Genomic DNA, 53,822 nt, shown 5'->3' with positions numbered 1-53,822 from the left:
TTTACGACATCTAGTGCCAAAAAGCCTTACGACCTATGCTTCACAACCTATTTTAGAATAAAACAAAAATAGGTGAAGACTATCTCCGTCGAGATTAATCTTCACCTTTAATGTTAGTAAGTTTTATTTTGGGCACTGCGCCTTTTTTGCTCGAGAATATCAGCTTGTGTCAAACTCAGAGCATCAAAGACCACTTCTGGTTTGCCTTGACCTGAGGTATCAATTTGTAAACGCACGGATTGAAATGGTTGATAATAAAACGGCACCGTTCTAGAAATAGTCTGAATACGCTCAAAAGGGACATGAACTTGCTTTTTATTAAAAATACCCTGTTTTACTGATAGTTCATTATCATCAAATTCAAAGGTAAAAAATAACCACTGAATCCAAGCGCTACCGATAAATACGACAAACATACCTAATACTATCAAAGGTAAAAAAATCACACCATCGTTTTTAATATTGAACAAGCCCAATATAATTGGCCAAATCATTATTTTGATGTGACTAAAAAAATTAACAACAATGGCAAACCAACTTTGATGCTGTTTAGTCATCTGAAGCTACCTCACGGGCGTGTAATGCTGCTTCGACTAATTGACCTCTCAACTTTTTAGCTGTTGCTTCATCAATAGCCTCAATTTTGAAACCATGTGCCGCTGTTTCAATAGATAAATCCATTAATTTAAAATAACGTAAAATCGGTCCCTGTTTGGTATCAACATTTTGAATACGATTCAATGGAATTGATTCAGATTTTCTAAAAATAAAACCACGGTAAATGTACACGGCTTGCTCATCAATCACATAACGTCTAAAACGATAAAAATACGGAATTAATATCATGTGTATGATAGGCAAAACAGCTACCAAAACCATAACAATTAAAAATAACATTTCCAATTGACGAAAATTACCGCGCAAAAAAAACACGTAAATCGCTATTTCAACAGCTACTAAAAACAACAAAGTGATAACATCATGAATTAACCAAACAATTTTAGCTGCTTTAGGCAGCTGCGTGGCTTTCTCTGGAATCATATTTTTCTCCCCCAAATACTAGACATTCATAGTATTCAGTGTATCAAAGCCATCTATTGAATGCAAAAAAGCTAGCATTTCACTAGCTTTTGAAGATTTATAATGATTCACCGTTGGTTGCAATAACATGTTGGTACCAATCAAATGAATCCTTTTTGTAGCGTTTTCCCGTACCTTGACCCATATCATCTAAATCAACGTAAATGAAACCATAGCGTTTGGCCATTTCCCCCGTTGAAGCGGAAACAATATCAATACCAGACCAAGGCATATAACCGATTAGAGGAATACCATCTAACGCAACTGCTTGTTCCATGGACTTGATGTGTCCCCTAAAATAATCAATTCGGTACGGATCGTGTATCTCACCCGAACTCGTCAATTTATCATAAGCACCAAAACCATTTTCCACAATCATCATCTTTTTATGCCAACGATCCCACATCCAGTTCATTGCATAACGAACGCCTGTTGGATCAATTTGCCAGCCCCAATCGGATTGTTTGAGGTAAGGATTATCACCATGGTTAGCTTCTTCATCATATTCTAAATAATCATCACCCGTTGCAGAAACGGTCCAACTCATATAGTAAGAAAACGCCACATAGTCGACGGTGTTTTCTTTTAAGATTTTAGCATCTTCAGGTGACATTTTTATATCGAAGCCTTTGTGTGCCCAAAAATTCAAAAGCCAGTTAGGATATTCTCCCAACGCATGGACATCACCCCAATAATAACGTGTTTGCATCGCTCGCTGTGCCATCAAAATGTCTTCTGGGTTTGATGTCGCAGGATAAACGGGGTTCATCGCAATCATATCACCTACCATAATGTTAGGATTGATCTCATGAGCAATTTTGGTTGCTAAGGCTGAGGCAACTAACTCATGGTGTGATGCTTGGTACATCAGTTCTTGTGCCTGTTCTTCCGGATAATCTTTTAACCCAGAGTTTTGTAGCATTGGATGTGAATCCATCCAAGAAGTCTGATTATTAATTTCATTAAAAGTCATCCAGTACTTGACACGATCACCATAACGTTCGAATACCACACGCGCAAATTTAGTGAAAAAATCAATCATTTTACGATTGCGCCATCCACCATATTCGGTCACTAAATGATATGGCATTTCAAAATGGGATAACGTAATGACTGGTTCTAAACCGTTATCAAGCATGGCATCAATCATATTATCATAAAATGCCAAACCAGCCTCGTTAGGTGTTTCCTCATCACCGTTTGGAAAAATACGCGTCCAAGCAATCGATGTTCTAAAGGCTTTCATCCCTAATTCTCGCATCAACGCAAAATCTTGCGGGAATGAATGATAAAAATCAATTCCTCTATGGTTAGGATAGTTTCCATCTGGTAAAACAGTGTCTGTCACCACTCTTTTCACACCATTTTTACCTGCCAACATCACATCAGCAATTGAGACACCCTTGCCGTCAACATTCCAAGCACCTTCTAGTTGATGTGCTGCTACCGCACCGCCCCATAAAAAGTCTTGTGGCATTTTATAACCTGTTGTCATTTGTTATCTTCTCCAGTTCTTATGTTCATTTAGCGATTATTTTGTAAAAGAAAAGCCCGCAAAAGCGAGCTATCAATTAGTTCTCTGCCAATTTGCGATAAAGTGCAATGATTTCAACTGCTAAATCACGAAAAGTAATACCATTCATCAAATGATCTTGGGCATGAACCATATACAAGTCAACTTCAGTATGATTACCTTGTGCTTCTTGTGTTAGCATGTCCGTTTGAACATCATGTGCTTCTTTAAGTGATTTATCAGCTTCATCAATTGCTGCTTGTGCACCCTCAAAATCACCTGATTTAGCCAACTGAATTGCCTGAAAAGCTTGCGACTTGGCATTGCCACCATGCATAATCAGACCCATCACAACTTGCATTCGTGCTTCGTCTTGCATCAAATCGGCCATCTTAAACTCCCATCAATGTTTCGGCAGACTTCAAAACATTGTCGCCCTTCATCATGCCATAATCCATCATATTGATGACATCCATTGGCACACCAGCGGCATCTGTGTGTCCCTTAACCTCATTTTTCATATAAGCAACTTGAGGCCCAAGCATCACAACATCAGGATGCTTTTCTTTTAGCTTAGCGTCAACATCAGACGTTGAAGTTGCAAAAATATCGTAATCCTTTCCTTGAGCTGCGGCGGCCTTTTGCATGTTTGCTACCAATAATGATGTTGACATACCAGCTGCACAAGCTAGCATAATTGTTTTAGTTGCCATAATATGTTTCTCCTTTAAAAATCATTTCTTTTATAACCTTATCATAGCACGTTTTCAAACGAATGTAAACGCTTTCACAGTTTGTTCATACTTTTCCAAAACGATCAAAAAAACATCACAATTATGAATTGTGATGTTTTTTGATACTATTCTAGCCCCTCAGTTAGGGCTTCTGGATAAAACTCACGGACAATATCTGCTTCATGCTTTGACAATTCTGGAAAATCAGTGTCAGAACCAATATCGTCATGATACAGTCGGTCTCGTGGTGAAACTTGCCCTGTAGCATGGTCAACAGTAATGTGCCAACCTGCAAAGTCTTCTACATTTTGTGCACTTTCCAATGATTCCAAATGAAGTTGTGACACCATTAACAACAAACGAACATCCGCATTCAGATCTTTTAACCATAACTGTTGTTCAGTCGTCAAATAAAGTGTAAGAGAAGCCTCTGCATTCTTACCAATTAAGTCGGTTTCACGTGCTTCTTCAAGTGCCTTATTGACAGCATCACGAAGGCTCATAAAGACAGACCATTGCTCAAACAAAACTGTTGTATCACCTAAATCTTCAACATTTGGCATTTCTGTCAAGTATGCAAATTGTTCTGTTTCATAGGGTAGATATTCCCATACTTCTTCAGCTGTGTGGGGCAAGATTGGTAGCAACAATCGTGTCAAGTCAGTCAAAATCTTATAGAAAACTGTTTGCATGGAACGACGCGCGTGCCCAGTAGGTGCCTCAACATAAACAACATCCTTAGCCACATCGAGATAAAAGGCTGATAAATCAACGTTAACAAAGTTAATCACACGCTTAAAGACATCGTTGAATTGGTAATTATCATAAGCACTGCGAACATCTTTAACAAAATTATTTTCTAAGGCATAGAAATATTGATCATGTGCTGCCAATGATTGATATGAAACGCCATCTTCCTTTGGATCAAAATCAGCAGTGTTTGCCAACAAGAAGCGTAACGTATTACGCAACTTTCGATAACTCTCTGACACCTGTTTCAAAATATCATTTGAAACACGCATATCTTGTGATGTATCAACTGATGTCACCCAAAGACGTAGAATTTCAATTCCCATTTTATCAGCGACTTCAAGTGGCGAAATAGTGTTCCCTAGAGACTTTGACATCTTGTTGCCTTTACCATCTAATGTAAAGCCTTGATGTAAGATTGCCTTATAAGGTGCAATACCATTTACTGCCACCGACGTAATAAGCGATGAATTAAACCAACCACGGAATTGGTCAGAGCCTTCCAAATACATATCGGCAGGATAATCTAAATCAGGACGGGTATTCAAAACACCATTCCAAGATGAACCAGAATCGAACCAGACATCCATGATGTCTTCTTCTTTAGTAAATTCACCATTTGGTGAATGCTCATTAGTATAACCTTCCGGTAACAATGCTTTAGCATCATGTTCAAACCAATAATTGGAACCATGTTCAGCAAACAAATCAGCGACGTGGTTGATCAACTTTTCGTCCAGAATAGCTGTACCATCTTCTGCATAGAAAATTGGTAATGGTACACCCCAAACACGTTGTCGTGAAATGACCCAATCACCTCGATCGCGAATCATATTGTGCAGTCTCACTTTACCCCAATCTGGGAAATATGTGACTTTATCAAGCTCGGATAAAATTTCTGAACGGAACTTGGCCACAGAAGCAAACCATTGGGGCACTGCCCGCCAAATAATTGGCTTTTTTGTACGCCAATCAAATGGATAAGAGTGGGTAATCTTTTCTTTTGCCAAGAACAGACCAGCATCTGTTAACTTGTTGATGACAATACCAACAACATCATCATAGAATTTCCCTTCAAAATCAGAACCTGCCTCGGCTGTCATATAACCTTTTGAGTCAACCGTTACTTCGGCGGGAAGACCGTACTTTGTTCCGACATTATAATCATCCTCACCAAATCCAGGTGCTGTATGAACCAAACCTGTCCCTGAATCGAGTGTCACGTGGTCAGCATTCATGACTAATTCTTCATGCTCACTGTCCCAAGGATGATAAGCTGTAATGCGGTCAAGTTCTTGACCTTTATATGTCGCGATTGTTTCGTATGATTCCCAACCAAATTTAGGCGCCACTGAATCAAGTAGTTCAGTAGCAACAACAAATTGTCTCGTATCACCAGCTGGTTTCACAACTGAATATTCGAAGTCAGGTCCTAACGTAATACCCCGAGAGGCTGTGACCGTAAATGGCGTTGTCGTCCAGACGACAAAGTAAGTATTGTCATCCAAGATACCTTTGCCATCTTTTACTTTGTTGGCATAAAATAATGATGTTGAATCAATGTCATGATATTCAATCTCAGCTTCAGCCAACGCAGATTCAGACGACCAAGACCAATATACGGGCTTAGCCCCTCTAAAAATGTAGCCTTTTCCAGCCATTGCGCCAAATACTCTAATTTGCGCTGCCTCAAATTCTGGCTTCAATGTAATATATGGATCTTCCCAATCGCCTAACACACCCAAACGTTTAAAATCCGACCGTTGCTTATCAACTTGTTGTAAAGCAAAGTCTTTAGCTAAATTACGCCATTCTGATTTGGGCATACTTTTTCTGTCATGACCAGCTTTGGTTAATTGCTGTTCAATTGGTAAACCATGCGTATCCCAACCAGGGACGTACGGTGCATAAAAGCCAGACATGTTCTTATAACGTACAATAATGTCCTTGGTAATTTTATTCATGGCGTGACCGATGTGAATATTACCATTTGCGTATGGTGGTCCATCATGTAAATTAAAATGAGGTTTTTTCTCATTTTGAGCCAAACGTTGATGATACAAGTCCTCCTCATACCATTTTGCCTGACGTTCTGGTTCCGTCTTAGGCAACGATCCTCGCATTGGAAAAGCCGTTTTGCCAAGATTTAACGTATCTTTATATTTCATATTCCATTCTCCTACAAAAATTAATCGAAAACAATCATGCAAATAATTATAAAAACGTCCCTATGCCTCACCAGCATAGGGACGTTTTCACGTGGTACCACCCAATATTTAGTAATAATCAATCGTAATTATTACTCTCAAATCAGCATTAACGACCTGCGCCGTTCTAGCTTACTACAATTTCAGCTAAACAAAACTGGTAACTGATCTGATTGGCATCAGGGACGGTCATCTTCCACCACCATGACTCGCTGCACGTATATATGCCAACTTTGCTGTGTTACGCTTTTTATAGTTATTAATGATTGTCTGCTTGGTCTTCTGATTCTGGAAACACCACAACTGGTCCTTGAGCTTCTGCTGTTTCCTGTTGGTCATCTGACCCTTGCTCTGTTGAAACTTCAACTGGTGCTGCTTCCGCAACTTGACCAATACGATTGGCTGTCACTTGACCAATTGGTAAACGATGAACAGCTTCTGCTAACTCATCATTTTCTAATAGTGTACGCTGTGCTGTTAATAATTGCAAGAAGGAATTTTTAAAACTTTCAACTTCTGTACGTAATTGATTTTGCTCATTAGTTAATTCTGCGTTTTCTTGCGCCAAGCGCTCTGCTTCAGCTTCTGCCTTAACACGAGAATCACTGATGATTTTAGTAGCTGCTTCTTGTGCATGTGTCAACTGCTTTTTAACTTCAACGTCAGCATCCTTTTTCAATCGGTCAGCTGCTTCTTGCGCGACAAATATAGATTGATTAACTTGCTCACGTTTGGCTTCTAGTTCATCAACTTGAGATTGTGACTGTTCAAGTTGCACTTTAAGCGCATCACGTTCAGCAATTAATGCTTCGTAATCACTATTGACTTGATCCAAAAATGCATCTACTTCCGTCGCAACGTATGCTTTACTGCCTTTTTTTGTAAATTCGTGATTTAAAATTTCATCTGGTGATAATGCCATAACATTCTCCTTTAACATAATTGTACTTCATAATTTTATCATGCTTAGTCTAAATTAGATAGAAGCTTGACATTACTATCTTTGCACAACATTGACAATTGCTTTCAATTTATCTTTTTTACTCCGACCATCTAATGATTTGATCTGTGCACGACCATGTTTTCTAACTGATATCAAATCACCTACTGCGACATCCATATTAGTTTTTTGCGCAACCATCCAATTTACGTGAACCTGACCACTTTCAATAAGCGTCTTAGTATCGCTACGTGACAGTTGAAAAATAGATGATATGACAACATCAAGCCGAAGAGATGACATCAAAGTAAATTGCTCTTGCCAATTAGTTAAAACAGGCAGGGCCTCGTTTAGTGGTAGCTCTTTCAAATTGGCAGCAACTCTGCCAATTTTTGTAACTGTTTGTTGAATATACGCTACCATTTTTTTATCAACAATAATCTGCCAACTTGTTTCTTCAGCATCAAACAGTATATCGCCAACCACATCACGACTAATACCCAAGTGCATTAGTGTACCCAATATTGTGGCATGATGTAATGTCGCAAACTTTTGCGGATATTGTACAGTTAACAAAGCAATTCCAAAATCTTCTAGTTTTATGTCAAAAACTTCTGGTGCAATGATTGCCCTTTGGCTTTCAGCGCCAGCCACACCACCATACAAATAACTTTGCAACTCAGATTGACGATTAATTAGTGTTTGTAAAATGTATTGTTCTCTAGGATTTAAAAATCGCGTTAAAACTAAGCGATAGTCGTCATCAGCCTGTTTCATCCAATCCAAGACTTGTTGTATGAAAGGTTGCTCATAGTCACGAAAATGCTGTGAAATGCTTGATATGTTGTCCGTCATAGGAATATTGAAACTAGATGTAACAATCCACTACGTGCAAAATTCAAAGCCAAAATTGCCACAATTGGTGAAAAGTCAAGCATCCCAATTGGTGGAATAAATCGAAAGATTCTCAGATAAGGCTCAACTATACGCCCCAAAAACCGGCCCAAACCTGACTCACGAGCACCTGGTAGCCACGACATTAAAATATAAATAACAATTGCATATTCATAATATTGCACTAAACGAAACAACCATATGACAATTTCTGCAATCATGAATTAGTACCTGCTATTGGGTTCAAGGTTATCTGTCAAAGTCCCTGAAATTTCAAATGTATTTGGTGTTACCAAGAAAATAGACTGACCAATACGCTCAATTTCGCCGTTGACAGCATAAACTGCACCACCCAGAAAATCAAGAATCCGCTTAGCTTGTGCTTCATCAATCTGCGTAAAGTTAACAATCACCGCTTCGCCACCCAAAATTTGTGAAGCAATTGCGCGCGAATCAGAATACACTTTGGGTTCAAACAATGCAATTTTACTATTTGCACTATTAAAGTCTGAAGTGGCTTGTTGTGTCGCTGATGGTCGTGTAAATCGTTGTTGTTGGGAAGTATTTGATTGCTGTTGAACAGGCTGTGGTTGTGGCTGCTCTTGGTATGATTGTTGATCATACCCTTCATCTTCGTAATAATCTTCCTCATTACTAAATAGACGTTTAATTGTGTCCCCTAATGCCATGAGTTCTCCTTAACGTTTCTTGAAAAATGGTGGTTGGTCAGTGTCATCATCATTGCCTAAATCAACCGCTGCACTTGAGCTGGGTGTATTAAAGACATCAAATGATTGCTTCTGAACGCCATCAAAGCGATCATCTTCAGAAAATGCGTCCTTGGTTGTGCCACCAATATTCCAATCGGCGAATGGATCGCTTTGTGTTGGTGTTACTTTAGGCGCTGATGATGATGTCGCTGGTTTTTCAAAAACTGATGAAGCAGAAGACAAAGGTGCCGATGACTCAGTTGTTGTTGCCGTACCAAAAACTGACGCTGCTGGTGCAACATTCTTTGTTACAGATTGTTTAGATTTATCATTTGTGTTCTGAAGACCGGTCGCGATAACAGTCACACGAATTGAATCACCAAGATCTTCATCGATTGATGTTCCAAATATAACGTTAACGTCACGTCCTGCCTCTTGGCTAATGACTTCTGAAGCAGTTTGTGCTTCAAACAATGACATATCTAGGCCACCAGTAATATTAAGCAAAACGTCTTCTGCGCCAGACATATCAACTTCAAGCAACGGTGACGAAATAGCCTGTTTTGTTGCGTCAGCTGCACGAGTTTCACCACTTGCTTGACCAACGCCCATCAAAGCAGGTCCGGCATCTTGCATGACAGTTTTCACATCAGCAAAATCCAAGTTAATGAAACCAGGGTTAGTGATCAACTCAGAAATACCACGAACACCTTGTGCCACAACCTCATCAACTACCTTAAATGCTTCAGACAGTGGTGTACGAAGGTCAATACGGTCTTTCAAGCGTTCGTTAGTGATCACAATTAATGAATCAACAGACTCTGATAAAGCCTGTAATCCTTCGGCAGCAAATCGTCCACGCTTTGGTCCTTCCCATTTAAATGGTCGTGTTACAACTGCAACCGTTAATGCGCCTTGTTCTTTAGCAATACGCGCAACAACAGGAGCTGCGCCGTTACCAGTTCCACCGCCCATTCCTGCAGTAATGACAACCATATCGGCACCGGCTAAAGCATTAGCAATATCTTCAGTTGATTCTTCAGCAGCTTTGGTACCACGCTCTGGATTTGAGCCTGCACCCAAACCACCGGTTAATTTAGGGCCGATTTGAATCTTCGTATCGGCTTTTGACTTATCTAGTGCTTGTACATCAGTATTAGCTACGATGAATTCAACGCCACCGACGCCTTCTTCGATCATGTGGTTAACAGCATTTGAGCCACCACCACCAACACCGATAACTTTTATGATTGCGCCCGCTTCCTGGGTATCATCAATTGAAAAATCCATGAGTTGTCTCCTTAAGTGTCTTTTTAGTCTTCGTTAAATAAATTGCTGATCTTTTGGCGAATTTTTCCAAACCAACCTTCACGAGGTGCTTCAGTCGAATCATTAACATATTGATAACTATCATATGATTCTTGTTGCGGCGCCTCAATTACTGTTGACGTTGGCTCAGGATTAGGGGCGACCTCACGACGATTCATAATCGTCTGTTTAATCACCTGTTGCACCATATTTTCTCTAGATGCAAACACTGAATATGCTAATGCACGAGTGTATGAAGGATGTCGCAGCCCAATTTGATCTGGTACAAACAAACGCACATTATCACCCAACAATTGTTGAGCAAAATCAACCATTTTTGGTAAAGCCGCATTGCCACCAGTTAATACAAAGCCTCCGGGCATGTTTAACGCATTAACCTGTTGCAAGTGATCAAATATTCTCGTAAACATCTGTTCTAAACGCGCCGCAATGATTTCCGATAAATATTTCTCATCAAATTGTTTTGGAACAGCTTCACCAATAACTTCCACAGGAAATTCATTGTCTTGATCTGTTTGCAAAGGATCCGCAAAGCCATAGTCCCGTTTTACTCTTTCGGCATTGATGTAAGAAGTACCCAGAACAGTCGAGATGTCCTTGGTGACACTATCACCACCTTCAATATCAACGAACGTATATTTCAATTTGCGATCATGGATAACAGCAGCGCTAGTCTGTCCGCCTCCTAAATCAATCAAAACCGTTCCAAAGTCCTGTTCGCCATCATTTAAAATGGTTGTACCCAATGCCAATGGTGATAGAATAAATTCTTGCAAATTAAGACCGGCTTTTTGAATTGCCATTCGCGTATTGTCAAGAATTTTACTAGGTCCAACATAGGCAACTCCATGCATTTCGAGCCGTACGCCTATCATTTCATGCGGATCTTTAATGCCATCAAAGCCGTCAACAACGAATTCTTCAGCTACTAATTCAATCACATCACGATCCGCTGGCAAACCATTAGATAAGGCCTGTTGTGCTACATTTTGAACATCCTGATAGGTAATGCGCTTATTCTGGTTAGCAATAGATACTAAACCATTAACGTTGATAATTTCAACCTGATTAGCTGGAATACCAACGACAACATCGGTAATTTTAATATTTGCTTTTTCTTGTGCTTGATCAATCGCTTCACGAATCGCAGCAGCAGTGGTATCGATATCGACAATCACACCACGGCGTAAACCACGTGAAGGGGCGCTTCCCGCACCAATGACATTAAATTGATTTCCAGCAGTTTGTGCAATGACAACTTTAATTGAAGTGGTTCCAATGTCCAATCCAACCGTCACGCCTGAATTATTCATGCGTCGTGCCCCTTTGTTAATTATTTTTACAAAATATACCTAATATTAATAATAACATAAAATCGCAATATTTTGCGACCCAATTCTTCTCTTTGAATACATAATTATGATTAAGATTTATAGTTATATGAGAAAGCCCCAAACTGTAAATCAACCACACCTTTTGCTTTCATTTGCGCTGCAATACCTGGATAATAAACAATCTTTTGACCGAATGTTGTAGTTGTTGCCAGTACAGTATTACCATCTGCCATGATAATTTTTAGGCGTTTCGGATTCTCTTTAGTGGGTGAAAATATTATTTGACTAATATTTTGTCGAAGAGCAGCCTCAAGGTTAGAAAATATAACAGCAGTTTTTGATAACACAGCATCACTCTTGAAACCGCTATATACAGGTGCATCGCCATCTGGTTGGCTTATTTGATGCCGATTTCCTTGTTGATTGATGGCATACCACTGTCCCTTTTGTTGGACAAATCCAGCATTTATTCTTTCCACAACAGTAAATAGTACATCATCATCTTTTAACGTGACTTTTACTGAATCAACTTTGTCACTTTGTGATTGCAATCGATTTTCAATAAAGGTTTGTTGTCCAACTAAACGCCAATATGGCGTTTTCTGACTAACATTTACATATTTTTTAATTTGTTCTTTCGAAACAACAGTCGACGCCACTGACACATTTTTAATCGTACGCCACGGTTGTAAAATCAATATTAAACCAACAATCAAAACAGCAAAAACCGCTAAACTCAACCAGAGTTGTAACGGTCGTTTTCTAGTAAAAATATGCTTTGATTGTGGTATAACTTCTTTCATTATTCTCCAATTGCGTCTAGAATTAGTGCATAAAGCCTTTCGCCAGCGTCACGCACACCAATTTTAGTTGATTGGGCCGCCATTGCCTCGCTCACCTTGTCATTTAGTAACAATGTATCGGCCGCTTGAGTTAGCGTAATTGCTGACAAAGATGGCTCTGAAATCATCAATGCAGCACCAGCGTCAACTAAACTTTGCGCATTTTTTGTCTGATGATCTCCTGTCACAAATGGACTCGGAATTAGAATAGACGGAATACCCAAGGCAGTAATTTCTGCTATTGAGGTCGCGCCAGCCCTCGCCACTATCGCATCAGTTTGTGCCATAACTTCTGGCATATTATCAATATAAGGTAAAATTCGCACATTTTCAGCTGGTTGCGTAGTCATTCTATCAAGTACATTTTGATATCGTTTTGGTCCTGTGACAAATACCACTTGATAACTGCGTTGATTAAACGTTTCTAAGGCATCAATAACTGCTAAATTAATAGCTGGGGCGCCTTGCGAACCGCCAAATATTAACAGCGTCTGTTTGTCATCCCGTAAACCAATCTGTCGCCATGAGAAATTTGACTTTAATGAAGCAACTTGTTGTGCTCTTGGGTTTCCAACCACCGTTGCTTTCCCTTTGGGAAATTGTGATAATGCAACATCGAAAGCAACGCCAATGCGCGTCGCCCCGCGAGACAAAAACTTATTTGTAACACCGGCAATTGAATTTTGTTCATGAATGACTGTTGGAATATGCAATCGTTGGGCAGCATAGACAACAGCACCACTGACATATCCACCCGTTCCAACAACAACATCTGGTTGAAATTCCTTGAGAATTTTTTTTGCCTCACGAACCGCTTTTAAAAACAAAGAAACCGTTTTAACATTATCTAAAGACAGTGATCGTTTGAAGCCCTGAACTGTTAAACGATCAAATGCCATTCCAGTCGCAGGCACAATGTTAGACTCAACGCCTCGTTCCGATCCCACATACAAAAATTGTGTATCTGGTTCATGCTTTTTAATCACTTCGGCTAAAGCAAGAGCTGGATAAATATGACCACCTGTTCCACCACCAGATAAAATAATTTTCATAACGACTCCTTTCAAATTTTAAGTGCTTTTTTTAGTGCACCGACAAATTTTTCACCGCGTTCTTCAAATGTCTTAAATTGATCCCAACTCGCATGAGCGGGCGAAAGCAATACCACATCACCTGGATGCGCTAACTGCACCGCTTCTGGCGCCGCTGCCATAACATCTTTAACAGTAATCACTGTTTTACCGGCCTGATGTGCCAAATCAACAATTTTTTGCTGCGTTTGCCCAACAGCAATTACTGTTTTAACATGTTTTAAATTAGGCACCATGCGTGACAAATCATCACCGCGGTCTAAGCCACCACCAATCCATATTGTTGGTTGATCAAAACTATTTAATGCTGTCTGCGTAGCTTCGATATCTGTGGCTTTTGAATCATTATAGTACTTCACACCATTCACAGTAAATAAATACTGTAAACGATGCGCAACACCACCAAAAGTTTTCAATACATCTTTAATCGCACGATCACTCACGCCAGCTAATTTTGCAGCCGTTGCTGCCGCCAAAACATTTTCTAAATTGTGAGGCCCAACTAGTTTAATGTCCGTTACAGGCATTATTGCATCGCCATCAATCAATAATTGATCATCTTTAATTTCTGCCGGCAAACCAGTTTGTTGACGTGAAAACGTCAACACTTTGGCATGTGTTTTGGCAGCAAAATGAGGCGTGTCTGGTCCATCAGCATTTAAAATTAAATACTGATTCGACGTTTGATGGCGTGTAATCTGAAATTTAGCAGCTACATAATTATCTCTAGTTTTGTGATAATCCAGATGATTTGAAAAAATATTAGTCACAACAGCGATATCTGGTTGAATATCAGGTATGCCCATTAATTGGAAACTTGATAGTTCTAACAATAACGTATCTTTTTCCGTTAAATCAGCAACGACTTCACTGACAGGTGTGCCAATATTGCCAGCTGTCGTGACCGGCTGTTCATCAGATTTGAGCATATCACGAATCAATGAAGTCGTTGTCGTTTTACCATTGGATCCTGTCACCGCAATTAATCGACCTTTGAATGTACTCAACGCCACGGCAACCTCTGTTAAAATTGGCATTTTCAAATCAAGCGCTTTTTGCACCAATGGTTGATCATAATTAATGCCTGGATTTTTCACCAGATATTTGAAACTATTATCCAGATGCGCATCTTGAGCCTGTGACAAAAAAGTAACCTGTTGCGATTGTAAATTTAGAAAATCATCATCTTGTTGAAAATCACCATCATTTGCAACGGTAACATCAGCGCCAAGTGCCAATAAAAGCTTAGTCACTGCTTTTCCAGAGCGTGCCCAACCATAAACCATAATTTTTTTATTTTTAAAGTCCATTGCCTGCATGATTTAACCTGATTTCTTTATTTATGTACACGGTCATCACCGTTTTAACTCATATATAAAATTCCTACAATGCTTACTAGAAGACTAACGACCCAGAATAGTATATCAATTTGCCATTCACGCCAACCGAATTTTTCAAATGAATGGTGGATTGGTGCCATTGGAAAAATGCGTTTCTTCCAAAAGTGATAACCAATTGTTTGAATAATAACTGACAGCGTTTCGATTACAAAAATAATGCCAAACCACACTAGAGAAAATGGAATGCCAAGCAAAATTGACTCAATTGCTAATCCTGCGCCCAAAGCTAGTGAGCCTGTATCTCCCATAAAAATTTTGGCTTTTGGTTTGTTATAAATCAAAAATCCAACTAACGCACCAATAATCGCAATATTAAAAATCACAATAGACTGGTTATGCATTGCCATTGCAATCCATGTATAGGTGCCATAAACAATAATGCTAATACCCGTTAGTAGGCCATCAAGACCGTCTGTTAAGTTAGTGGCATTTGACCATCCTACGAGCCAGAACCACATGAAAATGAAATAAAAACCACCCAAATAAATATGACCAACAAACGGTACATTCAGCACAAATGGTACATTCATAAACCACATAACAATCATTACCACCAAAGCACTAAGTGTTTGTGCCAACAATTTTGGTTTGAATCTGAAACCATCATCCGCATGTTTCAGAATTTTAAGTGCATCATCAACACCACCAATAACAGCAAATGCCACAAATGCCAAAAGTGGCATCAACTGGAGCATGAAACCATGCCATCCTTCACTTGCTACACCACCAACAATCGCACTGATTACAGCAGCTAGTACAAATAAGGCACCGCCCATACTTGGTGTTCCTGCTTTGGCCTGATGATCAGGACCAAGTTTACGTATTACTGCCTGCTCCTTAGAATGTCTCAAAAAGTTAATCAATGCTGGCATAAAAATAACTGTCACGATAAACGATCGTGCGAAAGTCCATAGATTTTCTGTCATCTCTCCCTGTTACTCCTTCTCTTTCAATACAATCGCTACTTGACTGCTTTTGACAACCAACTGATTAGCACCAACAGTTTGACTCGTAATGTATCCAGACCCTTTCCAAGTCAACGTGAAGCCAATTTGCTTCGCAAATGATTGTGCATCAGTTAAACTCCAGCCTGTCATATCAGGCATATTCGTAGTACCTTGTGCTTTCAATATCACTAATTGATTGGTTAATGCTTTTTGTTCCGGCAACAGCGATTGTGATTTAATTTTTCCAGTTGTGCCCACGACAGCCACTCGGAAACCTGCTTTAGTTAATGTTGTTTTGGCAGCAGTAATTGATTGCCCGACAACATTAGGCACCGTCTGTTTCGTTGTCTTAGATTTTACAGCACTGCTGCTATTATTCAAAGCTTGTAGCATTAATGGTCTAAATACTTTGTTCATTGTGGTTTGAATTGTTTCATCTGGAAAAACTTTTGGTTGTTTAACAGCCATGTAAAAAATATACTTTGGATTTTTTTCTGGTGCTAATACAACGACTGAGTGAATCGCATTTTTCAGACCATCTAGGTATTGACCCTTTTCTGCTACTTGGGCAGTTCCAGTTTTAGCAGCAATTTGATATCCAGCATCTCGCAAATCAAATTCCTTAGCAGTTCCAGTAGATTGATTCACAACATCAATCATATATTCACGAACTTTTTCGGCCGTACTGGCTTTAATTGGGTGAGCAACCGTTGTCGTTTTCCCTTCTTTGACAATTGCACCGGTCGAAGAATTAACTACTTTATCGACAAAATAGGGTTTAACTTCTTTACCATTATTAGCGATTGCTGAATAGGCTTGAATCAGTTGCAACGGCGTCACATTAATGGCTTGACCATAAGCCGTATTGGCCTGTTCAATTGGATAATTAAACGAAATAGACCCAGCTTCTTCCGCATTGAGACCTGATTTAGTAGACTGTAAAAAACGGAATCGCGTCAAATACTTACGCCATGTTGTTGCCCCTAGCTTTTGTTCGGTGCGTGCAAAGGCTACGTTCGATGAACGCCAAAATCCTTCACGATATGTCAACACACCGGCATCTTGACCAAAAGCATCAACGACTTTTTTGCCATCAATTAAAAATGTGCCCGATTGATAGGTGTCATTAGGTCGCCACTCTCCTGTATCAATAGCCGCTGCCAACGTTATGCCTTTCATAGTTGATCCAGGCTCAAAGGCACCTTGATCAAGTAGATTTTGCCAAGTCGCCGGATTTGAGGATTTGTCGTTAGCATTAAAGTTTGGTCTTTGTGTCGCCGCAACAATTCGTCCTGTTTTTGCTTCCATCAATACTGCAACTGCTGTTTTTGCCCCCGTATCTTTAAACAATGTATCCATACGCGTTTCTAGAGTGTTTTGCAAACTATCATCTAAAGTGAGGTACACGTCATCCCCATTTTTCACTGTTCGGCTACTTTTGTTATTCTCTTTTTGACCTTCGTAGCTTTTAATGCCATTTTTACCAGTTAGTATAGAATTTTCGGCCGCTTCAATTCCCATTGTCCCAATCATTGTAGATTGACCGCTAACATTTTCACTATACTTAATGTTTCCAATCAGATGAGATGCCATTTGATCATTGGGGTAAACGCGTGCCGCTTGTGATGTGAATTTTATGCCAGGAAGCTTCATGGCCACTATTTTCTTATGCTGCGCAATTGTCAGACTTTTGCCAGCTGATCCAAACTCTACTTGAAATTGCTTAGCAGTTAATCGTTTGTAGATTACTTTTTCTTTTAAGCTAATAACCGTGCTTAATTTTTGAGCTGTTTCACTCGCATCCGTCACATAATCTGGTTTGCCATTAGCGTCTTTTTGATTTTTGTCCAAGATTGCGTACATATTGTAAACAGTTGTGTTCTCGGCTAAAACTTGTCCATTGACATCAAAAATTTTACCACGATTGGCAATAATGTTTTGTTTTCCCATAAACGCTTCTCGTGTCGCTTTTGTTAGGTTATGCCCATCAACGGCTTTGTTCCCAGCAATAACAAAAAGACGAATACCAAGCATTAAAATCACAACTGTTGTGCCACACAGCAACAACCCGCCAAATATTTTGGCATTCTTTGTGATTCTTTTGTTAGGTATCCGTCTCACTTTATTTTTCATAATTATTGATTAACATTGCGCACACTATCATCTGAAAGTGTCATGCCGTATTTTTTTGCAACCTTATCTAGATTTGACTTACTAGTAACATCCTGAATCTTAGTTTGTAAAGCATCATTATTTTGTTTCGTATTGCTTATTTTCGTTTCAATAGCCGTAGTACTGTTAGTCGCTTTGGTAATTTGCATACTCGTAAAGACAGCACCAACCATCAACGATAAGACAACTGCAGCCACAAAAATAACTAAACCACGCTCTTTTTTAGTCCAAGCTGCTGCTTTGTATTTAATTACTTTGCGTTGGCGATGGCGTGGTTGCGTAAGCGGTGCTTGTTGTGCAGCAGCTGATGAATATTCGTATGCATTTTGTGCCATAGCTTTTCTCCAAAAATCTGATGATGTAACAATTAGTTTTAAAACTTAAATTAAGTTATTTGCGTCGAATACCGCGTAGTTTAGCTGATTCCGAGCGATGATTGGTACTCATTTCGGTAACGCTTGGTAAGATCGGTTTCTTGGTAAGCGCATCATACTCAGCTTCAAATTGTCCCGGTAGTACAGGCAAACCAACAGGTAACTCAGGTGTGCTAGTTTTCTCACGAAACATTTGCTTTACAAGACGATCTTCTAATGACTGAAATGTAATCACACTAATGCGACCATTATGATCAATTAAATCGAGTGCCTGCGTTAAAGAATCTTCCAGAGCACCTAATTCATCATTAACCGCAATTCTTAATGCTTGAAACGTTCTTTTAGCTGGATGTCCACCTTTGCGGCGAGCTGGTGCTGGAATTGCTTCTTTAATGATGTCAACCAACTCAAAGGTTGTATTAATAGGACCATTTTCTCTATGCTGTTCTATTTTGCGGGCAATTTGTTTTGGAAATCGATCTTCGCCATAACGACTTAAAACTCGAAGAAGTTCATTAAACGACCATTCATTGACAATTGTTTTAGCAGTCAAAGTTTGTCTTTGATCCATTCTCATGTCCAACTCAGCATCGTAATTGTAACTAAACCCACGTTGTCCATCATCAAACTGAACTGAACTAACACCCAGATCATAAACAATGCCATCGACATTCTGAACATTCTGTGCTGCTAGCGCCGCAGTTAACGTCCTAAAGTTTTGATGAATCAAAACGAGTTTGCCAGTCGCGATGTCATCTACGTAGCGGTTCATATTGTATTGAATCGCTGTATCATCCTGATCAAAGCTATACAGCTTGCCAGTTGTTAATTGCTTTAGAATTTCACCCGTGTGTCCACCACCACCAAGCGTTGCGTCCACATAAATACCGTCAGGCTTGATATCTAATAATTCAATGGCCTCATGCAATAGCACCGTAACGTGTTCAAATGTCATTTCAGCTCACTTTCCTTCTGGCAACCATACTTGGTTACATTAAAAATCAAAATCAACTAATCCCTCAGCAATATCATCAAAGTTTTCAGCTGTTTCAGCTGTGTACGCAGCCCAAGTGTCAGCACTCCAAATTTCAAAAGAATCACCAACGCCAGTCACAATAACATCTTTTTCTAATGATGCGTACTCTCGTAAGTTACTTGGTACAATAATTCGACCTTGCTTATCAAACTCAGCTTCTAATGCACCGGCCATGACAAAACGTCTAAACGAGCGCGCGTCTTTTTTACCAGTTGGTAATTGATTCAACTGGTTTTCTAACTTTTCCCAAACAGATAGCGGCATCGCCCGTAACGATTTTTCCATCCATTTAGTGACGATAAATTTTTCACCAAGTTGATTACGGAATTTTGCCGGAATAATTAGGCGTCCTTTCGTATCGAGCGTATGTGAATATTCGCCCATAAACATAGGACCACCTCCATTAAAATTCTATACTACTAATTTACCACATTCCACCACTTCTCTCCACCTTATTTTTAATTTTGTCATCAATCGGTAAAGTTTAACGCAAAAAAAGCAGTACTATCAATGATAGTACTGCTTTTATAAAAGTGGGGGTCAGTGGTTAATAAAACCCCAAATCATGACAACTATTATGACTACAATGCCAAAAAGGCCACTCCATTGCCAATAAAGATGCCAAAAATGGCGCCAACCCCATTCTTTTTGTAATAAGAACCAAGCCAAAATGGCGCCAAAAGCAAACCACAAAAGCAAGAGCCACTCGATATAGCTAACCCCAAATAAATATCCCATCGTATAGTGCGCAACTATCCAGACAGGTAGCGTAACAACGTCTAAAACATGCAATCGCAGTTTTTTCATTGCTGTCCACTGATTAGCACCTATTAATATTAAACAAAAAAGTAAGCCACCTAATGGCCAATACCACCATTGCATTTTTAATTACCTCGTGTTCTAACTCTAACGAATTTTATAAAAAATTTCAATTCTTTTGTGACTTATGATACACTAAATAAGAATAAATTAGAGGTGAAATCAATGGCAGATGACCAACATAAACGACCAGTAAACGCAAAATTACAGGCAGAAATCGACGCACAACTCAATCAGCATCGCGTCCCTAAAATCGAAAAAAAATCACGTACGCGCATTGAAAAAATGATTTTGGTTATGTCGTGGTTAATGGTCATTTTAATGGTAGGATCGGTTGTTTACGCAGCTGTTAGCGCATTAGGTTGGATGTAAAAAACATGAGTGATTTCTCACTCATGTTTTTTTACTCTACCGAAATTAAAAATGGATACAACGGCTGTCCACCATCGTGAATTTCAACTTCTAGATCTTCATCAATAGCAGAAACGCTTTTTGCTAATTTATTAGCCGCTTTTTCTTTTGTGTCTGCACCAAAAATAATCGTAACAATTTCCGAGTCATCATCCAACATTTTTTCGACTGATTGTTCCGCTGCATCTTCAACGGAGTCTGCCACAACTTGAATGTCACCATCAATGATTCCCATCCAATCGCCATTGTGAATTTCAACACCGTTCAGTGTCGTATCACGCACTGCCTGTGTGACTTGAGCTGATTTAACATCATCAATCATGTCCGACATAGCATTGGCATTTTCGGATGCTTCAGCATCCGGATTGTACCCCATCATTGCTGTCAAACCTTGCTGAACAGTACGCGTTTTAACAACCTGTACCGGCACATCAGCCAGGTCAATTGCTTGTTCGGCTGCCATAAAAATATTACTATTATTCGGCAAAACCACTGCTTGATTAGCACCACTTGCTTTAATTGCATCAACAATGTCTGCTGTTGAAGGATTCATAGTCTGCCCACCAGAAATCACCGTATGAACGCCTAGACTCTTAAACAACTTGGCCACACCATCACCAGCAGCGATGGCAATAACGGCAGTTTCAGGGACAGGCATCGTCATTTCAGAAATTTTAGCAGCCTGTGCCTCGTCCTCACGTTGGGCGTCAATAACAGCTTGTTGCTGATCGCGCATGTTATCAACTTTCACTTTGACTAATGACCCAAAGTGCGTACCCCAGCTAATAACCTCACCTGGATTTTCTGTATGAACATGCACTTTCACAATTTCATCATCATTAATAACTAACAATGAGTCACCCAGTTGCGCTAAATGCTTATAAAATTCATCATAATCAAATTCATGATCATAAGTCGTTCCCTTGCCAATTTGGACCATGACTTCTGTACAGTAACCATACTTGATATCTGCAGGGTCAAGATTGGTATTGGCTTGAGCACCGGCGTGTAGTTCTTTGACCATTTGATCAAGTTCCGCATTATCCGGCGCTTTCATATCGTCTTCATTAAAATCGCCACTTAGCACTTGATAGAATGCCTGCAAAACAAACACGAGTCCTTGCCCACCAGAATCAACAACACCAACTTCTTTTAACACCGGTAATAAATCAGGTGTGCTATTTAAAGCTTTCTGAGCTGCGTCTTCAACGGCAGCCATCAACTCAACAACATCATCAGTTTGGTTTGCTACCTTATTTGCTTTTGAAGCCGCTTCCCGAATAACTGTCAGAATTGTGCCTTCTGTTGGCTTCATGACAGACTTATAGGCAATCTGTGCACCAGCCATCAAAGCATCGGCTAAATCACGTGCTGAAAGTGTCTCTTTGTCCGCCATACTATTGGCAAAACCACGAAAAATTTGAGACAAGATAACACCTGAGTTACCTCTAGCGCCCATTAGCAGCCCTTTTGACGTTGCCTTAGCGAGTGCACCAATATTGGTATCCAACGCGTCTCTCTCATATTGGGCACCACTTGCCATCGACAAGCTCATATTTGTACCAGTGTCGCCATCGGGTACTGGAAATACATTTAATTTATTGATTTTATCCGCATTTGCGGCAAGTGCTGCTGACGCAGCATTTATCATTTTACCAAATTCTACATTGGTAATAACTGTGAGTGAATTGACTGACATGACCTCTCCTAGTCACTGACGCGGACACCTTGAACTATCACATTAACTTCAGTGACATGGATGCCCAATAATGCGTCGAGATTATATTTGACTTTACCTTGAACCGACTTTGATATTTCTGATAGTTTAGTGCCATATTGAGCAACTAAATAAACATCAACACCGACACCACTATTTTCTTGATGCACAACGACACCCTTACCATAATTTTCACGGTTCAATATTTGATTAACACCATCTCGAAAAGTAGCCTTGGAAGCCATGCCGACAACCCCAGGATTTTCAATTGCAGAACCACCCACAATCGTCGCAATGACATCATTTTCTAGCGTAATATCGCCGTTTTTAGTTTTCATTTTAATTGCCATAGTTGATTCCATGCGTCTTTGTAATACGACTTTTACTTTTGTCGTTTACAATAACACACTTTTCCTCCTTACCAAAGGTTCGTTAAATACTATTTTACCATAGAAAATTGATATTACGCCTATACGGCTTCTAAATAACCATAGCCGACTTAATTAGCACTTAACTGCGAACAAAAAAACCACCATGCGGTGGTCTCACGATATTGGCGAACCAACAAAACGTGTTTTAAACGCGTTCGATTGAACCGTTCTTTAATCCGGCCTTCAAAGTACGCGCCGTCAAGTAAACCTTCTTTGGTGCGGCACCGTTGATTTTTACCGTAACTTTTTGCAAGTTTGGCTTCCAGCTGCGACGGCTTGAGTTCAACGCGTGTGAACGTTGGTTACCGAAGCGTGTGCGTGCACCAGTAATAGCATCTTTTGCCATGTTCGACCCTCCTTTTCGAGCCATTTATTTTTTAAGCTCTTTCTACAACAATATTAAATTTTACCAGAATTTTAACCTTTTGACAAGTTAATTCGTGTATTTTGACAAAATATCTGCCAACTGTTGTTTATTATGAAAACCTGTTAGGCGTTCCACGACTTCACCATCTTTTTTAACAAGAAGTGTTGGAATTGCCCTAATGCCGAATTCAGCGGGTGTTTGAGGATTCTGATCCACATCCATCTTGACGAATTCCACATCGTCAACTTCATCTGACAATGCTTCTAGCACTGGTGATTGCATGCGACATGGGCCACACCAAGTCGCCCAAAAATCTGTAATACTAACACCTTCATTCGTTGCTGCTTCAAAAGTTGCATCTTCTACTGTCTTTACTGCCATGTTAACTCCTATCTATGGATTGCGTCACCATGATAATACCCGTATCAAAACTGACGTGAACCCTATCATTTAAGAATTCATTTGATGACCACATTTTATACTTATTTTCTGTTAGTGTCAACGGATATTTTGCGTCAATAATTTTAAAATTTTTGACGTCATTAATTGGCATGAAACCTAGATAATGACTGTTTTTATGCTTTAAAACACTATGTTGACCTGCTTTGAAAAAAGTCACACTGTTGGTTTGATCAATGATTTCAAGTTTTTCAACAACATCATCAAACTTTGGGTCAGCCATTAGCCATAAATTGCTTAATAAATGATCCAATCTACCACCTGTGGCGCCAAAAACTTTAATACAAGACACCGATTGTTTTTGTGCAAACATAATCGCCAGCTCTGTATCTGTTTCATCTTTTTCAGCACGAACATGGACAATATTTTCAGCGGTAATATGTTCTTGCAGCGCCTCAAATTCAGCTGATGTCAAAGAATCAAAATCACCAACTGCTAACATCATTGCTACACGATGTTGATAAAGGTACCAAGCCCCACGATCAGCGCCAATCCATACACCAGGCTCATTGAATAAATTTTTTGGCCACAAATCGACTGGTCCGCCTGCTAAAATATTAATTTGCATTATTTAGTCAGTTCTTTCAAAATGGCAATTTTTGCAGCGGGATCAACTTTATCATACACATACGATCCAGCAACAAAAACATTAGCCCCCGCTTCATAGGCCGCAGCAATCGTTTCATTATTCACGCCACCATCAATTTCAATATCAAAGTCAAGACCACGAGCATCACGAAAAACTTTTAATTGCGCAATTTTTTCAATTGTAGATGGCAAAAACTTTTGACCACCAAATCCTGGATTAACAGTCATGACTAATACTTGGTCGACCATATCAAGAACTGATTCAATCGCTGACACAGGTGTCCCAGGGTTAATAACAACTTCAGCTTTGACACCTTTGTTTTTGATCATTTGTAAAGCACGATGAATATGTGGTGTAGCTTCAACATGAACACCGATGATGTCGGCACCCGCATCAGCAAAATCATCAACAAAGCGTTCTGGATTAACAATCATCAAATGGACGTCTAACACCAAGTCTGTTTCCGGACGTAATTGTTTAACCCAGTTTGGACCGTAAGAAATAGCTGGCACAAAACTACCATCCATAACATCAATGTGTAAGTATTCTGCGCCTGCTGCTTCAACGAGTTTAACGTCGCGCTCTAAATTAGTATAATCGGCACTCAAAATAGATGGTGAAATAATTCCTGACATGTTCATATCCCCTTTTAGTTATCTGTTTTATATTTTGGTTTTTGCGCTTTTATCAGTTGGTAAAACGCTTTATAACTATTATACCTTGACTGAGAAATTGTGCCAACTGTCACAGCTTCTTTTACTGCACAAGCTGGTTCATTTAGATGTAAACAACCACGAAAGCGACAATTCGAACGAACCGCCACAAATTCCGGAAAAAAATCGTCTAAAGTCTCAGCGGAAAAATCGAAGACTTCGTACGACGAAAATCCTGGTGTATCAGCGATCAAGGCGTCACCAACCCGAATGAGAGTGACTTGACGTGTTGTATGTTTACCACGGCTTAGTGCTTTTGAGACCTCTCCTGTTTCAAGACCAAGGTTTGGAGATAAATGATTCAACAACGTTGATTTACCTGCACCAGTTTGACCCATGAAAACTGAAACGTTGTCTTGCAACTCAGCTTTCAATTGGTCAAACGCATTGGGTGCTGTCGATTCAATCACTGGATAGCCAATTTGACGATAGTCTTGAACAACTTGTTTCATCATTTGACGCTCTTTAGATGAAAGTAAATCGAATTTCGAAAAATAAATTAGTGGATCCACACCGGCAGCTTCCAAGGCGACTAATTGTCTATCAAGCAAGTTAGCTGTAAAATTTGGTTCTTTTACTGCTGTGACAATCACAGCAATATCAATATTAGCAACCGGCGGACGGACGAGAACGTTTCGCCGATCATGAATAGCCCAAATCAAACCTTCGTCGCGATCACTTTCAAAATCAACAAAATCACCAACCAATGGCTTTTGCTTTGAGTTGCGAAATTCACCACGGGCACGCGTTCGTTGAATTTCTTCGGTACCATCTAATTGTATATCATAGTAGCCGCTCAAAGAGCGTATAATGCGTCCTGTTTTCATAACATAATCATAACAAAAAAAGTCGATATAATCGACTTTTACTCAATAAATTATTTAAGAATTACCCGAACCACTAGAAGATGAGGATTTACTACTCTCATCACTCGAGTTATCACTAGAAGAGGAGCTCGAACTGGATGAGCTACTGCTTGAACTAGATTGTTCTGGCCCTTGTGAGATGGTCACTAATAGTGTATTATCCCTTGTAATTTTTGAACCACCACGTATTGACTGGCTAATAACATGGTCTTTTTTAACGGAATTTGAATAGGTAGTATTAACATTTACCGTAATCCCGTTTTGTGCTGCCCAATTTTGCACGTCATCTTGTGTACTTGACTTGGTGAAATCAGGTACCGTAATCTTTTCAGGCCCAGTTGAGACGGTAAATTTAACTGTCGTTTCAGTTGGATCAACTTTGTCATTGGCAGAAACTGACTGTGCAATAATTGATCCAGAAGCAATAGTATCTGAGGCTTGAGATGTCTTTTGTACTTCGTAGCCTTGTGTCCGCAGCTGGGTGGCTGTCATATCATAATCAGAACCGACATAATCACCAAAACGGACTTTTGCACGACCAGAGGAAACTATCAAATTAACAGTATCCCCTTTTTTGGCATCAGCACCATCAGTTGGTGTTGAACGGACGACATTACCTTTTTTGATTGACTTGGAAGTCGTGGATGTCACCGTGCCAACATTTAAGCCAGCCTTTTTAATCTTACTTTCTGCCTGACTTTGAGTTAAATCCACCACATCAGGCACGGTCGTTTTATTGGCTTGAATTTGTAAAACAACCAAAAAACTAATTACAGCAACCAACACAATTGCAAGTAACGCCACAATTTTACCCGTTTTGCTTTCGCGGTACTTAATACCCTCGCCTCGTAATACTGATCTTACGTAGGCAGGTGTACGGTCTACAACTTTAGCAATTTCTTTGACATTATAACCTTTTTTAGCATATTCAATAATACGATCTTTAATAGAGGGTTCTTCTGGGGCCTCATCTGGTAGTACATTTACTGATGAGACACCGGTTTTCAGTTGATCCTGGATTTGAGCCATTGGAATAATTCTAGTTTCATCGTCAGCATCTGTCATTGGCGCAAAACGTGACTCATGCGTCCTCCTTGGCGATAACGATGTTTTAATATCTTCTGCCATAGCTGCTGCATTAAGATAGCGATCTTGCGGCTTTTTCGCTGTTGCTTTCAAAATAACGTTTTCTAAAGCCTGCGGAATCCGTGGGTCAAAATCACGAACAGATGGCATATCAGCCGCAGCATGTTTGAGCGCTACTGCTACCGGTGTGTCCCCTTCGTACGGCACATGCTGTGTCAGCATTTCGTAAAGCATAACTCCTAGCGCATAGATGTCGGACTTTGTTGAAGCCATGCCACCACGTGTCTGCTCTGGTGATAAGTAATGAACAGAGCCAATGACCGTATTTGTCTGCGTTAGATCTTGTTCTGATTTAGCAATAGCAATTCCAAAATCAGTGATTTTAACTTTATTTTGTGCATCAATCAGAATATTTTGTGGTTTGAGATCCCGATGAATAATATCTGCATCATGGGCCGCTTGGACTGCGTTCAGAACCTGCAACATAATATCAACAACTTGTTGATAGGGAATTGGAAAATGTGCTTGAATGTATGATTTTAAGTCAGTTCCTTCAACATATTCCATAACGATGTATTGAGAGCCTTCATACTCACCAACATCATAAACTTGAACAATATTGTCATTAACCAATTCGGTAGCTGCCAAAGCCTCATGTTGAAAACGTTTTGCCAAATCAGCGTCAGCTTGCATATCAAGGCGCATCGTTTTAAATGTCACGTCACGATCTAAAAACTCATCATGCGCCAAATAAACATTGGCCATGCCTCCACCACCAAGTGATTTAATAATAAGATATCGATTGTCAACTAATGTATCAGGTAACATTTTTAATCCTTTTCATGTGTAACGAGCACCGCCGTCACGTTATCTGGCGCACCATGGTTATTTGCTTGTTGAATCATATCAAACACTCTGATATCTAATGATGCCTCTAGACGCATTGTTGCTTTTATTTCATCTTGTGTTAATACTTTTGTAATACCATCTGTGGTCAAAAAGAGCATATCATCTTCAACAAACTCATGCTGAACAACTTCTAAACTTGCATGTTGATCAACGCCTAGAAAACGGGTCACGCTCCGTGCATTTGGTAAATTGCTGGCACTTTCTGCTGATAAGGCGCCGCTACGGATCATCTCATTTTTAAGTGTATGATCAAAAGATAATTGTGTGAGCTCATCTCCGTGTAGCAAAAAGGCTTTCGAATCACCTAAATTAGCAACGACAATCTGATCATCAAATAGTACAGTTAATACAAGAGTTGTTGCCATCTCTGACAACTCCTCAAATCGTTGTCCCGCTTCTAGAATCGTTTGATTTTCAATTATTGTTTGATTTTTAAGCCATTCAATTGTTGGTACAATTGTTTCAAGTTGGCTACTTTCCCATGCATGTCCAAAATGTTCTACGGTCATCGCACTGGCGACTTCACCACCCTCATTGGATGTAACGCCGTCTGCTACAATAACCATCGTTCGACCAAAACTATTGGTGAAGGCACCAACATAATCTTGATTATCCGGACGTTTTGCCCCAGGATCAGTATGATAGGCAATTGCCATAGATTATTTTTTCCTTAGTACTGCAACAAAGAAACCGTCAGTGTAATAATCATCGGGGTAAACATGTAATACTTTCTCATGTCTATCTTCTTTAAGATTTTGCGACGTTTCTGTTGGTATCAATTCAAAATTTGGATTGTCATTCAAAAAGCTTGTCACAACATCGTCATTTTCTTGACGCAAAATTGTACAAGTACTGTAAACCATAATACCATCTTTTGCAAGGTTTTTGCTAACTGAATTCAAAATTGCGAGTTGCAAGCGTGATAAACTTTCAACATCAGCTAGTGTTTTATCATATCTAATTTCAGGTTTTCGGCGTAATAAACCAAAGCCAGAACATGGTGCATCAACTAAAATCCGATCGAATTGTTGATCAATTTGTTCAGGCACTTTGCGAGCGTCAAGCACACGTGTTTTAATTTTATCGGACAAATGCATGCGCTCAGCATTATGTTGGATCAGTTTGATTTTGTGTTCATGAATATCAAGCGCTAATACTTTAGCATCATCAGCGATATATTGTGCAATTTGTGTGGTTTTACCGCCCGGTGCTGCAGCAGCATCTAAAATATTTTTGACGTTTTCTGTCAGTTGCAAACTTTCCACCGACAACATTGCACTTTCGTCTTGAATCGTCAATAGACCATCATGATAAGCCTTTGAACTTGCAACATGACCACCATTAACGACAAAAGCGTGAGCAGCAACTTTTGATGCTATTGCTGAAAAATTCTCTGCTTCCAACGCAGCCTTAACCTCATCATCACTAGCCAAAGTAGTGTTAACACGTACAGATTGTGATGGCGCATCATTAATTGTGGCAACAATTTGGCGTGTTTTAGTTTCACCATTTTGATTTATCAACGTCTCAATTAACCAGACGGGTAGGCTTGCTTCAACCGACAGGCGTGTCACTGTATCTGAAATATCAGTTGTTGATCGTAAGCCTTGACGATCAATATTATGCAATATTGCTGTGACAAATTTAGCTGTTCCAACATGTCCCATGACTTTAGCCACTTCAATTGACTCATTAAAAATAGCGTGTTGCGGAATTTTATCCAAATAGACCATTTGAAATAACGCGGTATAAAGCAACTCCGTAACCCATGAATCAATTTTTTTATTTTTGACAAAAGGAGCTAACCAATAATCGAAAGTTAAACGATGTTGAATGACACCATAAACCAATGTCGTTAGTAGTCGTGTATCTGCTTCGCCTAAATGATGTTGCTTGATAACTTGGTTCAGTTGCAAATTAGAATAAGCACCATTTTTAATTTTAGCTAACGTTTGCACCGCTAAAACCCGAGGATTATCACTGTATACTCGTTTATCACTCATGTTTTGTTACCCATTGTTCCCCTACTTCAAGATTTTTCCCGACACCATTTAAATAATCACTAATTGCCATTTTTGATTTACCTGCTGGTTGCAATTGATTAATTGTGATCACAGTACCATTTGCTGCTGCGATAGATAATGATTTTTTAGTTTTGGTTACAATAGTACCCGGTGCTTGCGTTGTTGTATCAAGTTGTGGTGTGACATCAATTAATTTCACACGTTGTGCGCCAACTTGAATGTAGGCAGGGTGCGTGGGATATAGACCACGAATATGCCAGTCGAGCTGTTGTGCCGTCTCGTTTTCAAAATGCAAGTTTTGCAAATCATGCGGAATATTGGGTGCAAAAGTCACCTCAGCTTCATCTTGCACCACTGGTTGAATGTCGCCATTAGCGATTTTCGGTAGTGTTGCCATCAATAAATCACGACCGGCTAAGCTCAACTTTTCAAACATTGTGCCCACATTGTCATTGGCAGTAATTGGCACTTTAACAACATCAATCACATCCCCAGCGTCCATTTTTTTGACCATGTACATTATGGAAACGCCAGTTTCTTGATCGCCATTCATGATTGCATAATGGACAGGCGCGCCGCCACGATATTTTGGTAATAATGAGGCATGGGTGTTCACTGCAGCAATTCGAGCGGCTGACAACATTTTTTCCGGTAAAAATTGTCCAAAAGCTGCCGTCACAATGAAATCAGGTTGCCAATCAATGACTTGCTGCATTTCTGGAGAACCGCTAATTTTTTCGGGCTGCAAAACACGGACACCCTGTGCCATCGCTGCTTCTTTAACAGGGCTGGGCGTCAATTCATGCCGCCGACCTTTTGGTCGATCTGGCTGAGTGACAACACCCTTCACTTCATATTGATTATCGGCCAATAATGCTTCCAATATTGGCACCGCAAACTTGGGAGTGCCCATAAAAACAACCGTATAGCTCATTAATTTACCTCGACTTAAAAATTAAATTGTCACCCAACAAAAATACCCGTTTAACTGCGGGTATTTGTTTTTCTTTATTATATCACATCACATAAATGAGACTGGTTCACGGTCAATACTGAGACGCAAATCGCCTTTTGAATTTTGTGAACGATTTTGTAAAGTCTTCAATAAATTGTCGACCATATCTCGCTGTTTAAACTTGAGAATGATTTGGAAATAATAGCGATTGCGCATTTTGGCAATCGGTTTTGGCGATGGTCCTAAGACAATAACGTCTTGATCAACATGTGCACGTAACCAACGTGCAACTTGTAGCATTTGCAAAGCCGCTTGATTTTCGTCAGAATGACTGGCTTGAATTTGAACAGTGTAGTAATACGGTGAGTAATTACCGGCATGTCGTGCACGCATTTCTTGATGATAAAACCCTTCATAATCATGCTGCTTAGCAAAAACAATTGCATAGTGTTGCGGGTTAAAAGTTTGGACGACAACTTCACCACTTTTTTGCGCGCGACCTGCTCGCCCGCTGACTTGCGTTAAAAGTTGAAATGTGCGTTCACTAGCGTGAAAATCAGGTAATCCCAATGCTGTGTCTGCATTTAAAACACCGACCAAGGTGACATCTGGAAAATCTAATCCCTTGGCAATCATTTGCGTGCCTAGTAAAATATCAGCTTCATGACGTCCAAATTTTTCTAGTAATTTGTCCATACTACCCTTTTTTCGAGTCGTATCTTGATCCATTCGAATCACACGTGCTGTGGGGAAAAGCTCAGCTAGTTCAACAGCCACCTTTTCCGTGCCAGTACCATAATAGCGAATGCGTTTTGACCCACAATTCGGGCAAACTGTCGGAATAGGTTCCTCATGACCACAATAGTGACATTTTAACGTGTGCGAATCCATGTGCAACGTCATTGCTAAATTACAATTGGGATCCCGTGGCACGAAACCGCAATCACGACACATGACAAAACTTGAAAAACCACGACGATTAAGCATCAGAACAATTTGCTCTTTTTTATTTAACCGGTCAGCAATTTTGTCTTTCAGTTCAGCAGAAAAATTCGTTTCAGGACCGTCAGCCAAAGTATCTTTCATGTCAATGACATCAACCTTAGGCAGTTTGGCTCCGCCGGCTCTTTGTGTTAAAGTCAAACGTTCATAAACGCCACGCTGTGCGCGCGCGCGTGTCTCTAATGACGGTGTTGCTGAACCGAGAATGACTGGGATTTGATAATATTCACCACGCCACAAGGCCACATCGCGGGCGTTGTACCGAGGATTATCAGACTGCTTATATGTCGTTTCATGTTCTTCGTCAACAATAATAACCCCAAGATTATCTAATGGTGCAAACACTGCAGACCTTGCCCCTACGACAATTTGAACATCACCCCGTTCAATTCGTCGCCACTCATCATAGCGCTCGCCATCACTTAAACCTGAATGAAGTACGGCTGTTTGTTCTCCAAAACGACTTTTAACACGTCGCACCATTTGTGGTGTTAAGGCAATTTCAGGCACCAAAAATAGAACGGTTTTGCCCTGTTTTAACACGTGCTGTGCCACTTGCAGGTATACTTCAGTTTTGCCTGACCCAGTGATGCCTTCCAGCAAAAAAGGCGCAAAACGATGTAAATCAGCTGAGGCTGAAATACGATCAAAAGCTTGCTGTTGCTCATCGTTTAAATCTAACGGATTACTTTTTTGTACCGTTGCTTTAAACGGATCGCGTAATGCCTCAACATGCTTTTTGACAAGCCATTCATGTGTCACAGCATGTGCCAATGTTGCATCACTAACCGGTAACATTTCTTGCAATTCTTTTTTTAGCCATGTCTCACCAACATGTTGCAAAATGAATGCCATTAGTTGTGCCTGCTTTTTGGCTGTTGGTCGCAATGATTGTTGCGCCGTCTTTAACATCGTGACATTTTGACTAAATTGATAAGCTAATTGTGTTTTAACTTTTGCCCGATCATTAACTTCAATTCTGACTTCGATGCTGTGTTGACGTCGGAGTTTGGCTAACGTAGCCAAATCCTTGTCGCTATATTGATTAGCATGAAACGCAATTTCGGTCAATCCCATGAATAGTCGATTAGCGACGTCATCACTGACCTTACCGACTATTTTTATAAAATGTTGATAGTCTGCTTTTAAGGCATTTGGCAACATGGTTTGTAAAATCGAAATTCTAAAGGCGAAGGTTTCATCCGCTAAATAATCAGACAACGACAACAATTCTGTGTTTAAAACCGGTGACAAATCTAAAATTGTTGTCAAAGGTCGTAATTGATCTTCTGACAAATCAGTCGTCGCACGAATACCAATCACAAATCCCATCACTTTTCGACGTCCAAAAGGTACCGTAACACGCATGCCAGGTAAAATTTGATCAATCATTTCTTCAGGAATGACATATGTATAAGGTTGATCTGTTTGCATTGTTGGCACATCAACAATGATTTGTGCATATTGTTTCTTCATATCTCTATTTTAACAGAGCTGGCAAATCACTTCATCCAACAAAATAAAAAGCAGACAAAACATTTGTCTGCTATCTTTTAAATATGCTTGATGTTAAATCCTGTACGTTCTTGAATGGCATTTAACGCCTGCAAATAACGCGCATAATAGCCATAGGGATCCTCGCTACCACCCTGCGCATCTAACATCACAACTTTATCCATAAAGCCATAATCTTCAATTACTTGCATGAGTTGATTATGGAATTGCCAACGTGTGTCATCATCAGCACTATCCATATTACGGAATCCATCATCTACATAAGGTGTTACTGGGGGAATTACTAAAATTAAATCAATTAATTCCTCACTAATTGTATTATCAAATAATGGTTGCAATTGCGCATTATCTTCCTTGCTCAACCACATATCCGCATATACTTTGGTAACCATAGCGTCTGTATCAAAAATTGTTAAACCGTTGTTAGCAGGTGAATTAATTTCTTTTGAATTAGCATCGTACTGACCTTGAATCAGACGAATGTAGTCTTTCACAACTAATTCATCATCACTCACATTAGAGCGCTCTTGATATTCACGAGCATATTCCTCAGAAAATGGTGAGTTACTTGTTCTTGCCAAACGCCTCACAAGCGTTGATTTGCCAGTAGAGGCCGATCCCATGACCGTGACTTTCTTTGTAAAATGACGTCGAAAGACTCGGTTAATATAATCCCAGTTACCAATTGGATCTTGACGAATTTCTGTTCCTGAAATTTTTAAAACAGTGCGATCCATCAAACTGACTTTGAATTGACCAGTTTGTGGCAAGCGTTTTTCCAACTCAACTTTATAATCAGCTTCACCTGTGTAAAAAGTGATTTGGGCCTGCTCGTCCACAATATTGCGCTTGACAGTCTCAACCAAACGGTTAGTCCACTCATCCCAACCATTTGGCATTTGTGGGATATCATCTTCATTAATGTAATCTACTTTAATGTCTGTTTCATCACTGAACGCCTCTCGTAAATAACGGAAACGTTTTTCAACGGGTAGTCCCATTTGATAGCCACGATCACCTGTATAACCTGATGCAATAACAACCACGCCGTCATTTAAAGCCGCTGCTTTATAAATTTCAGCTTGATGGCCAACATGCATTGGGGCTAATGTGCCAAAAAACACGCCGATTTTATGACCTTCTAAATCATCTTTATATAAATTACCTGCAATTGTAATCATGATGTTAATAAATTTTGCAGCATTTAATTGAAAATGTTGCTATTCCTTTTTAGTTAATTTGCGCCACTGAATAATACCGTAAATAGCATTAACAGTCAATGCTAAATTCATACCCAACATGGCAAACGCACTAGGATCAGCATGTCCAGTCCATGCACGCGCCCAAAGTACGATTTCCACGATATCAAATAACAGCCACGCATACCAAGATTCCGCAAACTTAGCGGTTTGTAAAATTTGGGCACCCATGGAAATCGTGGTTGTCAAGCCATCCATATAGGGTTGACGGGAACCTGCTTGTTGTAAAATCAGTCCAACAATACCAAGGATAACGAGAAAAACTGGTATGACAAATAGCCATTGTTTCGGGGTCATATACTTGGTTGCAACAACATCTTGCTGATCTTTTTGGGTGATTTGGTCTCGTTTCATAAATCCTAACCACGCCGCAATACCAACAAATTGCATAACGACCCAGAAAGCACTCAATGCCACTTCACCAAATAACTGCGACTGAAAAGCTAGTGGCATATACATCACAGAATAAATTAAACCCCAAAAGTAGTTCGTGATGCGACCTTTGGCCACCAGTATTACCGTAATAATATTCATCAACCCTGTCGTCAAGCCAAACCAATCAAACGTATGACTATGTGCAACACCCAGTCCCCAGACAAGTCCTTGCAATGCTACCAAAACGATAAACAGCGTGCCTTCAGCTAATGTCCAACCAAATAATAGTTCGCTAACGATATTTTTTGGATTGAAATAACGCCAAAATCGACGTGAGACTGTCTCCTCAGCCATGTGAATTCTCCCACATTATATATTATTTTCTACCATTATAACAGTTAGCGCAGAGAAAGTATCGTCAAGTAATCAGAACGTCATTTAATTTTCAAACAATGACATATATTGGCCGTAACCCTCTTTTTGTAAATCCGCCTTGGGGACAAATCGCAAACTGGCCGAATTAATGCAATATCGCAGACCACCTTTTTCAACAGGACCATCAGTGAAGACATGCCCTAAATGCGATCCGGCTTCTTTGGACGTTACCTCCGTTCGTGTCATACCAAACGAGTAATCAACGTGCCGCTTAATGTGGTGCTCGTCAATGCCTTTAGTAAAAGCTGGCCAACCACAGCCGGCATCATATTTATCAGTAGAGCTAAACAATGGTTCACCACTCACAACATCAACAAAAATGCCGTCGTCCCACCACTGATCATATTTACCAGTAAAGGCACGCTCAGTCGCAGCATGTTGTGTCACTTCGTACTGCTCCGGTGTTAAACGCGCACGCAACGCTTCATCAGATTCTTTCACCATTTGTATCCTCCTTTAATTCAATAAATCTACAAAAATCCTGAGGTTCATACTCCTTAATTGTACACAGCAAAGTCATCCCGTCAAATGTCACGCCTCATCAATATCATTAGCTTGAAGCCAAATTTTAGCAGCCTGCAATTCTTCACTGGAAATAACATGAGATTGATTAAGACGGAAGACAGTCACTAATGCTTTTGCTTGGGTCAAGTTATCGACTAGCGCATCAAAACTATCACGCGGCACAATAGAATCAAAATTACCGTGCGATAAAAAAACATGACTGCCTTGCAAATGGGCCGGCTCTGTAATGGGCGTTAGTTGCATCGCATGTAGTGCAATGACATTCTTGAATGATGTTTCTGGATGTGTTAGCAACGCATGCAAAGCAATATTGGCACCATTAGAAAATCCAACCGCTAACGATGGCGATGTGTTCAAATCATATTTTGTTAATAATTCACTCACTGATTTCACCAACCAAGCTGTCTGTTCACCAAGAGATACTAAATTAAATTCTCCTTCGGCGTATCGTTCAAAAAAACGATGATAGCCATTTTCTAAAACACGACCTCGAATAGCCAAAATTGGATGATTTGGTAACAAATATTTAGCAATAGGTACTAAGTCATTTTCATCACCTCCTGTGCCATGTAGCAATACAACCGTCGGTAAATCTGGATTGCCAGCAATAAATAAATGGTGCACATCATTGAAATTCTGCTTAATCATACTATCATTCGTATCAACCATTATGAACTCCTTTATGCTAGAAAACGACCCATCAATCCATGAGTCGTTTTTGTTTCATATCAATTTTTAGGGCTATTAAAATCAACCAAATTATCCTCAATTTGTGTTCGCATATCCTCTAGAAAAGGTGGCAATTCAAGATGAACACCAGCTTCTTCATAAGTTTCATCTACTAAGAAACCTGGCCCGTTTGTCGCTAATTCAAACAAAATACCCGGAGTTGGTCGGAAATATTCTGATTTAAAATAAAAACGATCAACAAATCCCGAATCTTGGAAACCTAATTCTTGTAGGCGCTTAATCCAAAAGTTTAATGCTTCTTCATCATCATCAATAAATGCTAAATGTTGAGGACCACCAAATCCCTGTAAACCTCGCGGAATGATACGAGAAAGCAAAGTGATGACCTGCGCACCATAACCGCCGTGATCAAATTCATACAACGCATAATCGCCTTTGGTATCAATTTTTTCAGCACCCATTACTTTGGTTAAGACCATATCCATTGCATCATGATTGTTGATTGTCAGCAATTCTAGTCCCAACCCCACAATCGCATGTTGTGGATCCACCGAAGAATGTCGCCATGGCGTGTGTGTCCCCGTTAATTCATTGTGACGCGGATTGGTGTCGTCGGCGATCAAAGCATATCGTTGATCATCAAAATCATAAAAATTTAAGTATGTGGCACCAAATAATTCGTATGTTTTAGAATCATAACGAATACCAAATTCATCAAAACGCGCTTGCCAATAAGCAAATGAGTCTTGAGAAGGTACTCTAAAAGACGTTCTTGAAATCTCATCAGTACCAAAAACCGCTTTTTGGATCCCTGGAAAATCAAAAAATGTCAAAACAGAGCCACCCTCGCCTTGGTCATCAGAAAAATAAAGATGATACGTACGAACATCGTCTTGATTAACCGTTTTTTTAATTAAATGTAATCCCAATTTATTCGTAAAAAAGTCCCAAATCTTAGGCGAATCGGAAGTAATCGTTGTTAAGTGGTGAATACCACGAATATTTGTCCCCATAGCTTTTATTCCTCTTACTTTTTGTTAGTGTATAGTCAATACTATACACTATTACATTATAAACGCAAGTAATACAACTTACTAATTATAAGCGTAATATTGACCGTGTATCAAAATAAAAAACATCAACGAATGCGTTCACGCATTCGTTGATGTTCTCTTTCATTGTAGGTTTATCACTAAGCAGCTAGTCATTATGATGATCATCATAGCCCTTAGGGTGGCTCTGATGCCACTGCCAAGCTGTCTTGATGATGTCTTGCACATTATCGTACTTTGGTGCCCAGCCCAGCACCTCTCGTGCCTTATCTGAATTGGCAATCAAAATATCAGGATCACCCGCTCGACGTGGCCCAATCTTAGCCGGAATATCAACCCCTGTTGCTTCCCGTGCCGCCTCAACCATCTCTTTCACTGAAAATCCAGTCGCTGATCCCAAGTTAAACTGATTTGACTCATGACCATCAGCTAAATACTGCAATGCCAAGATATGTGCGTCTGCCAAGTCTAAGACATGCACATAATCACGCACATTAAAGCCGTCTGGGGTGTTATAGTCATCACCAAACATTTCAATATAATCACGTTGTCCCAAACCAGCTTGCAAAATAATTGGTACCAAGTGTGTTTCTGGATTGTGGTCTTCACCAATCGTGCCATCTTCTGCTGCACCAGCCACATTGAAATAGCGCAACGCGACCCATTTAACCCCGTCAGCTTGATCGGACCAGTTCATGATTTTTTCCATCATCAACTTTGATTCGCCATAAGGGTTAATCGGGTTTTGCGGATCGGTTTCCTTAATCGGAATATGCACCGGATTACCATAAGTTGCCGCTGTTGATGAAAAGACGATTTGCTTGACGTCATGTGCTTTCATCACTTCCAACAACGTAATCATGCCACTAGTATTGTTGTCAAAATATTTCAGCGGGTTTGCCACTGACTCTGGCACGATTGAAAAGGCTGCAAAATGAACCACTTGTTCAATGTTTTCTTTATCAAACACTGCCGACAATGCTGCCTTATCACGAATGTCAACTTGATAAAATGTCGCTACTGGATTAACTGCTGCGCGGTGGCCAGTGAACAAGGCGTCCACAACCACCACGTCGCGTCCGGCTTCAACCAAACGTTTCACCATGTGTGAGCCAATATATCCTGCGCCACCAAGTACTAATACTGCCATTTTGATTTATTCCCCTACTTCGATTTGCTTAATAAACTTTTCCAGACCCTTTTGTCCAGATTGATCATTTTTAAAGACGCCTGCATCCTCAAGTACCCGACTGAAAATCTGTCCCACGCTTTGTTGCACGATATGTGTCACATTATTCGCGTTAATCACTTCAGATTGCTTCAAAGCATCTGCCCATGCTTGATGTTTCTCTGCAATGTTATTATCATTACCTAATAAATATTGCGCAACTTCAGCTAATTCTGTTTTCAAACGTGGCGGTAAAATTGCTAATCCCATCACCTCAATCAAACCAATATTTTCTTGTTTAATATGCTGAACATCTGGATGTGGGTGAAAAATGCCATCTGGGAAAGCGTCAGATGTGTTGTTATCACGTAATACAAGATCCACTTCGTAATGACCACTTCGAAATCTAACAATCGGCGTTACCGTGTGGTGTCGTTCACCATCATCACCATACGCACGAATTGAAAGAGAGACATCATCATAATTTTGCCAAATCATCATAATTTTATCAGCAGCATGTAGTAATTTTTCACGATCATCGTCAATCAAGCGAATGGTTGTCATCGGCCAATTTAAAATACCCGCTTCACGCAAATCACACCCTGCAATGGTAATTTTTTCTTTCATGACTGCTTTTTCCATAGGTAGTTCATAACGGCCAGCTTGAAAATGGTCATGTGATAAAATCGATCCACCAACAATTGGCAAATCCGCATTTGATCCAATGAAGTACTCTGGAAATTTAGACACAAACTCTAACAATCGTGATAAATTTTCGCGATCAACATGCATCGGGCGAAGATTTTCAGAGAGCACGATAGCATGTTCATTGAAATAAGCATAAGGTGAATATTGAAAATACCATTTTTCATGTCCTAAAATCATTGGAATAACACGATGATTAGTGCGCGCTGCATAATCCAGTCGTCCCCAATATCCTTCATTCTCTTTTGCCAATTGTGAAACAGGATATTGCGATTGCTGTTGACTTTTATTTTTCAAAGCCGCCGCAATCGCTTTAGGATCCTTTTCTGGTTTGGATAGATTAATAGTAATTTGCAGTGTACCATATTCTGTATCCACTGGATAAGAAATGTTTTGACTGATCTCACGTGTTTTAATGTAATTACTACGCTGTGATAAGTCAAAGAAATAATCAGTTGCTTGTCGCGGAGATTGCTGATAATGCTCCCAAAACATTTTGCGAACCTGTGATGGTCTTGGCACGATAAAGTTCATGAGTTGCGCACCTAGCATATCAGTGTTCATTTGACGCAACGCTAATGTCCCATTTTTTTCGGCAACGGCTATCAGCTGATCTAATAACGATAGGGTCGTTACACTGTCATTATCTAGCAAGTGAGGTACCGTATTATGATTTGTTTCACCAACTAATCCCATAATTTGATTGACCAAATAAATTTCGTCATCAGTTGTATAATCAGATTCTGCAATAATTTTTTTTGCGAATGCTGTGAATAAATCAATTTCCGCCATTATGCCTCTCCTGCTACTTCACCTGCCCAGTGTGCACCATTGCCAATGTTAGCGACATAAAATGATGGTGCATAGCCAACAACAGATTCATATTGGCGTCCCACTGTTTCTTTCAGTTGCGCAACAGCATCGCGATGGACTAATGCAATCGCACAACCACCAAAGCCTGCACCTGTCATGCGAGCGCCAAGTACACCATCAACCTGTTGCGCTGTTTCAGCTAAAGTATCTAACTCGATACCAGTAACTTCATAGTCATCTTTTAACGATTGATGAGAAGCATTCATCAACTCACCAAGCGCCTCAAGATCATCATTTTTTAGCGCCTTTACAGCCACTTTAGTACGTTCGTTCTCATAAACCGCATGTCGTGCCCGTTTACGCAAGGTTTCGGAGGATAAATTACCAGCATATTTATCAAATGTATCACTATCGAGTTCACCTAAATATTGAATCGGTACATATTTTTGCAACTGATATACAGCTTCTTGCGTTTCACGAACACGCTCGTTGTACTTTGAGTCCGCTAATTCACGACGTTTATTCGTATTCATGATGACAACTACATAATCACCTAAATGAATAGGCACCATCTCATAAATCATCGTATTAGTGTCAAGGTAAATTGCCCGATCCTTTTCACCAAAACCAATTGCAAACTGATCCATAATGCCTGTGTTAACGCCAACAAAGTCGTTTTCTGCTCGTTGACCACTGGCAACTAATTGCAACCTTGGAATCTTCAGTTGGTACAATTTTTGAGCGACAACGCCAATCAATAATTCTAATGATGATGATGATGACAAACCTGAACCATTCGGGATATTCCCTTCGATGACTAGTTCAAAACCATTTTCAAACTGATTGCCGTACCCTCTAAGAGCTTGTAATACACCTTTAACAAAGTTACCCCAAGATGCGTGAGGTAATTTATCTTCATTATCAATATCAAAGGTAATCACACCTTGTTCTGGAAAATTAGTTGAATAAATTTTGACATCACGATCTGATCGTAATGCCGCTACGCCATAAGTTCCTAGCGTAATTGATGCTGGAAAGACATGACCGCCATTGTAATCTGTATGTTCACCGATTAAGTTGATACGACCCGGTGAAAAAAATTTATCACTGGGCATACGGTGAAATTGACTTTCAAAAACCTGAGTTAATTTTGTGTAAGTATCAGACATTTCAATCTACCTTTCTTACTTTAATTCGTTTTCTTGGACTTTAAAATATCGAACCGATGAAGTGAAATCTGCTTGCTCAATCGGTGCATTATATAAACCAATTGACATCAACTCATCCCCAGAAAAGCTTTCTTGTGTGGCTTGATCAACGTAGAGTACCTCGGGCAACAAGTGGCTCATCTTTGTAATGCTAAACGCTGGTTGCGCCGTTGATAACACACGATAATTAAACAAAAGCACCTCTGTTTTATCTTCATTCACAAATTCCCAAGCAGTCTCGTTACCCTCAAATGGACTTTTAATCCGATAAAAATCACCATATTGAATCAACTGCCGTTGTTGCTTATAAAATGAAATTTGATCTTTAATCTCACTTTTTTCTGCATCAGACAATTTGGCTAAGTTTAATTCATATCCGAACACACCCGCAGTCGCAACATCGCCACGCACTTTCAAGCTCGTCTTGCGACCAGTTTGATGATTAGGAGATGCAGAAACGTGAGCGGTCATGCTTGAAACCGGATAACTTAATGTTGTACCATATTGAATTTTCAAACGCTCAATAGGGTCTGTATTATCAGATGTCCATGACTGTGGGAAATAATACAGCATACCGGCATCAAAACGACCGCCACCACCTGAGCAACCTTCAAACAAAATTTGAGGATATCGGCTGGTCAAACGATTAGCCAAATCATATACACCTAACATATAGCGATGTGCTACTTCACCTTGACGATCAGCTGGCAAAGCAGTTGAATAAACTTCAGTCAGATGACGATTCATATCCCATTTGATGTAATCAATTGGCACATTGTCCAAAATAGCCGCCATTTGATCAAAAATATTGTCGACAACTTCTGGTCTTGAAAAATCCAGTACGTATTGATCTCGACTTGGTGTCATGACACGTTCTGGAATACGTAGTACGTATTCTGGATGGGCGCGATATAGGTCCGAATTTTTAGAAATCATTTCTGGCTCAAACCAGAGTCCAAACTTCATTCCTTTGTCATGCACTTTTTGTGACAAACCATTTAATCCACCACCATCTTTTAACTTGGCTGTGTACTCAAACCAATCACCTAGTGAACTATCATCGTCATCACGATGACCAAACCAACCGTCATCTAAGACAAACATTTCCACACCTAGCGGCGCAGCTTCATCTAAAATTTCTTCAATTTTTTCGGCATTGAAATCAAAATATGTTGCTTCCCAGTTGTTGATAACAATTGGTCGTTGTGCGTACTGATATTGTCCGCGAGCTACACGTTCCCGCAAAAGGTGATGATAAGCTTGTGACATACCATTAAGGCCCTCATCTGAGTACACCATCAGCGTCTCTGGTGTTTGAAAACTATCGTCTGGAGTGAGTTCCCAAGAAAAGCCTTCTTCATTAATACCAGCTAAAATGCGCAACTGATCAACATAATCTTTTTCTAAACTAAACTGATGATTGCCAGAATAAACTAACTGAATACCAACTGCTTCACCCTGATTTTCCGTCGTAGTCGGTGCAACCAGCGCAATAAACGGGTTCATGTGGTGCGAACTGGTACCACGATGACTGGCAAAAGTCGTTAACCCTTGACGCAATGGCTGCCGTTCGATACTTCGCTCACGAACATGAGCACCAGGCAAAGAGATAACTTCCAAATCATTGGCAGGTAAATCCAATTGGAGCGACGCGATTTTTTCAATTTTTACATTTTCGCTAGATAAGTTTTTGATGTTGCTCCAGCGTGTTACAACCGGCCTGTCAGCATAAATTGTGTAGTATAAAGTGAGCTCAACATTTAAAGTAACATCTTCCAACACAATTGCTAAAGTTTGCGCCTCGTCATCAGATAATACGTAAGCATGTGGTAAATCGCTTAAATTGGTTTTACCCTTTTCAATTGCGTACGATTTAAAACGAAAATCAGTAGCTTCGGCACCATCAACGCCCCGTAATTTGATGGCAGCTTGTCTAAAATCGCCTGTATCATAACCACTATACTCTTGTAACAACGTATCTTTTGAAAAACGACGGTCTGTTTGATGAGGTTCACCAGCTAAATTAGGTGAAAAGCCCCGATCTAATCGCGGATAAAGGCGAGAACCATGATAGCCTGATACTTTTTTGCCAAAGTACAAGTGGCTCAACACGCCACCATCTTCGATTTGAATCAAGTAAGACACCTGCTGATTTGATAGATGAAAAACTTGTTGTTGTTCATCAAAAAAAATGTTTGCATTAGACATTTGCTTCCTCCAAGAAAATATTTACTAAATTACAAACATAGTTTACCACCTGTTTACTAAAATGTAAACGGTTACTTATTTTTTTTGAACGTCTCACGATAATGTAACTGACTTGGAATTGTAGACCAAATTGGCCAAGATCTTTCGCCTTTAGCCAGCTCATAGGCCTGATTTAAAGCAGTTTTGCCAATTGCGCTGGGATTTAATTCAACCGTAGTCAATGCTGGCACCAAATATGAAGCTAACTCCAAATTATCGAAGCTCACCACATCAATGTCTTTTCCAGGTTCAATACCTTGTAATTTCAATGCATTAATAGCGCCTAATGCAATTGGATCAGACGCCACCAACAACGCATCTAATTGCGGCTCCTCTTCCAATAATTTTGTTGCACCCATGCTACCAGTTTCTGCATGCCATGTTCCAGTATGAAAGTGAGGCGTGATATCATGACGCTTTGACCAATCTTCATATATCTCACTACGCACGTCTTCTAGATTAGTTGTTGTCGTACCGTCAAGAGCTGTCAAATCATTGATGCCACCGATGAAGCCAATTTTTTGTCGACCCGCTTCATATAACTCGTTCAAAATTCTAACTGTCATCAACCGCAATTCAGGGTTAACCGCATCAATATCATGGTAGTGGTCTTTCGCATCAACTAAAACAATACAGTTGTTGATTTGCTGGAGTCTCTTGACAGCGTTAGGTGTCATATCCCCAAGGACAATAATGGCGTCATATTGCGCAAAATCAGCCAATTTCAATCCTTGATTGATACGAATAACTTCATCAACCACAATGCCGCGTTCATGAGCAGCTTGAACAATGCTTAAATAAATTTGGCGCCAATAAGAATCATTAGATTCACGTGTTTCAGAAAAGACCGTCAAAACTGCAATGTGGAGCGTTTGAGTAGTCATTTCTTTTTTGGGTTTTTTAACATAATTCAGCCGCTGTGCTGTGTCAATAACCTTTTGTCGTGTCTCGTCTGATACAGATAACGTCATATCTTGATTTAAGACACGTGATACTGTACTTGCCGAAACATCTGTTGCTGCCGCGATGTCTTTTATTGTGACCATATATTCTTCCTCAACTCGTCAATGTTGTGATATCAGTCTTTATCACAGAAAATGTTCTTTTATTATTTTACAACAAATTGCGATAAAATACTTTTTACTAAATATTTAGTAAAAAGTATTGCTTTTTCTTTTGAAAGCGCTTACTATTAACTGTGTTAGCTGATATCGAAAAGGAGAATACAATTATGAAGTCTAACAAGCAATCGATGACCTCTCGCGTTTCTTATGCGTTTGGTGCATTCGGTAACGATATGTTTTTCGCTACATTGTCAACTTATTTCATTATGTTTGTGACAACACACTTGTTTAATAGTGGTAACGCTGCACAGAATGACAAAATGATTAGTTACATCACGCTAATTATCTTCCTATTGCGTTTCGTTGAATTGGCAATTGATCCATTTATTGGTAACGCAATTGATAACACGAGTACACGTTGGGGTAAGTTCAAACCTTGGGTGGTTGTTGGCGGTACTGTTGGTTCTATTGCTCTAATCATTTTGTTTACGAATATGGGTGGTTTAAATAAATCCAATCCTCTGCTTTACTTAATCATCTTTGGTTTTATTTACATCATCATGGACATTTTCTATTCATTCAAAGACATTGGATTTTGGTCAATGATTCCTGCGTTAACATTTGATTCTCGTGAACGTGAAAAAACAGCTACATTTGCTCGAATCGGGTCAACTATTGGTGGTAATTTAGTGGGTGTCGTCGTCATGCCACTTGTTCTTTTCTTTTCTCTGAACTCAAATGGCGGCACGGGTGATACGCGTGGCTGGTTCTGGTTTGCTGTGATTGTTGCAACTATCGCTTGGTTAAGTGCCGTAGCTGTTGGTATCGGTACCAAAGAAGTCGATTCAGATCTTCGTAAAAATAAAGAAAAAACAACTTTCAAAAAAGTTCTTCACATTTTAACTCATAACGATCAATTGATGTGGATTGCCCTTTCTTATGGCCTCTATACAACTGGCGTTACACTCGTCAACTCGCTGGAACTGTATTACTTTACTTTTATTTTAGGTAATTCATCTGCTTTCTCAATTTTTGCTAGTCTCAATATTGTAACTGGCTTGCTGTCTGTATCACTTTTCCCAAAGTTAGCTGATAAGCTTAACCGTCGTAATCTCTTCTTCTGGTGCATTTTGACGATGATCATCGCCTTGGTTTTGTTTGTATTTGCTGGTCAATCACTGCCAATGGTCTTAATCGCTGCTGTACTGTTCGCTATTCCACAACCCCTAGTCTTCTTGGTTGTTTTGATGACTATTTCCGATTCTGTTGAATATGGTCAGCTTAAGTTGGGCCACCGTGATGAATCACTAACATTGTCAGTTCGACCATTGCTAGACAAGCTAGCTGGTGCCATTTCAAACGGTGTCGTCGGCTTAACAGCTGTTGCTGCTGGTATGACAACTGGTGCCACTGCTGCTTCCGTTAGCGCTTCAGGTCAAGTTACTTTTAAACTCATTATGTTTGGTTTGCCAATTGTTATTATTTTAATTGGTACGTATGTATTCTATCGTAAGGTCACATTAACAGAAAAGAAGCACGCTGAAATTGTTGATCAATTGGAACGTACTTGGGGCAAGCAATTAGCTGATGATTCTGCTAGTCCTGTCACGACATCAACTAAAATTGAAGCTGGTGCGCATGACTACAACGCACCAATCGCCGGAGAGCTCGTTGATTTAGCATCAGTAAATGATCCTATATTTGCCAATGGCGCGCTTGGTCAAGGATTTGCTATTAAGCCTTCTGATGGTCGCGTATATGCACCATTTGATGGTACCGTTAGAATTGCCTTTTCTACTCGACACGCTGTTGGACTGGTCTCTGATACTGGTGTCGTAACATTAATCCACATTGGTATTGGGACGGTAGCTATGCAAGGTACTGGCTTCGTAACTTACTTCGAACGTGGCCAACACGTCAAGCGTGGTGATTTACTCATTGAGTTCTGGGATAAGGCTATTAAAGATGCTGGCTATGATGATACAGTTATTGTTACCATTACTAATTCTAGTGCCGATGACACATTGACATTAAAGAAACCACTCGGAAGCTTAGTCGATAAAGACGATGTCATTTTGACGCTTGAAAATAATGGCTAAAATGCCGATCATATTATAATACGTAACAAAAGGCCTAAAGTCATATACTTTAGGCCTTTTGCATCTTTAAAATTACATTTGATTGAGATGTGTCTCAATCCACTGCCACACTTCATCTTTACCGTATTTCGTTTCCGATGAAAAGAATTGAAAATCACTGTCTTCTTCGTCAAAACCAAGCGTGCGCTTGATATTTGATTCATATTTGTTAAAACGACTGCGTGATATTTTGTCCGACTTGGTCGCAACAACCAAGATTGGAATATTGTAGTAATGCAACCACTCGTACATTGAAATGTCATCATCACTAGGATCATGGCGGGCGTCAACTAAGCTTATTACACCACGTAATTGCTTGCGTGATGTGATGTACTCTTCAATCATGTGTCCGAACGCTTCGCGCTGCTTTTTGGATACTTTCGCGTAACCATAACCGGGCACGTCAACGAAATATAATTGGTCTTCGACATTGTAGAAGTTCAACGTTTGCGTTTTCCCCGGTTGTGATGATGTTCTGGCAAAGTTCTTGCGGTTAATCAACGTGTTGGTCAATGACGATTTACCGACATTTGAGCGACCAACAAGGGCAATTTCAGGTTTACCATCAGTTGGATATTGGGTGGCTGAGACGGCGCTCATCACCATTTCAACGTTATGCACGTCCATGAGTTAAGCCTCCCTTTTAAGTTGTAGCTCTGGCTGCTCACCTTTTTCAACACTTGCTTCGGTGATAATTACTTTCGCCACATCATCACGACTTGGGATATCATACATGACATCCTTCATGACGTTTTCAATGATTGAGCGTAGGCCACGCGCGCCAGTATGGCGTTTGATGGCTAGTTCAGCCATTGCTTCTAATGCATCTGGTTGGAACTCAAGTTCAACATCATCTAAGCCCAAAAGTGCTGTGTATTGCTTAATGAGCGCGTTTTTAGGTTCTGTCAAAATGCGTGCCAAGTCAGCCACTTTTAATTCATCTAATACGGTCACAATTGGTAAACGACCAATAAATTCTGGAATTAAGCCAAACTTGGTCATATCCTCTGGTTGCACATGGCGAAGAATATTTTCGTCATTGAGGGCAACTGCGTTTTCATTAGCGTCTGAACCGAAGCCGATGACTCGTTCACCTAAACGTTCCTTGATAATCGTGTCGATACCTGCGAAAGCGCCACCGACGATAAATAAAATGTTGGTCGTGTCAACCTGAATTAACTCTTGTTGCGGATGCTTACGACCACCTTGTGGTGGCACGCTGGCAATGGTACCTTCTAGCATTTTAAGTAACGCTTGTTGGACACCTTCACCAGAAACGTCACGCGTGATTGAAACATTCTCAGATTTCTTGGCAATTTTGTCAATTTCATCAACGTAAATGATGCCGTGCTCGGCTGCTTCAACATTGAAATCAGCTGCTTGCAACAACTTCAAAATAATGTTTTCAACGTCTTCACCAACATACCCTGCCTCAGTCAAAGTGGTGGCATCAGCAATGGCAAATGGCACATTCAAAATACGCGCCAAACTCTGCGCCAAATATGTTTTTCCTGAACCAGTTGGTCCGATTAAGGCAATGTTTGATTTTTGTAATTCAACGTCCGTGGTTGGCGCAACATTTTCATTGATACGCTTGTAATGATTATAAACGGCGACAGCCAACGTCTTCTTAGCGTCTTCTTGGCCGATGACATAATCGTTTAATTCAGCCACAATTTCATGTGGCGTTGGTAATGATAAGACTTGGGCCGCTTGCGAGGTAGTTAGTTCTTCTTGAATAATGTTTTGCGCCAAGGCAACACATTCGTTACAAATATAGACACCATTTGGTCCCGCAACAATATTTTTAACTTCACTGGCAGATTTACCACAAAAACTGCAATGTACTTCTTCTTCAAAATTTGGTGTATTCGCCATTATTTTCCCTTTTTGATTGATCTGCTACATTTTTATGCAGACGATATATATTTTATATACAACTTAGATATTTTTTATATGCAAACCATATCCTATTATTATACTATTTTATAACCATCTTATAAACCGTGTTTTAGATTTATATTTTCGACAATGCGTATTTTCTTTTTTTGTTAAATGTGGGTATGGATTTTGAATTTATTGCTTCGTACTTCCTTGGGAACAGCGTAAGTTATCTGACGTAGCTAATCACAGAGGTGGAACAGCTATTGAAAAGTATTTTGAAAAAGATGGTAAATATAAAGTTATTTCAATTGGTAGCTACGGATTAAATAGCCAATATGTTGATCAAAATATTCGAGCACTATCAAATGAAATTACAGATGGACGAGTTGTTAATTCTGGAGAGCTTACCATGGTACTAAATGATAAAACTGCTAATGGCACAATTATCGGAAGAACTTTGCTGATAGATCAAGATAATGAATATGTAATCAATCAGCGAACTGAAATTATTTCACCAAAAGAAACATTCGATTCTAATTTTGCATATACTGTACTTAATGGACCATTTAGAGAAAAAGTAAAACGAATTGTTCAGGGTGGAACACAAATATATGTTAACTATCCGGCTGTTTCTAACCTTAATTTGGAATTACCTAAAATTGAAGAACAGAAAAAAATTGGATCGTTCTTCAAACAACTCGACAATCTAATCACTCAAAACGAGCATAAACTCGACCTATTGAAGCAATTAAAACAGGCGTATTTGCAAAAGATTTTTAGTCAGGAACTGCGTTTTGCTGGCTTTAGTGATACATGGCAACAGCGTAAGTTGGGAGAAACGCACACCTATTTTACAGATGGAAATTATGGAGAATCATATCCTTCAGCTAGTGATATGTCCGATAAAAGACATGGAGTCCCATTCTTACGTGGTAGTGATTTTTCAAACGGATATTTAGATTCGTCTAATGCAAACTACATTAAGCAAGAAAAGCACAATGAACTAACATCTGGTCATATTAAACAAGATGATATTATTCTAGTGGTAAGGGGATCTTTAGGCACTTTAGGGTATGCTACTAAAGAAAATGAAGGATGGAATATAAATTCACAGCTAGCCATATTGAGGACTAATAAGCTCGAAATTTCAGGTTTTTTTTTAATACAATATCTTTTAGGCAATACAGGACAAAGAGAAATATTATCTAGATATACAGGTACTGCTCTAAAACAGCTTCCGATCAAACAAATGAAAGACATTTCTGTTCCAATACCTAATATTGCAGAACAGGAAAAAATAGGTTCGCTCTTCAAACAATTCGACAACCTCATCACCCTTAACCAACAAAAGCTCAACCTCCTCAAAAAACAAAAACAGGCTTTTCTTAAAAAAATGTTTATTTAAACTAGCAAATTATAAAACGGTGTCTACGTTACGTAGACACCGTTTTTTTTACATCAATTGTGCTAAATGTTTCATGACTAGATCATTATCTTGATTTTCTAATTCTTGAATGACGTGAATGTAGGTTTTTTGTGTTGTTGTCATATTTGAATGTCCCAACCTACGTGCCACCGAGGCAACCGATACGCCTGCATAAAGCAACAACGAGGCGTGTGTATGGCGCAAACCATGAATTGAGATAACTGGAATCTTGACTTGCTTGCAAAGTGCGGATAACCTGTCATTCACTGTCGAATTGTAAACACGTCCACGGACAAATATTGGCTCATCTCTTGGTAGATTGCGAACGATGACTGAAAATCGTATCGCAGTTTGCCAATCAATTTGTACTTTCCGGACCGATGAATTATTTTTTGTTGGCGCAAAGTCAGCTTGTACTGATTTATAATTCCACGTCTTATCAATTTTGATAATTTGTTTTTCAAAGTCAAAATCTGCTGGAGTCAGTCCTAAAGCTTCAGCAAATCGCAACCCCGTTTTGGTAATGAGCAAGATAAAGTAATCCCAATTAACTTCGTCCTGTAAATTCAATTGTTTTAGAAGATCCTGTACTTCAAATTGGTTCAAAAATTTGGGCTTATGAAGTCGCTGAACGGTTCCTTTAATCACAATTTTACGGGTTGGATCTCGTTTTAGAATATCCTCTTCCATGGCATCTATAATCGAGCTTTTTAAATGATGATGAAAATCCAAAACTGTTTGGCGTTCGTGATTTTGGGCAAAATCGTTAAGTAATTGCTGGTAAGTTGCACGTGAGAGTTTACTTGTTTTGAGCCTTGGTGCAAGCTTAACGAGATGTTGATGTGTTATAACATATTTTTGATAAGTAACAGGTCTGACAGCGCCTTGCTTATATAGCGTCATCCAGTCCTTAAAATATGCGTGAAACGTTTGATTCTGTGTCATGATAGACACCTCCAAATAAAAAATTAGCCACAACTTGTTGTTGGGCCAATTTACATTAAACCATTTTAATGTTAGATAAACATTTTTTGGAGGTAGGCTTGTTTTTGTTTCTTGAGGAGGTCGAGTTTCTGTTGATTAAGGGTGATGAGGTTGTCGAGTTGTTTGAAGAGCGAGCCTATTTTTTCCTGTTCTGCTACAGTTGGCTTGCAGATTTCAAATTCTGAAAATTTAGAAATCCAATGACGTTCATGACTCTGAGGTACATACTTTATGTTTTTCAATGTATTAAACATAAAATAAAAATTGTCAGCATAATCACTTAGACTTAGTAATTTCATTGCGGAACTCTTGATCTTAAACGGAAAATCCACACAATGAGAACCAGTTGTAAAATCATCAAAAATCACAACAGGATTCTCTACGGTGGCGTTTTTAATTCCAGTAATTTCATTGGTATAGCCCAATACAAAACTCTTTCCTGCTGTTAAAACAGGAGTGTCAAATTTTTCATCATATTCCGTAGATTTGACAATATATTTTGTTGGTTGCTCATATTTAAAGACATCCCCCAACTTACGATGTTTCCAGTCATCACTAAAGCCAGCAAAACGCAGTTCCTGACTAAAAATCTGTTGCAAATACGCTTGTTTTAATTGCTTCAAAAGGTCAATCTTACGCTCGTTTTGAGTAATATTATTATCGAGTCTGTTGAAAAATACGCCAATGCTAGTTTGTTCGTCCACATTTTTTGGAAACCTTACTACTGTTTTAGCAATATTTGACTTGCTCAATGACAACACTTTTATTCCTTGCATGAGCGGTAACAAGGTGTTGTGGTAGTATGGTGCATTTAAATAATAACCAAGATATTTATATGCAAACTTAATATTAGGTCTTCCAACAATCGTGTGCAGTCCTGAAACAGCATAATTATCAGTAATACCAGTAACCTCAATAACCTTACCTGCTGTCTCATCTTCTGCTGTATCAGCAATGATAACATCACCATTTTGTAGTAATTGTATCGTAAAATCATATGGGTTTCCATCAGTCACATAAGGTACATTTGGCTGATTTACATCTACGATAGAATCAAAATTAACCAAGATGTCTCCATAATGGATATTTTTTATTTCTCCATGGTCATAGTTCAAGTTAGCACGAGACAAAGTGTTGTTTGAAACCGAATATTCAAGTACCTCGGAAAATTTACGCTGTTCCCAAGCATCATAAAAACCCCTAAACCTCAACGCAGGCATAGTTTTATCAGTCATTTTTAGTCTCCACTAATTCAGCAACCATTGCGTCAAATTCAGCTTGCGCTTTGGCAATTTCAATATCAACAGCCTTTAATTCTGCTTCAACTTGTGCCAAATCAATAGGTTCTTCTTCTTTAAATGTGTCGACATAACGTGGAATATTCAGATTAAAATCATTTTCGACAATTTCATCAAAAGTCGCAACGTGTGCATATTTATCCACATTTTCACGTTTTGCGTAGGTTTCAATAATTTTGTCAACATGAGCATCTGTCAGCGTATTTTGATTTTTACCCTTGTCAAAATCATTTGAAGCGTCAATAAAGAAGATATCTTTCGTTGACCGATTTTTCTTAAATACTAAAACAGTCGTTGGAATACTTGTACCGTAAAACAAATTAGCTGGCAAGCCAATCACAGCATCCAAAAAATTCATATTTTCAATCATATAGCGCCGAATAGTGCCCTCGCCTGCGCCACGGAAAAGCACACCATGAGGCAAAACGACAGCCATTGTGCCATCTTCAGCCAGATGATATAACATGTGTTCCACAAAAGCAAAGTCGGCTTTTGATTTTGGCGCTGTCTTACCGTATGCTCGGAATCGTTCATCGTCCAGCTTACCATCTGGGTTCCAATTAGCAGAGTATGGTGGGTTTGCAACCACAGCAGAAAACTTTTGATCACCAAAATGATCGTTTTCTAACGTATCGCCTTGTTGCACATTAAAGTTAGTATAATTCACACCATGCATCAGCAAGTTCATGCGACCCAAGTTATAAGTTGTACCATTAAGTTCCTGCCCAAAATAATTGTATACTTTAGCTTCATCCCCAACACGTAACAACAATGACCCAGATCCCATCGTCGGATCATACACACTTTTTAACGTCTCACGACCCAAAGTTACTGCTTTAGCCAATATTTTAGAAACTTGCTGTGGTGTGTAGAACTCACCCGCTTTTTTACCAGCATTGGCAGCAAACTGACCGATCAGATACTCATAGGCGTCACCCAAAATATCAATTTCAATTTCATCATGCTTAATTTCTAAGTCATGCAAGTTCAGAATAACAGCAGCGATCATTTTTGAACGTTCTGCTGGCGTACTGCCTAATCTTGAAGATGATAAGTCTAGGTCTTCAAATAACCCACGGAAATCGTCTTCCGAACGCTGACCAATCGTCGAATTTTCCACTGCAATGACTGCATTCTGCAAATCTTCAATATCAAAATTGCCTTGATTAATTTCTTTGACTAAAGTTGAAAACAAATATTTAGGTTCAATAAAACTTACTAACATTAAAGGTGAAGATTAATCTCGACGGAGATAGTCTTCACCTATTTTTGTTTTATTCTAAAATAGGTTGTGAAGCATAGGTCGTAAGGCTTTTTGGCACTAGATGTCGTAAA

51 protein-coding genes are annotated in these 53,822 nt (G+C 39.6%); 3 read left to right on the top strand and 48 right to left on the bottom strand.

The window, feature by feature from the left end; translation table 11 throughout:
- Window positions 1-113: 113 nt before the first annotated feature.
- The 21 genes from FF105_RS09250 to FF105_RS09150 form a co-directional block, all read right to left on the bottom strand.
- Entirely contained in the window at window positions 114-557 is a 444-nt protein-coding gene (locus tag FF105_RS09250; protein ID WP_290046710.1) for a PH domain-containing protein, read from the bottom strand.
- Window positions 550-1,041, bottom strand: a complete 492-nt coding sequence (locus FF105_RS09245; RefSeq protein ID WP_010291900.1) for a PH domain-containing protein — start codon at window positions 1,039-1,041, stop codon at window positions 550-552. The genes FF105_RS09250 and FF105_RS09245 overlap by 8 nt, the downstream gene beginning before the upstream one ends.
- Window positions 1,042-1,138: 97 nt before the next feature.
- On the bottom strand, window positions 1,139-2,575 hold the full coding sequence (locus tag FF105_RS09240; RefSeq protein ID WP_147651889.1) for a 6-phospho-beta-glucosidase: 1,437 nt from the start codon (window positions 2,573-2,575) through the stop codon (window positions 1,139-1,141).
- 76 nt (window positions 2,576-2,651) lie between these two features.
- Window positions 2,652-2,972 carry a PTS lactose/cellobiose transporter subunit IIA gene (locus FF105_RS09235; RefSeq protein ID WP_031941278.1) on the bottom strand — a complete coding sequence of 107 codons (321 nt, stop codon included), beginning with the start codon at window positions 2,970-2,972 and terminating at the stop codon, window positions 2,652-2,654.
- Between the two features lie 13 nt (window positions 2,973-2,985).
- Window positions 2,986-3,306: a PTS sugar transporter subunit IIB gene (locus FF105_RS09230; RefSeq protein ID WP_010291907.1), complete on the bottom strand. Its 321-nt coding sequence runs from the start codon at window positions 3,304-3,306 to the stop codon at window positions 2,986-2,988.
- Between the two features lie 146 nt (window positions 3,307-3,452).
- Window positions 3,453-6,245, bottom strand: coding sequence for an isoleucine--tRNA ligase (gene ileS / locus FF105_RS09225; protein ID WP_290046708.1), 2,793 nt, complete (start codon window positions 6,243-6,245; stop codon window positions 3,453-3,455).
- Window positions 6,246-6,543: 298 nt separating this feature from the next.
- Complete coding sequence (locus tag FF105_RS09220; protein WP_010291912.1) at window positions 6,544-7,206, bottom strand: DivIVA domain-containing protein; 663 nt, start codon at window positions 7,204-7,206, stop codon at window positions 6,544-6,546.
- A gap of 75 nt (window positions 7,207-7,281) precedes the next feature.
- Window positions 7,282-8,079: a YlmH family RNA-binding protein gene (locus tag FF105_RS09215; RefSeq protein ID WP_010291913.1), complete on the bottom strand. Its 798-nt coding sequence runs from the start codon at window positions 8,077-8,079 to the stop codon at window positions 7,282-7,284.
- Window positions 8,076-8,339, bottom strand: a complete 264-nt coding sequence (locus FF105_RS09210) for a YggT family protein (RefSeq protein ID WP_004914758.1) — start codon at window positions 8,337-8,339, stop codon at window positions 8,076-8,078. The genes FF105_RS09215 and FF105_RS09210 overlap by 4 nt, the downstream gene beginning before the upstream one ends.
- 3 nt (window positions 8,340-8,342) lie before the next feature.
- A complete protein-coding gene (locus tag FF105_RS09205; RefSeq protein WP_010291918.1) occupies window positions 8,343-8,807 on the bottom strand; it encodes a cell division protein SepF in 465 nt (154 codons plus the stop codon).
- A gap of 9 nt (window positions 8,808-8,816) precedes the next feature.
- Window positions 8,817-10,118, bottom strand: a complete 1,302-nt coding sequence (ftsZ, locus tag FF105_RS09200; RefSeq protein WP_010291921.1) for a cell division protein FtsZ — start codon at window positions 10,116-10,118, stop codon at window positions 8,817-8,819.
- A gap of 23 nt (window positions 10,119-10,141) precedes the next feature.
- Window positions 10,142-11,470: a cell division protein FtsA gene (gene ftsA / locus FF105_RS09195; protein ID WP_010291922.1), complete on the bottom strand. Its 1,329-nt coding sequence runs from the start codon at window positions 11,468-11,470 to the stop codon at window positions 10,142-10,144.
- Between the two features lie 110 nt (window positions 11,471-11,580).
- On the bottom strand, window positions 11,581-12,294 hold the full coding sequence (locus tag FF105_RS09190) for a cell division protein FtsQ/DivIB (RefSeq protein WP_010291924.1): 714 nt from the start codon (window positions 12,292-12,294) through the stop codon (window positions 11,581-11,583).
- Window positions 12,294-13,385, bottom strand: coding sequence for an undecaprenyldiphospho-muramoylpentapeptide beta-N-acetylglucosaminyltransferase (gene murG / locus FF105_RS09185; protein ID WP_010291928.1), 1,092 nt, complete (start codon window positions 13,383-13,385; stop codon window positions 12,294-12,296). Before murG ends, FF105_RS09190 begins: the two co-directional genes overlap by 1 nt.
- Window positions 13,386-13,396: 11 nt before the next feature.
- Complete coding sequence (gene murD, locus FF105_RS09180; RefSeq protein ID WP_031941279.1) at window positions 13,397-14,743, bottom strand: UDP-N-acetylmuramoyl-L-alanine--D-glutamate ligase; 1,347 nt, start codon at window positions 14,741-14,743, stop codon at window positions 13,397-13,399.
- 44 nt (window positions 14,744-14,787) lie between these two features.
- Window positions 14,788-15,750, bottom strand: coding sequence for a phospho-N-acetylmuramoyl-pentapeptide-transferase (gene mraY / locus FF105_RS09175; protein ID WP_010291935.1), 963 nt, complete (start codon window positions 15,748-15,750; stop codon window positions 14,788-14,790).
- Between the two features lie 9 nt (window positions 15,751-15,759).
- The gene (locus FF105_RS09170) at window positions 15,760-17,904 is read right to left on the bottom strand and encodes a penicillin-binding protein (protein WP_031941280.1); all 2,145 of its coding nucleotides are present in this window, start codon (window positions 17,902-17,904) and stop codon (window positions 15,760-15,762) included.
- A gap of 2 nt (window positions 17,905-17,906) precedes the next feature.
- Window positions 17,907-18,278 carry a cell division protein FtsL gene (gene ftsL, locus FF105_RS09165; RefSeq protein WP_010291941.1) on the bottom strand — a complete coding sequence of 124 codons (372 nt, stop codon included), beginning with the start codon at window positions 18,276-18,278 and terminating at the stop codon, window positions 17,907-17,909.
- A gap of 55 nt (window positions 18,279-18,333) precedes the next feature.
- Window positions 18,334-19,272, bottom strand: a complete 939-nt coding sequence (gene rsmH, locus FF105_RS09160; protein WP_010291944.1) for a 16S rRNA (cytosine(1402)-N(4))-methyltransferase RsmH — start codon at window positions 19,270-19,272, stop codon at window positions 18,334-18,336.
- 39 nt (window positions 19,273-19,311) lie between these two features.
- Complete coding sequence (mraZ, locus tag FF105_RS09155) at window positions 19,312-19,743, bottom strand: division/cell wall cluster transcriptional repressor MraZ (protein WP_004914780.1); 432 nt, start codon at window positions 19,741-19,743, stop codon at window positions 19,312-19,314.
- Between the two features lie 150 nt (window positions 19,744-19,893).
- The gene (locus FF105_RS09150; RefSeq protein ID WP_010291946.1) at window positions 19,894-20,235 is read right to left on the bottom strand and encodes a hypothetical protein; all 342 of its coding nucleotides are present in this window, start codon (window positions 20,233-20,235) and stop codon (window positions 19,894-19,896) included.
- 102 nt (window positions 20,236-20,337) lie between these two features.
- On the opposite strand from FF105_RS09150, the gene FF105_RS09145 reads away from it, so the two are divergent.
- The gene (locus FF105_RS09145; RefSeq protein ID WP_010291948.1) at window positions 20,338-20,544 is read left to right on the top strand and encodes a DUF4044 domain-containing protein; all 207 of its coding nucleotides are present in this window, start codon (window positions 20,338-20,340) and stop codon (window positions 20,542-20,544) included.
- Window positions 20,545-20,575: 31 nt separating this feature from the next.
- On the opposite strand, the gene FF105_RS09140 is transcribed toward FF105_RS09145, so the two are convergent.
- From FF105_RS09140 to FF105_RS09035, 22 genes are all read right to left on the bottom strand, one after another.
- Window positions 20,576-22,282 (bottom strand): DAK2 domain-containing protein, encoded by a 1,707-nt coding sequence (locus tag FF105_RS09140; RefSeq protein WP_010291949.1) that lies wholly within the window; start codon window positions 22,280-22,282, stop codon window positions 20,576-20,578.
- 8 nt (window positions 22,283-22,290) lie between these two features.
- The gene (locus FF105_RS09135) at window positions 22,291-22,650 is read right to left on the bottom strand and encodes an Asp23/Gls24 family envelope stress response protein (RefSeq protein ID WP_010291951.1); all 360 of its coding nucleotides are present in this window, start codon (window positions 22,648-22,650) and stop codon (window positions 22,291-22,293) included.
- A gap of 226 nt (window positions 22,651-22,876) precedes the next feature.
- Window positions 22,877-23,077, bottom strand: coding sequence for a 50S ribosomal protein L28 (gene rpmB, locus FF105_RS09130; protein ID WP_002815208.1), 201 nt, complete (start codon window positions 23,075-23,077; stop codon window positions 22,877-22,879).
- Window positions 23,078-23,164: 87 nt separating this feature from the next.
- Complete coding sequence (gene trxA / locus FF105_RS09125) at window positions 23,165-23,479, bottom strand: thioredoxin (protein WP_010291954.1); 315 nt, start codon at window positions 23,477-23,479, stop codon at window positions 23,165-23,167.
- Between the two features lies 1 nt (window position 23,480).
- Complete coding sequence (locus tag FF105_RS09120) at window positions 23,481-24,125, bottom strand: thiamine diphosphokinase (RefSeq protein WP_010291956.1); 645 nt, start codon at window positions 24,123-24,125, stop codon at window positions 23,481-23,483.
- Window positions 24,125-24,781, bottom strand: coding sequence for a ribulose-phosphate 3-epimerase (gene rpe, locus FF105_RS09115; RefSeq protein WP_010291959.1), 657 nt, complete (start codon window positions 24,779-24,781; stop codon window positions 24,125-24,127). Before rpe ends, FF105_RS09120 begins: the two co-directional genes overlap by 1 nt.
- Before the next feature lie 14 nt (window positions 24,782-24,795).
- The gene (gene rsgA, locus FF105_RS09110; RefSeq protein WP_010291962.1) at window positions 24,796-25,686 is read right to left on the bottom strand and encodes a ribosome small subunit-dependent GTPase A; all 891 of its coding nucleotides are present in this window, start codon (window positions 25,684-25,686) and stop codon (window positions 24,796-24,798) included.
- Between the two features lie 54 nt (window positions 25,687-25,740).
- Window positions 25,741-27,639 (bottom strand): Stk1 family PASTA domain-containing Ser/Thr kinase, encoded by a 1,899-nt coding sequence (pknB, locus tag FF105_RS09105; protein WP_010291965.1) that lies wholly within the window; start codon window positions 27,637-27,639, stop codon window positions 25,741-25,743.
- 2 nt (window positions 27,640-27,641) lie between these two features.
- Window positions 27,642-28,376, bottom strand: a complete 735-nt coding sequence (locus FF105_RS09100) for a protein phosphatase 2C domain-containing protein (protein ID WP_010291966.1) — start codon at window positions 28,374-28,376, stop codon at window positions 27,642-27,644.
- 3 nt (window positions 28,377-28,379) lie between these two features.
- Window positions 28,380-29,723 carry a 16S rRNA (cytosine(967)-C(5))-methyltransferase RsmB gene (gene rsmB / locus FF105_RS09095; protein WP_147651893.1) on the bottom strand — a complete coding sequence of 448 codons (1,344 nt, stop codon included), beginning with the start codon at window positions 29,721-29,723 and terminating at the stop codon, window positions 28,380-28,382.
- Entirely contained in the window at window positions 29,716-30,678 is a 963-nt protein-coding gene (gene fmt / locus FF105_RS09090; protein ID WP_010291970.1) for a methionyl-tRNA formyltransferase, read from the bottom strand. The genes rsmB and fmt overlap by 8 nt, the downstream gene beginning before the upstream one ends.
- 87 nt (window positions 30,679-30,765) lie before the next feature.
- Entirely contained in the window at window positions 30,766-33,177 is a 2,412-nt protein-coding gene (gene priA, locus FF105_RS09085; RefSeq protein ID WP_290046699.1) for a primosomal protein N', read from the bottom strand.
- A 77-nt stretch (window positions 33,178-33,254) separates the two neighbouring features.
- A complete protein-coding gene (locus tag FF105_RS09080; RefSeq protein WP_010291974.1) occupies window positions 33,255-34,397 on the bottom strand; it encodes a nicotinamide-nucleotide adenylyltransferase in 1,143 nt (380 codons plus the stop codon).
- A 39-nt stretch (window positions 34,398-34,436) separates the two neighbouring features.
- Window positions 34,437-35,204 carry a nicotinamide riboside transporter PnuC gene (gene pnuC / locus FF105_RS09075; RefSeq protein ID WP_010291976.1) on the bottom strand — a complete coding sequence of 256 codons (768 nt, stop codon included), beginning with the start codon at window positions 35,202-35,204 and terminating at the stop codon, window positions 34,437-34,439.
- A gap of 84 nt (window positions 35,205-35,288) precedes the next feature.
- The gene (gene msrB / locus FF105_RS09070) at window positions 35,289-35,729 is read right to left on the bottom strand and encodes a peptide-methionine (R)-S-oxide reductase MsrB (protein ID WP_010291977.1); all 441 of its coding nucleotides are present in this window, start codon (window positions 35,727-35,729) and stop codon (window positions 35,289-35,291) included.
- A gap of 87 nt (window positions 35,730-35,816) precedes the next feature.
- Window positions 35,817-36,479: an alpha/beta hydrolase gene (locus FF105_RS09065; protein ID WP_147651895.1), complete on the bottom strand. Its 663-nt coding sequence runs from the start codon at window positions 36,477-36,479 to the stop codon at window positions 35,817-35,819.
- A gap of 59 nt (window positions 36,480-36,538) precedes the next feature.
- A complete protein-coding gene (locus FF105_RS09060; RefSeq protein ID WP_290046698.1) occupies window positions 36,539-37,513 on the bottom strand; it encodes a VOC family protein in 975 nt (324 codons plus the stop codon).
- 187 nt (window positions 37,514-37,700) lie between these two features.
- On the bottom strand, window positions 37,701-38,702 hold the full coding sequence (gene galE / locus FF105_RS09055; protein ID WP_198489506.1) for a UDP-glucose 4-epimerase GalE: 1,002 nt from the start codon (window positions 38,700-38,702) through the stop codon (window positions 37,701-37,703).
- A 6-nt stretch (window positions 38,703-38,708) separates the two neighbouring features.
- Window positions 38,709-40,217: a UDP-glucose--hexose-1-phosphate uridylyltransferase gene (gene galT / locus FF105_RS09050; protein WP_010293099.1), complete on the bottom strand. Its 1,509-nt coding sequence runs from the start codon at window positions 40,215-40,217 to the stop codon at window positions 38,709-38,711.
- Complete coding sequence (locus FF105_RS09045; protein ID WP_290046694.1) at window positions 40,217-41,407, bottom strand: galactokinase; 1,191 nt, start codon at window positions 41,405-41,407, stop codon at window positions 40,217-40,219. The genes galT and FF105_RS09045 overlap by 1 nt, the downstream gene beginning before the upstream one ends.
- A gap of 15 nt (window positions 41,408-41,422) precedes the next feature.
- Complete coding sequence (locus tag FF105_RS09040; protein ID WP_010293095.1) at window positions 41,423-43,654, bottom strand: alpha-galactosidase; 2,232 nt, start codon at window positions 43,652-43,654, stop codon at window positions 41,423-41,425.
- A gap of 71 nt (window positions 43,655-43,725) precedes the next feature.
- Window positions 43,726-44,739, bottom strand: coding sequence for a LacI family DNA-binding transcriptional regulator (locus FF105_RS09035; protein ID WP_147651901.1), 1,014 nt, complete (start codon window positions 44,737-44,739; stop codon window positions 43,726-43,728).
- A gap of 185 nt (window positions 44,740-44,924) precedes the next feature.
- Between FF105_RS09035 and FF105_RS09030 the strand changes: the two genes are divergently transcribed.
- Window positions 44,925-46,856, top strand: a complete 1,932-nt coding sequence (locus FF105_RS09030; RefSeq protein ID WP_010293092.1) for a glycoside-pentoside-hexuronide (GPH):cation symporter — start codon at window positions 44,925-44,927, stop codon at window positions 46,854-46,856.
- A gap of 72 nt (window positions 46,857-46,928) precedes the next feature.
- Here the strand turns inward: FF105_RS09030 and yihA are convergent, their stop codons facing one another.
- Both yihA and clpX read right to left on the bottom strand, forming a co-directional pair.
- Window positions 46,929-47,522 carry a ribosome biogenesis GTP-binding protein YihA/YsxC gene (gene yihA, locus FF105_RS09025; RefSeq protein ID WP_010293090.1) on the bottom strand — a complete coding sequence of 198 codons (594 nt, stop codon included), beginning with the start codon at window positions 47,520-47,522 and terminating at the stop codon, window positions 46,929-46,931.
- A gap of 3 nt (window positions 47,523-47,525) precedes the next feature.
- Window positions 47,526-48,773 (bottom strand): ATP-dependent Clp protease ATP-binding subunit ClpX, encoded by a 1,248-nt coding sequence (clpX, locus tag FF105_RS09020; protein WP_010293087.1) that lies wholly within the window; start codon window positions 48,771-48,773, stop codon window positions 47,526-47,528.
- A gap of 196 nt (window positions 48,774-48,969) precedes the next feature.
- Between clpX and FF105_RS09015 the strand changes: the two genes are divergently transcribed.
- Complete coding sequence (locus FF105_RS09015) at window positions 48,970-50,184, top strand: restriction endonuclease subunit S (protein WP_277950317.1); 1,215 nt, start codon at window positions 48,970-48,972, stop codon at window positions 50,182-50,184.
- A gap of 48 nt (window positions 50,185-50,232) precedes the next feature.
- On the opposite strand, the gene FF105_RS09010 is transcribed toward FF105_RS09015, so the two are convergent.
- The 3 genes from FF105_RS09010 to FF105_RS09000 form a co-directional block, all read right to left on the bottom strand.
- Entirely contained in the window at window positions 50,233-51,150 is a 918-nt protein-coding gene (locus tag FF105_RS09010) for a site-specific integrase (protein WP_010293082.1), read from the bottom strand.
- Between the two features lie 71 nt (window positions 51,151-51,221).
- On the bottom strand, window positions 51,222-52,424 hold the full coding sequence (locus tag FF105_RS09005) for a restriction endonuclease subunit S (RefSeq protein ID WP_147651905.1): 1,203 nt from the start codon (window positions 52,422-52,424) through the stop codon (window positions 51,222-51,224).
- Window positions 52,417-53,712: a type I restriction-modification system subunit M gene (locus FF105_RS09000; protein WP_290046690.1), complete on the bottom strand. Its 1,296-nt coding sequence runs from the start codon at window positions 53,710-53,712 to the stop codon at window positions 52,417-52,419. The genes FF105_RS09005 and FF105_RS09000 overlap by 8 nt, the downstream gene beginning before the upstream one ends.
- Between the last annotated feature and the right edge of the window lie 110 nt (window positions 53,713-53,822).

The organism is Leuconostoc sp. UCMA20149 (assembly GCF_030400235.1).
Taxonomy (GTDB): domain Bacteria; phylum Bacillota; class Bacilli; order Lactobacillales; family Lactobacillaceae; genus Leuconostoc; species Leuconostoc pseudomesenteroides.
Note: the sequence above shows the minus strand (reverse complement) of the source record. Positions and strands in the feature narration are given on the sequence as shown.

What these genes read in the sequence shown, in the direction of transcription:
- mraY (WP_010291935.1), bottom strand. Translation starts at nt 15,750, where the DNA reads ATGACAGAAAATCTATGGACTTTCGCACGATCGTTTATCGTGACAGTT.
- murD (WP_031941279.1), bottom strand. Translation starts at nt 14,743, where the DNA reads ATGCAGGCAATGGACTTTAAAAATAAAAAAATTATGGTTTATGGTTGG.
- priA (WP_290046699.1), bottom strand. Translation starts at nt 33,177, where the DNA reads ATGAAGAAACAATATGCACAAATCATTGTTGATGTGCCAACAATGCAA.
- FF105_RS09240 (WP_147651889.1), bottom strand. Translation starts at nt 2,575, where the DNA reads ATGACAACAGGTTATAAAATGCCACAAGACTTTTTATGGGGCGGTGCG.
- FF105_RS09245 (WP_010291900.1), bottom strand. Translation starts at nt 1,041, where the DNA reads ATGATTCCAGAGAAAGCCACGCAGCTGCCTAAAGCAGCTAAAATTGTT.
- rpe (WP_010291959.1), bottom strand. Translation starts at nt 24,781, where the DNA reads ATGTCAGGAATTATTTCACCATCTATTTTGAGTGCCGATTATACTAAT.
- FF105_RS09170 (WP_031941280.1), bottom strand. Translation starts at nt 17,904, where the DNA reads ATGAAAAATAAAGTGAGACGGATACCTAACAAAAGAATCACAAAGAAT.
- rsmH (WP_010291944.1), bottom strand. Translation starts at nt 19,272, where the DNA reads ATGACATTTGAACACGTTACGGTGCTATTGCATGAGGCCATTGAATTA.
- rsmB (WP_147651893.1), bottom strand. Translation starts at nt 29,723, where the DNA reads ATGAGTGATAAACGAGTATACAGTGATAATCCTCGGGTTTTAGCGGTG.
- galT (WP_010293099.1), bottom strand. Translation starts at nt 40,217, where the DNA reads ATGGCGGAAATTGATTTATTCACAGCATTCGCAAAAAAAATTATTGCA.
- FF105_RS09145 (WP_010291948.1), top strand. Translation starts at nt 20,338, where the DNA reads ATGGCAGATGACCAACATAAACGACCAGTAAACGCAAAATTACAGGCA.
- ftsZ (WP_010291921.1), bottom strand. Translation starts at nt 10,118, where the DNA reads ATGGATTTTTCAATTGATGATACCCAGGAAGCGGGCGCAATCATAAAA.
- yihA (WP_010293090.1), bottom strand. Translation starts at nt 47,522, where the DNA reads ATGGACGTGCATAACGTTGAAATGGTGATGAGCGCCGTCTCAGCCACC.
- FF105_RS09150 (WP_010291946.1), bottom strand. Translation starts at nt 20,235, where the DNA reads ATGCAATGGTGGTATTGGCCATTAGGTGGCTTACTTTTTTGTTTAATA.
- FF105_RS09040 (WP_010293095.1), bottom strand. Translation starts at nt 43,654, where the DNA reads ATGTCTAATGCAAACATTTTTTTTGATGAACAACAACAAGTTTTTCAT.
- FF105_RS09035 (WP_147651901.1), bottom strand. Translation starts at nt 44,739, where the DNA reads ATGGTCACAATAAAAGACATCGCGGCAGCAACAGATGTTTCGGCAAGT.
- FF105_RS09065 (WP_147651895.1), bottom strand. Translation starts at nt 36,479, where the DNA reads ATGGTTGATACGAATGATAGTATGATTAAGCAGAATTTCAATGATGTG.
- FF105_RS09005 (WP_147651905.1), bottom strand. Translation starts at nt 52,424, where the DNA reads ATGACTGATAAAACTATGCCTGCGTTGAGGTTTAGGGGTTTTTATGAT.
- FF105_RS09135 (WP_010291951.1), bottom strand. Translation starts at nt 22,650, where the DNA reads ATGGCAATTAAAATGAAAACTAAAAACGGCGATATTACGCTAGAAAAT.
- ftsL (WP_010291941.1), bottom strand. Translation starts at nt 18,278, where the DNA reads ATGGCACAAAATGCATACGAATATTCATCAGCTGCTGCACAACAAGCA.
- FF105_RS09215 (WP_010291913.1), bottom strand. Translation starts at nt 8,079, where the DNA reads ATGACGGACAACATATCAAGCATTTCACAGCATTTTCGTGACTATGAG.
- FF105_RS09000 (WP_290046690.1), bottom strand. Translation starts at nt 53,712, where the DNA reads ATGTTAGTAAGTTTTATTGAACCTAAATATTTGTTTTCAACTTTAGTC.
- msrB (WP_010291977.1), bottom strand. Translation starts at nt 35,729, where the DNA reads ATGGTGAAAGAATCTGATGAAGCGTTGCGTGCGCGTTTAACACCGGAG.
- pnuC (WP_010291976.1), bottom strand. Translation starts at nt 35,204, where the DNA reads ATGGCTGAGGAGACAGTCTCACGTCGATTTTGGCGTTATTTCAATCCA.
- ftsA (WP_010291922.1), bottom strand. Translation starts at nt 11,470, where the DNA reads ATGAATAATTCAGGCGTGACGGTTGGATTGGACATTGGAACCACTTCA.
- FF105_RS09205 (WP_010291918.1), bottom strand. Translation starts at nt 8,807, where the DNA reads ATGGCATTAGGGGACACAATTAAACGTCTATTTAGTAATGAGGAAGAT.
- galE (WP_198489506.1), bottom strand. Translation starts at nt 38,702, where the DNA reads ATGGCAGTATTAGTACTTGGTGGCGCAGGATATATTGGCTCACACATG.
- fmt (WP_010291970.1), bottom strand. Translation starts at nt 30,678, where the DNA reads ATGAGCTATACGGTTGTTTTTATGGGCACTCCCAAGTTTGCGGTGCCA.
- FF105_RS09250 (WP_290046710.1), bottom strand. Translation starts at nt 557, where the DNA reads ATGACTAAACAGCATCAAAGTTGGTTTGCCATTGTTGTTAATTTTTTT.
- FF105_RS09235 (WP_031941278.1), bottom strand. Translation starts at nt 2,972, where the DNA reads ATGCAAGACGAAGCACGAATGCAAGTTGTGATGGGTCTGATTATGCAT.
- ileS (WP_290046708.1), bottom strand. Translation starts at nt 6,245, where the DNA reads ATGAAATATAAAGATACGTTAAATCTTGGCAAAACGGCTTTTCCAATG.
- FF105_RS09045 (WP_290046694.1), bottom strand. Translation starts at nt 41,407, where the DNA reads ATGTCTGATACTTACACAAAATTAACTCAGGTTTTTGAAAGTCAATTT.
- mraZ (WP_004914780.1), bottom strand. Translation starts at nt 19,743, where the DNA reads ATGTTTATGGGCGAATATTCACATACGCTCGATACGAAAGGACGCCTA.
- FF105_RS09030 (WP_010293092.1), top strand. Translation starts at nt 44,925, where the DNA reads ATGAAGTCTAACAAGCAATCGATGACCTCTCGCGTTTCTTATGCGTTT.
- FF105_RS09190 (WP_010291924.1), bottom strand. Translation starts at nt 12,294, where the DNA reads ATGAAAGAAGTTATACCACAATCAAAGCATATTTTTACTAGAAAACGA.
- FF105_RS09140 (WP_010291949.1), bottom strand. Translation starts at nt 22,282, where the DNA reads ATGTCAGTCAATTCACTCACAGTTATTACCAATGTAGAATTTGGTAAA.
- rsgA (WP_010291962.1), bottom strand. Translation starts at nt 25,686, where the DNA reads ATGAAAACAGGACGCATTATACGCTCTTTGAGCGGCTACTATGATATA.
- rpmB (WP_002815208.1), bottom strand. Translation starts at nt 23,077, where the DNA reads ATGGCAAAAGATGCTATTACTGGTGCACGCACACGCTTCGGTAACCAA.
- FF105_RS09210 (WP_004914758.1), bottom strand. Translation starts at nt 8,339, where the DNA reads ATGATTGCAGAAATTGTCATATGGTTGTTTCGTTTAGTGCAATATTAT.
- clpX (WP_010293087.1), bottom strand. Translation starts at nt 48,773, where the DNA reads ATGGCGAATACACCAAATTTTGAAGAAGAAGTACATTGCAGTTTTTGT.
- murG (WP_010291928.1), bottom strand. Translation starts at nt 13,385, where the DNA reads ATGAAAATTATTTTATCTGGTGGTGGAACAGGTGGTCATATTTATCCA.
- pknB (WP_010291965.1), bottom strand. Translation starts at nt 27,639, where the DNA reads ATGTTACCTGATACATTAGTTGACAATCGATATCTTATTATTAAATCA.
- FF105_RS09230 (WP_010291907.1), bottom strand. Translation starts at nt 3,306, where the DNA reads ATGGCAACTAAAACAATTATGCTAGCTTGTGCAGCTGGTATGTCAACA.
- FF105_RS09060 (WP_290046698.1), bottom strand. Translation starts at nt 37,513, where the DNA reads ATGGGGACAAATATTCGTGGTATTCACCACTTAACAACGATTACTTCC.
- FF105_RS09220 (WP_010291912.1), bottom strand. Translation starts at nt 7,206, where the DNA reads ATGGCATTATCACCAGATGAAATTTTAAATCACGAATTTACAAAAAAA.
- FF105_RS09010 (WP_010293082.1), bottom strand. Translation starts at nt 51,150, where the DNA reads ATGACACAGAATCAAACGTTTCACGCATATTTTAAGGACTGGATGACG.
- FF105_RS09100 (WP_010291966.1), bottom strand. Translation starts at nt 28,376, where the DNA reads ATGGCAATTGCCTATCATACTGATCCTGGGGCAAAACGTCCGGATAAT.
- trxA (WP_010291954.1), bottom strand. Translation starts at nt 23,479, where the DNA reads ATGGCAGTAAAGACAGTAGAAGATGCAACTTTTGAAGCAGCAACGAAT.
- FF105_RS09080 (WP_010291974.1), bottom strand. Translation starts at nt 34,397, where the DNA reads ATGATTACAATTGCAGGTAATTTATATAAAGATGATTTAGAAGGTCAT.
- FF105_RS09120 (WP_010291956.1), bottom strand. Translation starts at nt 24,125, where the DNA reads ATGCAAATTAATATTTTAGCAGGCGGACCAGTCGATTTGTGGCCAAAA.